This window comes from Roseomonas populi (genome assembly GCF_024594815.1).
Taxonomy (GTDB): domain Bacteria; phylum Pseudomonadota; class Alphaproteobacteria; order Acetobacterales; family Acetobacteraceae; genus Roseomonas; species Roseomonas populi.
In genome coordinates, this window is sequence record NZ_JANJOU010000022.1 from 56741 (window position 1) to 110334 (window position 53594).

The 53594-nt window shown below is 72.5% G+C and carries 58 protein-coding genes (2 of these 58 running past the window's edge); 33 read left to right on the forward strand and 25 right to left on the reverse strand.

The genetic code is table 11. The features are described from left to right. Positions 1–261, reverse strand: the 5' end (the start) of a protein-coding gene (locus NRP21_RS21190) for an acyl-CoA dehydrogenase family protein (RefSeq protein ID WP_257718227.1). Its footprint begins 894 nt before the window's first position; only the first 261 of its 1155 coding nucleotides appear in the window; it begins with the start codon at positions 259–261; the stop codon falls past the left edge of the window. Between the two features lie 82 nt (positions 262–343). Between NRP21_RS21190 and mdoH the strand changes: the two genes are divergently transcribed. The 3 genes from mdoH (at position 344) to NRP21_RS21205 (ending at position 3921) form a co-directional block, all read left to right on the forward strand. Beyond that, positions 344–2044, forward strand: coding sequence for a glucans biosynthesis glucosyltransferase MdoH (gene mdoH / locus NRP21_RS21195; protein ID WP_257718293.1), 1701 nt, complete (start codon positions 344–346; stop codon positions 2042–2044). Continuing rightward, positions 2041–3012, forward strand: a complete 972-nt coding sequence (locus NRP21_RS21200) for a LysR family transcriptional regulator (protein WP_257718228.1) — start codon at positions 2041–2043, stop codon at positions 3010–3012. Before mdoH ends, NRP21_RS21200 begins: the two co-directional genes overlap by 4 nt. 267 nt (positions 3013–3279) lie before the next feature. Continuing rightward, entirely contained in the window at positions 3280–3921 is a 642-nt protein-coding gene (locus NRP21_RS21205; RefSeq protein ID WP_257718229.1) for a PAS domain-containing protein, read from the forward strand. A gap of 351 nt (positions 3922–4272) precedes the next feature. On the opposite strand, the gene NRP21_RS21210 is transcribed toward NRP21_RS21205, so the two are convergent. Next, the gene (locus NRP21_RS21210) at positions 4273–5190 is read right to left on the reverse strand and encodes a pyridoxamine 5'-phosphate oxidase family protein (protein WP_257718230.1); all 918 of its coding nucleotides are present in this window, start codon (positions 5188–5190) and stop codon (positions 4273–4275) included. 61 nt (positions 5191–5251) lie between these two features. Beyond that, on the reverse strand, positions 5252–5866 hold the full coding sequence (locus NRP21_RS21215; RefSeq protein ID WP_257718231.1) for a glutathione S-transferase family protein: 615 nt from the start codon (positions 5864–5866) through the stop codon (positions 5252–5254). A 134-nt stretch (positions 5867–6000) separates the two neighbouring features. Between NRP21_RS21215 and NRP21_RS21220 the strand changes: the two genes are divergently transcribed. Continuing rightward, a complete protein-coding gene (locus NRP21_RS21220) occupies positions 6001–6909 on the forward strand; it encodes a LysR family transcriptional regulator (protein ID WP_257718232.1) in 909 nt (302 codons plus the stop codon). Positions 6910–6958: 49 nt separating this feature from the next. Here the strand turns inward: NRP21_RS21220 and NRP21_RS21225 are convergent, their stop codons facing one another. After that, positions 6959–8296: an amidohydrolase family protein gene (locus tag NRP21_RS21225; protein WP_257718233.1), complete on the reverse strand. Its 1338-nt coding sequence runs from the start codon at positions 8294–8296 to the stop codon at positions 6959–6961. Positions 8297–8527: 231 nt separating this feature from the next. Between NRP21_RS21225 and NRP21_RS21230 the strand changes: the two genes are divergently transcribed. Further along, positions 8528–9046 carry a hypothetical protein gene (locus NRP21_RS21230; RefSeq protein WP_257718234.1) on the forward strand — a complete coding sequence of 173 codons (519 nt, stop codon included), beginning with the start codon at positions 8528–8530 and terminating at the stop codon, positions 9044–9046. Positions 9047–9053: 7 nt separating this feature from the next. Here NRP21_RS21230 and NRP21_RS21235 read toward each other — a convergent pair whose 3' ends face one another. Both NRP21_RS21235 and htpX read right to left on the reverse strand, forming a co-directional pair. After that, complete coding sequence (locus tag NRP21_RS21235; protein WP_257718235.1) at positions 9054–9773, reverse strand: haloacid dehalogenase type II; 720 nt, start codon at positions 9771–9773, stop codon at positions 9054–9056. A gap of 47 nt (positions 9774–9820) precedes the next feature. Further along, positions 9821–10807: a zinc metalloprotease HtpX gene (gene htpX, locus NRP21_RS21240; RefSeq protein WP_257718236.1), complete on the reverse strand. Its 987-nt coding sequence runs from the start codon at positions 10805–10807 to the stop codon at positions 9821–9823. Positions 10808–10850: 43 nt separating this feature from the next. On the opposite strand from htpX, the gene NRP21_RS21245 reads away from it, so the two are divergent. Together NRP21_RS21245 and NRP21_RS21250 are read left to right on the forward strand one after the other, a co-directional pair. Then, positions 10851–11036 (forward strand): DUF1674 domain-containing protein, encoded by a 186-nt coding sequence (locus tag NRP21_RS21245; protein WP_257718237.1) that lies wholly within the window; start codon positions 10851–10853, stop codon positions 11034–11036. 138 nt (positions 11037–11174) lie between these two features. After that, entirely contained in the window at positions 11175–11876 is a 702-nt protein-coding gene (locus NRP21_RS21250; protein WP_257718238.1) for an SGNH/GDSL hydrolase family protein, read from the forward strand. 40 nt (positions 11877–11916) lie between these two features. Here NRP21_RS21250 and NRP21_RS21255 read toward each other — a convergent pair whose 3' ends face one another. Beyond that, entirely contained in the window at positions 11917–12888 is a 972-nt protein-coding gene (locus NRP21_RS21255) for an SMP-30/gluconolactonase/LRE family protein (RefSeq protein WP_257718239.1), read from the reverse strand. A gap of 316 nt (positions 12889–13204) precedes the next feature. Between NRP21_RS21255 and NRP21_RS21260 the strand changes: the two genes are divergently transcribed. The 7 genes from NRP21_RS21260 to NRP21_RS21290 all read left to right on the forward strand — a co-directional run bounded on the left by NRP21_RS21260 (position 13205) and on the right by NRP21_RS21290 (position 20528). Then, positions 13205–14650, forward strand: a complete 1446-nt coding sequence (locus NRP21_RS21260) for a mannose-1-phosphate guanylyltransferase/mannose-6-phosphate isomerase (RefSeq protein WP_257718240.1) — start codon at positions 13205–13207, stop codon at positions 14648–14650. A 93-nt stretch (positions 14651–14743) separates the two neighbouring features. Beyond that, the gene (locus tag NRP21_RS21265) at positions 14744–15385 is read left to right on the forward strand and encodes a TetR/AcrR family transcriptional regulator (protein ID WP_257718241.1); all 642 of its coding nucleotides are present in this window, start codon (positions 14744–14746) and stop codon (positions 15383–15385) included. A gap of 81 nt (positions 15386–15466) precedes the next feature. Beyond that, a complete protein-coding gene (locus NRP21_RS21270) occupies positions 15467–16621 on the forward strand; it encodes a Gfo/Idh/MocA family protein (RefSeq protein ID WP_257718242.1) in 1155 nt (384 codons plus the stop codon). Positions 16622–16623: 2 nt separating this feature from the next. Then, positions 16624–17784 (forward strand): dihydrodipicolinate synthase family protein, encoded by a 1161-nt coding sequence (locus NRP21_RS21275; protein WP_257718243.1) that lies wholly within the window; start codon positions 16624–16626, stop codon positions 17782–17784. Further along, the gene (locus NRP21_RS21280; protein WP_257718244.1) at positions 17784–18617 is read left to right on the forward strand and encodes a sugar phosphate isomerase/epimerase family protein; all 834 of its coding nucleotides are present in this window, start codon (positions 17784–17786) and stop codon (positions 18615–18617) included. Before NRP21_RS21275 ends, NRP21_RS21280 begins: the two co-directional genes overlap by 1 nt. A gap of 32 nt (positions 18618–18649) precedes the next feature. Continuing rightward, a complete protein-coding gene (locus NRP21_RS21285) occupies positions 18650–19618 on the forward strand; it encodes a Bug family tripartite tricarboxylate transporter substrate binding protein (RefSeq protein ID WP_257718245.1) in 969 nt (322 codons plus the stop codon). Between the two features lie 250 nt (positions 19619–19868). Further along, positions 19869–20528: a hypothetical protein gene (locus tag NRP21_RS21290; RefSeq protein ID WP_257718246.1), complete on the forward strand. Its 660-nt coding sequence runs from the start codon at positions 19869–19871 to the stop codon at positions 20526–20528. A gap of 51 nt (positions 20529–20579) precedes the next feature. Here the strand turns inward: NRP21_RS21290 and NRP21_RS21295 are convergent, their stop codons facing one another. Continuing rightward, positions 20580–22694 (reverse strand): YjbH domain-containing protein, encoded by a 2115-nt coding sequence (locus NRP21_RS21295; RefSeq protein ID WP_257718247.1) that lies wholly within the window; start codon positions 22692–22694, stop codon positions 20580–20582. 140 nt (positions 22695–22834) lie between these two features. On the opposite strand from NRP21_RS21295, the gene NRP21_RS21300 reads away from it, so the two are divergent. From NRP21_RS21300 to NRP21_RS21310, 3 genes are all read left to right on the forward strand, one after another. Then, positions 22835–23527 (forward strand): DUF1028 domain-containing protein, encoded by a 693-nt coding sequence (locus tag NRP21_RS21300; RefSeq protein ID WP_257718248.1) that lies wholly within the window; start codon positions 22835–22837, stop codon positions 23525–23527. Then, positions 23524–24579 (forward strand): P1 family peptidase, encoded by a 1056-nt coding sequence (locus NRP21_RS21305; protein ID WP_257718249.1) that lies wholly within the window; start codon positions 23524–23526, stop codon positions 24577–24579. The genes NRP21_RS21300 and NRP21_RS21305 overlap by 4 nt, the downstream gene beginning before the upstream one ends. 62 nt (positions 24580–24641) lie before the next feature. Further along, entirely contained in the window at positions 24642–25520 is an 879-nt protein-coding gene (locus NRP21_RS21310; protein ID WP_257718250.1) for an alpha/beta fold hydrolase, read from the forward strand. A gap of 29 nt (positions 25521–25549) precedes the next feature. On the opposite strand, the gene NRP21_RS21315 is transcribed toward NRP21_RS21310, so the two are convergent. Next, entirely contained in the window at positions 25550–25738 is a 189-nt protein-coding gene (locus NRP21_RS21315) for a hypothetical protein (RefSeq protein ID WP_257718251.1), read from the reverse strand. 12 nt (positions 25739–25750) lie between these two features. Next, a complete protein-coding gene (locus NRP21_RS21320) occupies positions 25751–26413 on the reverse strand; it encodes a dienelactone hydrolase family protein (RefSeq protein WP_257718252.1) in 663 nt (220 codons plus the stop codon). 37 nt (positions 26414–26450) lie between these two features. Here NRP21_RS21320 and NRP21_RS21325 point away from each other — a divergent pair, with 37 nt between their 5' ends. After that, positions 26451–26639 carry a DUF4169 family protein gene (locus NRP21_RS21325; protein WP_257718253.1) on the forward strand — a complete coding sequence of 63 codons (189 nt, stop codon included), beginning with the start codon at positions 26451–26453 and terminating at the stop codon, positions 26637–26639. 49 nt (positions 26640–26688) lie between these two features. Here the strand turns inward: NRP21_RS21325 and NRP21_RS21330 are convergent, their stop codons facing one another. From NRP21_RS21330 to NRP21_RS21360, 7 genes are all read right to left on the reverse strand, one after another. Then, a complete protein-coding gene (locus tag NRP21_RS21330; protein ID WP_257718254.1) occupies positions 26689–27120 on the reverse strand; it encodes a phasin family protein in 432 nt (143 codons plus the stop codon). Positions 27121–27192: 72 nt separating this feature from the next. Further along, positions 27193–28104 carry a hypothetical protein gene (locus tag NRP21_RS21335; protein WP_257718255.1) on the reverse strand — a complete coding sequence of 304 codons (912 nt, stop codon included), beginning with the start codon at positions 28102–28104 and terminating at the stop codon, positions 27193–27195. A 46-nt stretch (positions 28105–28150) separates the two neighbouring features. Beyond that, positions 28151–29380, reverse strand: a complete 1230-nt coding sequence (locus NRP21_RS21340; RefSeq protein WP_257718256.1) for an MFS transporter — start codon at positions 29378–29380, stop codon at positions 28151–28153. A gap of 179 nt (positions 29381–29559) precedes the next feature. Further along, entirely contained in the window at positions 29560–29991 is a 432-nt protein-coding gene (locus tag NRP21_RS21345; RefSeq protein ID WP_257718257.1) for a DUF1772 domain-containing protein, read from the reverse strand. A gap of 33 nt (positions 29992–30024) precedes the next feature. Continuing rightward, entirely contained in the window at positions 30025–30843 is an 819-nt protein-coding gene (gene proC, locus NRP21_RS21350; protein ID WP_257718258.1) for a pyrroline-5-carboxylate reductase, read from the reverse strand. 95 nt (positions 30844–30938) lie between these two features. Then, positions 30939–31442, reverse strand: a complete 504-nt coding sequence (locus NRP21_RS21355) for a type III secretion system chaperone family protein (RefSeq protein WP_257718259.1) — start codon at positions 31440–31442, stop codon at positions 30939–30941. Positions 31443–31575: 133 nt separating this feature from the next. Continuing rightward, complete coding sequence (locus NRP21_RS21360; protein WP_257718260.1) at positions 31576–32025, reverse strand: accessory factor UbiK family protein; 450 nt, start codon at positions 32023–32025, stop codon at positions 31576–31578. A gap of 143 nt (positions 32026–32168) precedes the next feature. Between NRP21_RS21360 and NRP21_RS21365 the strand changes: the two genes are divergently transcribed. The 6 genes from NRP21_RS21365 to NRP21_RS21390 all read left to right on the forward strand — a co-directional run bounded on the left by NRP21_RS21365 (position 32169) and on the right by NRP21_RS21390 (position 38290). Next, positions 32169–32882: a hypothetical protein gene (locus NRP21_RS21365; protein WP_257718261.1), complete on the forward strand. Its 714-nt coding sequence runs from the start codon at positions 32169–32171 to the stop codon at positions 32880–32882. Between the two features lie 198 nt (positions 32883–33080). Then, complete coding sequence (lgt, locus tag NRP21_RS21370; RefSeq protein WP_257718262.1) at positions 33081–33890, forward strand: prolipoprotein diacylglyceryl transferase; 810 nt, start codon at positions 33081–33083, stop codon at positions 33888–33890. 116 nt (positions 33891–34006) lie between these two features. After that, a complete protein-coding gene (locus NRP21_RS21375) occupies positions 34007–34972 on the forward strand; it encodes a class I SAM-dependent methyltransferase (RefSeq protein WP_257718294.1) in 966 nt (321 codons plus the stop codon). Beyond that, positions 34969–35736, forward strand: coding sequence for a peptidoglycan editing factor PgeF (pgeF, locus tag NRP21_RS21380; RefSeq protein ID WP_257718263.1), 768 nt, complete (start codon positions 34969–34971; stop codon positions 35734–35736). Before NRP21_RS21375 ends, pgeF begins: the two co-directional genes overlap by 4 nt. Positions 35737–35875: 139 nt before the next feature. Next, complete coding sequence (locus NRP21_RS21385) at positions 35876–36859, forward strand: hypothetical protein (protein ID WP_257718264.1); 984 nt, start codon at positions 35876–35878, stop codon at positions 36857–36859. Positions 36860–37357: 498 nt separating this feature from the next. Further along, positions 37358–38290 carry a ribose-phosphate pyrophosphokinase gene (locus NRP21_RS21390; RefSeq protein ID WP_257718265.1) on the forward strand — a complete coding sequence of 311 codons (933 nt, stop codon included), beginning with the start codon at positions 37358–37360 and terminating at the stop codon, positions 38288–38290. A 9-nt stretch (positions 38291–38299) separates the two neighbouring features. Here NRP21_RS21390 and NRP21_RS21395 read toward each other — a convergent pair whose 3' ends face one another. Further along, positions 38300–39070 carry a helix-turn-helix domain-containing protein gene (locus NRP21_RS21395; protein ID WP_257718266.1) on the reverse strand — a complete coding sequence of 257 codons (771 nt, stop codon included), beginning with the start codon at positions 39068–39070 and terminating at the stop codon, positions 38300–38302. Positions 39071–39204: 134 nt separating this feature from the next. On the opposite strand from NRP21_RS21395, the gene NRP21_RS21400 reads away from it, so the two are divergent. The 4 genes from NRP21_RS21400 (at position 39205) to NRP21_RS21415 (ending at position 41572) form a co-directional block, all read left to right on the forward strand. Beyond that, a complete protein-coding gene (locus NRP21_RS21400; RefSeq protein ID WP_257718267.1) occupies positions 39205–39600 on the forward strand; it encodes a hypothetical protein in 396 nt (131 codons plus the stop codon). A 64-nt stretch (positions 39601–39664) separates the two neighbouring features. Then, positions 39665–40222, forward strand: a complete 558-nt coding sequence (locus tag NRP21_RS21405) for a flavin reductase family protein (RefSeq protein ID WP_257718268.1) — start codon at positions 39665–39667, stop codon at positions 40220–40222. Between the two features lie 136 nt (positions 40223–40358). Then, positions 40359–40985, forward strand: a complete 627-nt coding sequence (locus NRP21_RS21410; RefSeq protein ID WP_257718269.1) for a glutathione S-transferase family protein — start codon at positions 40359–40361, stop codon at positions 40983–40985. Positions 40986–41002: 17 nt separating this feature from the next. Beyond that, on the forward strand, positions 41003–41572 hold the full coding sequence (locus NRP21_RS21415) for a histidine phosphatase family protein (protein ID WP_257718270.1): 570 nt from the start codon (positions 41003–41005) through the stop codon (positions 41570–41572). 87 nt (positions 41573–41659) lie between these two features. Here the strand turns inward: NRP21_RS21415 and NRP21_RS21420 are convergent, their stop codons facing one another. Next, positions 41660–42409 carry an SDR family oxidoreductase gene (locus NRP21_RS21420; RefSeq protein WP_257718271.1) on the reverse strand — a complete coding sequence of 250 codons (750 nt, stop codon included), beginning with the start codon at positions 42407–42409 and terminating at the stop codon, positions 41660–41662. A gap of 103 nt (positions 42410–42512) precedes the next feature. Here NRP21_RS21420 and NRP21_RS21425 point away from each other — a divergent pair, with 103 nt between their 5' ends. Beyond that, positions 42513–43442, forward strand: a complete 930-nt coding sequence (locus NRP21_RS21425; RefSeq protein WP_257718272.1) for a LysR family transcriptional regulator — start codon at positions 42513–42515, stop codon at positions 43440–43442. On the opposite strand, the gene NRP21_RS21430 is transcribed toward NRP21_RS21425, so the two are convergent. After that, on the reverse strand, positions 43366–44322 hold the full coding sequence (locus NRP21_RS21430) for a LysR family transcriptional regulator (RefSeq protein WP_257718273.1): 957 nt from the start codon (positions 44320–44322) through the stop codon (positions 43366–43368). The two genes, NRP21_RS21425 and NRP21_RS21430, sit on opposite strands and share 77 nt — an antisense overlap. 120 nt (positions 44323–44442) lie before the next feature. On the opposite strand from NRP21_RS21430, the gene NRP21_RS21435 reads away from it, so the two are divergent. Genes NRP21_RS21435 through NRP21_RS21450 form a run of 4 tightly spaced genes read left to right on the forward strand, consistent with a single transcriptional unit; the run spans position 44443 to position 48123 of the window. After that, positions 44443–44865, forward strand: a complete 423-nt coding sequence (locus NRP21_RS21435; protein ID WP_257718274.1) for a cupin domain-containing protein — start codon at positions 44443–44445, stop codon at positions 44863–44865. Further along, positions 44865–45830: a Bug family tripartite tricarboxylate transporter substrate binding protein gene (locus NRP21_RS21440; protein WP_257718275.1), complete on the forward strand. Its 966-nt coding sequence runs from the start codon at positions 44865–44867 to the stop codon at positions 45828–45830. Before NRP21_RS21435 ends, NRP21_RS21440 begins: the two co-directional genes overlap by 1 nt. 5 nt (positions 45831–45835) lie before the next feature. After that, on the forward strand, positions 45836–46972 hold the full coding sequence (locus NRP21_RS21445) for a CaiB/BaiF CoA transferase family protein (protein WP_257718276.1): 1137 nt from the start codon (positions 45836–45838) through the stop codon (positions 46970–46972). Next, the gene (locus NRP21_RS21450; RefSeq protein WP_257718277.1) at positions 46957–48123 is read left to right on the forward strand and encodes an acyl-CoA dehydrogenase family protein; all 1167 of its coding nucleotides are present in this window, start codon (positions 46957–46959) and stop codon (positions 48121–48123) included. Before NRP21_RS21445 ends, NRP21_RS21450 begins: the two co-directional genes overlap by 16 nt. Before the next feature lies 1 nt (position 48124). Here NRP21_RS21450 and NRP21_RS21455 read toward each other — a convergent pair whose 3' ends face one another. The 5 genes from NRP21_RS21455 to mutM all read right to left on the reverse strand — a co-directional run. Beyond that, positions 48125–49111, reverse strand: a complete 987-nt coding sequence (locus NRP21_RS21455; RefSeq protein ID WP_257718278.1) for a Bug family tripartite tricarboxylate transporter substrate binding protein — start codon at positions 49109–49111, stop codon at positions 48125–48127. A gap of 28 nt (positions 49112–49139) precedes the next feature. Further along, positions 49140–50636 (reverse strand): aldehyde dehydrogenase, encoded by a 1497-nt coding sequence (locus tag NRP21_RS21460; protein WP_257718279.1) that lies wholly within the window; start codon positions 50634–50636, stop codon positions 49140–49142. Positions 50637–50652: 16 nt separating this feature from the next. Beyond that, complete coding sequence (gene mdlC, locus NRP21_RS21465) at positions 50653–52263, reverse strand: benzoylformate decarboxylase (RefSeq protein ID WP_257718280.1); 1611 nt, start codon at positions 52261–52263, stop codon at positions 50653–50655. After that, on the reverse strand, positions 52260–52799 hold the full coding sequence (locus NRP21_RS21470) for a MarR family winged helix-turn-helix transcriptional regulator (RefSeq protein WP_257718281.1): 540 nt from the start codon (positions 52797–52799) through the stop codon (positions 52260–52262). Before NRP21_RS21470 ends, mdlC begins: the two co-directional genes overlap by 4 nt. A 451-nt stretch (positions 52800–53250) precedes the next feature. Continuing rightward, positions 53251–53594 carry the 3' end of a bifunctional DNA-formamidopyrimidine glycosylase/DNA-(apurinic or apyrimidinic site) lyase gene (gene mutM / locus NRP21_RS21475; RefSeq protein ID WP_257718282.1) on the reverse strand. The gene runs 550 nt beyond the window's last position, so the window shows 344 of its 894 coding nt (coding positions 551–894); the start codon falls outside the window, past its right edge — the gene reads right to left on this strand; its stop codon occupies positions 53251–53253.

Genomic DNA, 53594 nt, shown 5'->3' on the forward strand with positions numbered 1-53594 from the left:
CAGCCGCAGCGCCTCGAACAGCGAATCGGCACCGGCGGGCTCGCTGCCCCAGCCCTGGCCGCCCAGAGCGCGGGGCAGGGGGGCGGTCAGCAGCCCGGCCTCGGCCAGCGCGGCCACATCCGCCTCCGGCAGGGCGGATTCCACGGCGTCCAGCGCCGCGGCGCGCTCCGCGATGGCAGGCGCCAGGGCACGGAGCCGGGCAAGAATGGCCTCGTCCTCCGCGGGGGAGGCGAGAGCGCTGGCGGGGGTGAGGGCGTCCATCACGTGTGCTAAGTTGCGTGCGGTTTCAGGTTGCGCAAGCTACCCTGGCGTCATCCCAATTGCGTGAGTGACCGTGGTTCCGATGCCCCGGGAGCGTCCTGCGCTCCGCCGCGCGATCTTCCTCCTCCTCTGCCTTCTGGTTGCCCTGCCGCTGGCGGCGCTGCTGTGGCGCGTGCTTTCGGCGGGCGGCTGGACGGGGTGGGAGGTGGCGATCGCCGCCCTCTACTTGGGAACCTTGCCCTGGACGGCGATCTGCGTGGCGAACGCCGCCATCGGCCTCTTCCTGCTGCTGCGAGAGCCGGACGCGCCGGCCTTTCTGGTCCCGCAGGTGGCGGCGCCGCGCGCCGGGCCGCCGCTGCGGACCGCCATCGCGGTCTGCATCCGTGACGAGGCGATGGGGGCCGTTCTGCCGCCCCTGGCGCGGCTGGTGGAAGGGTTGGCGGCGGCGGGGGAGGGAGGGCGCTTCACCCTGTGGTTCCTCTCCGACACGGCGGACCAGGCCCGCGCGACGGCGGAGGAAGAGGCGGTCGCCGCCTTCGCGGCCCGCGCCCCGCTCTCGGTGCGTTACCGCCGCCGGGCGGACAATGCCGGGTTCAAGGCGGGGAACGTGATGGACTTCATGGACCATCACGCAGGGGACCAAGACCTCGCCCTGATGCTGGACGCGGATTCGGAGATGTCGGCGGATGCCGTGCTGCGGCTGGTGCGGGGGATGGAGGCGGATCCCCGGCTGGCACTGATCCAACAACTCATCGTCGGCCGCCCGGCCGCGCGCGCCTTTCCCCGCCTGTTCCAGTTCGGGATGCGGGCGGGAATGCGGGCCTGGGCCACGGGGCAGGGGTGGTGGCAGCTGGATGACGGGCCCTACTGGGGCCACAACGCCGTGCTGCGGATCGCGCCCTTCCGGGAGCACGCGCGCCTGACGGCGCTGCCGGACGGCTCCGCCATCCTCTCCCACGACCAGGTGGAGGCGGTGCGGCTGCACGCTGCCGGCTGGCGCGTGCGCTGCCTGCCTTCCGAGAGGGGCAGCCTGGAGGGGAATCCGCCGGCTCTGCCGGAGTTCCTGGCGCGGGACGTGCGCTGGGGGGCTGGGAACATGCAGTACCGCCACCTGATCTTCCGGCCTGGCCTGACGCCGATGGGGCGGTGGCAGCTGGCGCAGGCCATGCTGCTCTTCCTCTGCGCGCCGCTCTGGCTGGGGATGCTGCTGGCGGCGGTGGGCAATGCCGTGACGGGCGGCGGGGCGGGAACGCCGATGGGGGCGCTGGCGGCGCTGCTGGCGCTGACCTGGGCGGCGAACGCGGCGCCGAAGCTCTGCGGCTTCGCCGAGCTCCTGATCCGCGGGGAGCGCGCCGTGCCCTATGGCGGGCGGGGGGCGGTGCTGCGGGGGGCAGGGGCGGAGATCCTCTTCTCCCTGCTGACGGAGCCGGTGAGCCTCACTAACAAGAGCCTCGCCCTCATCCGCCTGGCGCTGGGCACGCGGAACGGCTGGGCGCCGCAGAACCGGGCGGATCGCGGCGTGGCCTGGGGGGATGCGGCGCGGCTGCTGTGGCCGCACACGCTGATCGGGCTGGGCTGCGCGGCGGCGCTGGCGGCGGTGTCCGGGACAGCGCTGCTGTTCGCCCTGCCTTTCCTGGCGGGGCTGGTGCTGGCGGTGCCGGTCTGCGTCCTCACGGCCTCGCCCGGCTTCTCCGCCCTGCTGGTCCGCCACCGGATCGCCGCCACGCCGGAGGAGCTGGCGACCTTGGCGTCGGCCCCCGTCCGCGCCATGGATCGGGCATGAAGGACCTCTCGCAGCTCGACCTGAACCTGCTGCGCGTCTTCGACGCGGTGGCGCGGGAGCGGCACGTGACGCGCGCTGCGTCGCGGCTGAATCTCTCCCAGCCCGCTGTCTCCAACGCGCTGAACCGGCTGCGCGGGGCGCTGGGGGACGAGTTGTTCCTGCGCGCCCCCCAGGGGGTGGAGCCCACCAGCCTCGCGCTCGCGCTGATGCAGCCCGTGGCGGAGGTTCTGGACCGGCTGCAGGAAACGCTGGCCGCCACCGCCCCCTTCGATCCGGCGACCAGCGACCGGGTCTTCACCCTAGCCTTCTCCGAGTACGCGGAGGCGATCCTGGCACCCCCGCTCTTCGCCCGGCTGGCGAAGGAGGCGCCGGGCATCCTGGTGGCGGTCCGCCACGCGGACCGCACCAATGCCGGCGCGCTGCTGGAGGGGGACGAGGCGCAGCTGGCCATCGCCATGTTGGCTGAGCCCACCGCCCTCTACACCCGGCTGCGGCTTCTGCCAGAGGCCTTCATGATCCTCGTCCGCCCCGGGCACCCGCTCCTGGACGGGCCGCTGAGCCTGGAGCGCTACACCGCCTTCCCGCACCTGCTGCACTCGCCCAACGGCTCGCGGGACGGGGCGATGGACCGGATCCTGCGGGAGCTCGGCCATTCCCGGCGGCTGGGCGCGGTGGTGGCGCATCTCTCTGCCGTGCCGAGCATCCTGCTGGGGACGGACATGGTGATGACCCTGTCCTCCCGCCTGGCGCGGCAGCTTTCCGCCGCGCACGGGCTGGCTCTGCTGCCCCTGCCGGAGGCGGCGGCGGCGGCGACGCAGCACACCCGCCTTTCCATGATCTTCCACCGCCGCTTCGAGGCCGACCAGGGCCATGCCTGGTTGCGCCGCCTGCTTCTGGCCCTGGCGCGGGAGGTGGTGGAGGACTGCCCGGCCGACGGGAAGGACGGGAGCCGCGCGGTGGCTGACTAGGGCCGCCTGAGCCCCCTACGGGCTCTGAGGTGGGCCGGCACCCGGTTCGCCGGCCCGGTTGCAGCCCGGGCTGACGGTGCCGTTCCTCACGGGCTATGCGGAGGAGGCGGTGCGGAGCCACGGCGCGCAGGGAGGGGCATGAGCCGCCATCACATGTCCGCCAGCGTGCAAGCCTATCGCGATTGCGCAACAACGTCCGCCAGCCTACCTATTGAGGTAACGAAGCTGAACGAGAATGGCCTGCGGGAGGCTCGAGGAGACGGGGGCATGCCCTTCGCGATCGGACAGTCGAATCCTAATCTGCTGCCGGACGCTCTCTCGGCCTCCAAAGTTGGCGTGTGGGAATGGGAAGTCGCGGGCGATTGCATGCGGACCGACGCGACCTGCGCCGGGCTGTTCGGGCTTCCGGCTCACCAGGCCGAGCAAGGCCTCCCGCTCCAGGCCGCATCGGATGCCATTCACCCCGACGACCTTCCCACTTTTCAGCGCCAGATCACGGATGTCATCGAGCGTGGGGGCCTGTTCGTGGCCGAGTACCGCACCTGCCCTTCCGCGAGCGAAACGCGTTGGGTTCTGGCGCGCGGTCGCTTCGAGGTCGATGAGGATGGGGTTGTCGTGCGTGGCCGTGGCATCGTCATCGACATCACGGAGAGCAAGAGGGAAGGGCATGTCGAGGAGCGGGTGGTTTTCCTTGCCATGCCCGCCGAAGGAGAGCTGAGCCCGCTGATCCGCGCGACCGATATGGCGATCTCGACCTACCGGGAGCTGGAGCAGATGGGAGCAGAAGGTGGGCGCCTGCGTGCGGTGGCACGTCCGCTCCTGGTAGCGCTCGGTCGCGAACTGGTGAGATCAACGGTTCAGCAGGAGCAAGAGGTGGAAGCCCAGCCTCGCTCGAAGCCGATTCATTGATCGTGAAAGATCGGAACGTTTCGCCGGGAGGCCGTGCCGGGCCTGCTGGCCCGGCCGCCGTGAGCGGAGCGGATCGGGGGTGATCGGCGGCAACGGGGCGTGACACCCGAGGCACGCGGCCGCGCCCGTCAGGTGCTGAGGATCAGACCCGCCGCGCCATCCAGACACCTTCGCCATCGGCCATGGCTGCCCACGGCGGGGCGGATCGAGGCCGGCCGCATGCGCCGACCGGCGCTCGCGCTGGACGCCTAGAGCCGATCCCGTTCCGGTGGAATCACCGGAACGGGTGAATCGGTTCTACAAACAACAGGCTAGAGCGGTTGAAGTGAGCGAAGGCGAACGGAAACTGCTCTAGGTCCAGCTTCCCGTCCGGAGCGTCTGCGGCGACCAGCCATCGGGGAGAGGCGAGAGCGCCAGGGGCAGGCCGGCGGCGCGGAACACCACCTGCTGCGGCTTGAAGCGCCAGATCCGCTGCGCGCCTGGGAAGGCGGTGATCCCGGACGTGTCGGCCAGCACCTCCGCCTTGCCCGTCATCTGCAGCAGGCTCCCGGTTTTGTCCTCCACGAAAACGAGCCCGGCCCGGGCATTCACGAGCAGGTTGCCCAGCGTATTGAAGAAGCGGTTGCCGGCGAAATCGGGAATGGTGAGCGCGCCGTCGTCGCCGATCCGGACGAAGCCGGGCCGTCCGCCGCGGTGCGACACGTCGATCTGGCGTTGCCCATCGGCGAGATCGGCCGAGGTGGCGACGTAGAAGGTGTCGGCATGACCGATGATGCGCCTCGCCCTCTCATCCAGCCCGACCGTGACAAGGGGCGGGTCGGCGGATGCGGAGAGCGGGTCGCGGAGGAAGCGCGCTTCTCTCTGCTGGATGTATTGCGGGCAGTTGCCGAAGCTCTGCCCGACCACCACGGTGAAGCCACCGGACCAGTCGCGGCGGAGGGTGCCGTTCAGGCGATTCCGGCGCCGGGTGGCCAGGTCGATGCCGAGAAGGCCGACGGCGTCGCCGTCCTCCATCCCCGCATCCGCCGGATCGGCCGCGTCGCGCGGCAGTTCGATGCGCAGGTGCCGGGGATCGGGCGCGCTCATGAAGCCCACCCGCCCGGCGCGGAGCGTGGCCCAGGGCTGGCCAGCGGGATCGACCACGCCGATGACCACGAAGGGCAGCCCGGCGAAGAAGAGCCTGTGCTGCTCGGGCATGTGGTCGCGGATGATATGCCGGCCGATTGCCTCCAGATGCTCGCGCGCCCCTGCTGCCTGCTGGAGGGCCATTTCTCCGGGGTGCCAGGGCGAGGGCCTGTCGCCCGGTTCCGCGCCCCTGGAGATGATCGGGTCAGGCCGCATGGAGGCCTGCCGCGGTCCGGGGAAAGGCCAGGAAGCCGGGCAGTGCCTCGATGCTGGCCAGCCAGGCACGGATCCGCGGGTAGGGGGCGAGGTCCACGTTCCCCTCCGGGGCGGCGGCGACGTAGCTGTACAGGGCAATGTCCGCGATGGTCGGCCGATCGGCGGCGATCCAGGCGCGCGCGCCGAGCTCCGCCTCCATGAGCGACAGGATGGCGTGCGCGCGGGGGATCACCTCCTCCGGGCGGTAGGGCGCGCCGAAGACGGTGATGAGGCGGGCGGCGGCAGGGCCGGAGGCAATCTGGCCGGCCGCGACCGACAGCCAGCGCTGCACCCCCGCCGCGCCGGCCGGATCCGTGGGCAGCCAGTCCTCCCGGCCGAGCTTCCTGGCGAGGTAGACGAGAATGGCGTTGGAATCCGGGATGACAGCACCCTCGTCCTCAAGGACCGGAACCTGGCCGAAAGGGTTCAGGGAGAGGAAGGAGGGCGACCTCTGCTCGCCCCCCGCCAGATCGACCTCGACGAGCTCGTGAGGCACGCCGAGGAGGGAGAGGAATAGCTGGGCCCGGTGGGCGTGGCCCGACAGGGCGAAGGAGTGGAGCTTCATGGCAGATCTCCATGGCGATGACTTCCGGCATGGAAATCCTTTCGGCCAGCAAGCAGAACCGGCATTCTCGGAACATCACTGCTGCGTGGAATGGAATAATCGCCGGGCCGGGGCCGGCCCCTGGGGGTGTCGTCGTGGATCGTTGGCAGGCCATGCGGATCTTCGTGCGGACCGCCGATTGCGGGAGCTTCACGGGGGCGGCGCGCCAGCTCGGCATGAGCCCGCCCGCCGTGACGCGGGCTGTGGCGGCGCTGGAGGAGGCGATCGGAACCCGGCTCCTGACGCGGACGACCCGCTCGGTGAGGCTGACCGAGCCAGGGCAGCGCTACCTGGAGGACTGCCGGCGCATCCTGTCGGACATCGAGGAGGCGGAGGCGGCGGCCGCGGGATCCTACGCCACGCCCTCCGGAACCTTGACGGTCACGGCCTCGGTCCAGTTCGGGCGCATCTACGTCCTGCCAGTCATGACGGAATACATGTCCCGCCATTCCGGCGTGACGCTGCGCGCGCTCTTCGTGGACCGGGTGATCAACATGCTTGAGGAGGGCGCGGATGTCGGCATCCGCATCGGGCACCTCCCGGATTCCGGCCTCATCGCCGCGCGCGTCGGCAGCGTGCGCCGCGTGGTCTGCGCGGCGCCGGACTACCTGGCCCGGAACGGCACGCCCGCCTCGCCGCGCGATCTGCGCGACCACGTCGTGATCGGCTCCGCCGGCCTCGAGCAGTCGTCCGAATGGCGCTTCGGCCCCGATCGGAAGATGGCCGTCAGCGTCAGGCCCCGGCTTGTGTGCAACACCATCGACGCGGCACTGGCCGCGGCGATCAGCGGACATGGAATCGCGCGGCTGCTCTCATATCAGGTCGCGCCGGCCCTGGCGGAGGGCAGGCTCGCAATCGTCCTGGAGGAGCATGAGGAACAGCCCGTTCCGATCCATGTCGTCCACTCAGGGGGAGGGCGCCCCTCGGCCAAGGTCCGCACCTTCACCGAACTGGCTATCCAGCGGCTACGGGGCAACCGGCTCCTCCAGCCGAGCGTGCCGTGAACGGGTTCGATCGCGGCACCCGTTCCGTTGGACCACTGGCCCCGGAGGGTCAGGCAATCGGCCCCGCCACTTCTCGCCCGGCCTGATAGACGCGCGCGATGCGGCGCGTGTTGCGGATATTCGCCACCGGGTCCGCCTCCAGCACCACGAGGTCCGCGCGCAGCCCGTCCCGCACGCTGCCGCGGTCGGTGAGGCCGAGGAGCGTGGCCGAGCGGGCGGTGGCGATGTCCAGGGCCTGGGCAGGGGTGAGGCCGGCCTCGACCATCAGCTCCAGTTCCCGGTGCTCGGCGAAGCCCTGGACGCGCAGCGGGGTGCCGCCGGAGTCGGTGCCGAAGGCCACGGGAATGCCGGCGTCGTGCACGCGCTTCAGGTTCAGCTTGTTGAACCGCACGTCGGAGCGGCGCGGGGCGGCGCGGCCGAGCTGCGCCGCGCGCCAGGCCGGGTCCCTCATGCGCGCGATCATCGCGGGGTCCAGCGCGGCGCGGAGGAAGGGGTCCTCGGTGATCGCGGGGTCGTCGGCGTAGATGTACTCGGCCTCGTCGATCTGGATCGTCGGGATGTACCAGGTGCCGCGCTGCCGCATGAGGGAGAGGAGGCCGTCGTCCATCTCCTTGTCGCGGATGCCGTGGGCGAGGATGTCCACGCCGGCCTCCACGGCGAGGCGGGCCTGGGAGAGGTCGTGGATATGGGCCGCGACCTTCAGCCCGCGCGCATGGGCGGCCTCCACGGCGGCGCGGGCCATCTCGGGCGTCATCTGCGGCACGGTATCGCCGAGGCCGTCGATCCAGACCTTCACGAGGTCGATTCCCTTGTCGGCGAGGTCGTTCACGCCCTGGCGCATGGCGGCGGGATCGGCGGGGCGGATCACCTGGTCGTCCGCCAGGTTCATGGGGCCGGCGGGCGGCGCACCCTCCGGCATGCCGAGGCCCGGGCCGGCACCAAGGAGGAGGGCCCCAGGGAGGCGGCCGGCGCGGCTCTCGGCGCGCAGCTCGTGAAAGAGGGGGGCGTTGAGGCCGAGCGATGCGGCGGCGCCGATGCCGAAGGCCTGGTAGCGGCGGAGCTGCGCCTCCACGTTCTCGCGCGTGTAGTACTGGCGGCCGGAGGTGGCGCCGGAGGTGTGGCCGATGTGGGAGTGGGCCGCGACCATGGCGGGGATGACGTAGCGGCCGGAAAGGTCCACGCGCTGTGCCCCATCCGGCGCCGCGCCGTTGCCGAGGATGCGAATGGTGCCTTCGGCCATCAGCAGGCGGGCGGGGGCCGTCATGGCGCGGCCGTCGAAGTAGCGGACATTGTCCAGCAGGATAGGGGATGCTGCCTGGGCGCGGGCGGAGCCCAGGCGAGCGAGGGGAAGCCCGGCGAGGGCAAGGGCGAAGCTGCGACGGCGCATGGACGTTTCCCCGGATTGATTATTACCCGAAATGATGCGCGCCCTCCGCCCGGCCGTCTATCGGCGTTCCGCGCCCGGCCGGGGCCGCGGGGACAGCTCCGCGCCCGCGCCGCTCGCGCCCACGTGATCGTGCTGGAGCAGGGAGAGGCGCGCGCCTGTCGCGTTCTGGCCGAACAACAGCCCCGTGGACCGCACCGAACGCGGCCGCGCTCGGCGTCCGGGAGAACCACGATGCGCGCCAGGTCACTTCTTCTCGCCACCCTGCCCGCCCTGTGTCTGGCCCTGCCGCCGGGCGCCGAAGCGCAGCCGAACCAGGGGCCGCCGGTGCCGAACCAGGCGCCCGCCGCGGAGGCCCCGCCCAACCAGCCCACCGCCGCCAACCCGACCCCGATGACTCCCACCCCGCGGGCGCCGGACATGCAGACCTATGTCGGCATGCTGCAGAAGGCGGCCGACGACCTGCGGCGGGAGATCCCGCGAGCGGAGTCCAGCGCGCGGACGACCCAGGCGGGCGCCACCTCCCCGGCACTGCAGCAGCTCATGCACGCCATGCAGGAGGCCCGGAGCGCCGCGGAGCGCGCGCCTACGGGCTTCACCGACAACTCCGTCTTCAAGGACGGCGTACGGGAGATGCGGGAGCGCTACACGGATATCACCTCCCGCCAGGAAGAGCAGCCGCGCGCGCTGGAGGCTGCGCGCGCCACGTTGGGCGCGCTGGAGCGTATACGGCAGGCGGCCGCCTCGTCCTGAGGCGGGCCTAGAGCCCGAGCCCTTCCGCCAGGGCGCCGAAATCCGGCGCCACGGCGTCCCATTCCTCCGCCGGGGCCAGGTCGGTCGCCTGCCCCGGCCCGTGCTCCAGCGGGCGGGGCACGAAGGCCGTGCGCAGCCCGCAGCGCCGCGCCGCCGCCAGGTCGCCGTTATGGGCGGCGACGAGGCAGACCTCCTCCGGCCGCATCGCCAGCACCTCCGCGGTGCGGAGATAGGCTTCCGGCGCGGGCTTGTAGGCCCGCGCCACCTCCGCGCCGAGGATGCAGTCCCAGGGAATGCCGGCGCGCTTGGCCATGTCGGTCATCAGGATGATGTTGCCGTTGGAGAGCGGCGCGATGATGTGGCGCGCCTTCAGCCGCGCCAGGCCCGCCACCGCGTCCGGCCAGGGATCGAGCCGGTGCCAGGCGAGGTTCAGCTCGTCCAGCTCCGCCGGCGGCACGCGGGCGGGGTCGATGCCGAAATCCGGCAGCACGGCCTCCAGGTTCTCCCGGTGCAGCACGTCCAGCCGGGTGAAGGGGCGGCGGCCGCTGCGCACCGCCTCCATGGCGGGCTGGTAGCGGCGGCGCCAGGCATCGGCGAAGCCTGCCGGGTCGGTGCCCGGCGCATGGCGGGCCAGGAAGGGCGCCGCCTCCCGCGCCACGCCGCTGCGCCAGTCCACCACCGTGCCGAACACGTCGAACACCAGGGCGCGCACACCGTCCAGGGCCATCGGCCTCTCCTCCCGCCTTGCGGGGGCAGCCTGACACGGCCGCGCGCCTAGCCCCAGGGGCTGCGCGGCCTGCGGGATGCGCGGCCGCTCCAGGGGCCGGGCGCCGGGCCGGGCGCGAAGCCTCCTGCGGGGCCGCCAGGGGAGCCGCCAGGGGAGCCGCCCATGAACCCGCCGGGCGTGCCGCCCATCGGCATCCCCCCAGCCATCTCCAGCAGGGCCCGCACCCGGTTCTCCGTGCTGGGATGGGTGGAGAAGAGGCTGTCCATCCCCCGGCCGGAGAGCGGGTTGACGATGAACAGGTGCGCGGTGCCGGGATTCGCCTCCGCCGCGCCATTGGGAATGGCGTGCCGCCCCGCCTCCAGCCGCTGCAGCGCGCGGGCGAGGCCGATCGGGCCCCCAGCGATCATGGCGCCCACCCGGTCCGCCTCGTACTCGCGGGAGCGGCTGACGGCCATCTGCACCACCATCGCGGCCAGCGGCGCGACCACGATCGCCAGCAGCACGCCGATCCCGCCAAGCGGGTTGTTCCGGTCGCGGTGGCCGAACAGCCCGCCGAACTGCGCCAGCACCCCGATGGCGCCGGCCAGGCTGGCGGCCACCGTCATGATCAGCGTGTCGCGGTTGCGGATATGCGCCAGCTCGTGCGCCACCACCCCGGCCACCTCCTCCTCCGGCATCATCGCCAGCAGGCCGGTGGAGACGGCGACCGCCGAGTGCTCCGGGGAGCGGCCGGTGGCGAAGGCGTTGGGCTGGTCCTCATGGATCACGTAGAGGGCGGGCACCGGCACCCCGGCCCGGGCCGCCAGCGCCGCGACCATGGCGTGCAGCCGCGGCTCCTCGGCGGGGCCGATGGGCTGGGCATTGTGCATCCGCAGCACCATGCGGTCCGAGTTCCACCAGGCGAAGAGGTTGGTGCCCACCCCGAACAGGAAGGCGATCACCATCCCCTGCCGCCCGCCCAGCAGGAAGCCCACCCCCGCGAAAAGGGCGACCATGCCCGCCATCAGGATGGCGGTGCGCGCATAACCGGACACGGGACCTGTTCCTCCTTCGCCTCCGCGCCCCTATCTGGGGCACATGGCCGAGATCGACGACACCACCAAGACCCCGCCCGCCCCCCCGGTTGCGCCACCGGTTGTGCCACCGGCCGCATCGCCGGAGCCGGAAGCGCCGCCCATGCCCGCCGAGATCGGCGGCCCGAAGGGCCCGGAGCCGACGCGCTACGGCGACTGGGAGCGCAAGGGGCGCGTGAGCGACTTCTGAGGGCCGGGGCCTTCCGCCTGCGGCCTCGGCGCCGCCCCGCCGGGATCCAATGCCGGATGGTAGGGGCTGGATGGGAAGGGGCCGACTTGCCGCCAGGCCGGGCTGCCCCGCCGCGACGACAGATGGAGGCCCGTTCCCATGATGCTTCGCGTCCTTCCCGTGCTGGCCCTGCAGGCCTTCCTGGCCCTGCCCGCCCTGGCCGCGCCCTGCGGGCCGCTGCCGCCAGGCGCCCCCGCGGTGAGCCCCGCCCCGCGCGGGGACGAGCGCGGGCAGCGCATGACGGAGCGGACCATGATGCGCGCGCCCGCGCAGCCATCCGACACGCTGCTGGTCGGGGATTCCATCTTCGCCCGCTGGGGCGCGGCATCCGGTGATCTCGGCCGGCCGGTCACGAATTTCGGCGTGGGCGGCGACCGGACGGAGAACGTGCTGGACCGGATCGACCGGGCGCCCTTCGGGCCGGACGCCTTCCGCCGGGTAGTGCTGCTGATCGGCACGAACAACCTGGCCCGGGACGACGGCTGCTCCGTGCTCGGCGGCATCACCGCCATCATCGCCCGCCTGCACCAGCGCCTGCCCCGGGCGGAGATCGTCGTCGTCTCCATCCTTCCGCGCGGGCCCGGGCTGCGCGTGCGGCGGCGGGAGATCGAGCTGGTGAACCGGGCGCTGGCGGAGGATCAGGCCGCGCTGGGCATCCGCTTCGTGGACGCCTTCACCCCCTTCGCCCGGGCCTGCGACGGGCAGGAGCAGTGCCCGCTGCTGCCGGACCGCCTGCACCCCGGGCCGGAAGGTTACGCGGTGCTGGGCCAGAGCATCGCGGCGGCGCTCGGCGGGCGGTGACGGCCGGTTCCCGTTCCGGCCGCCTGGCCCTTCCCAGGGGTCAGAGACCCCGGGTGTTCACCACCACGGCGTAGAGGGAGCGGGCGCCCGTGATGAACAGGCGGTTGCGGTGCCGGCCGCCGAAGCAGAGGTTGGCCGCGCGCTCCGGCAGGTCGATATGGCCGATGGGGGCGCCTGCGGAGTTGAAGACCCGCACCCCGTCCTGTTCCGGCGTGCCCATGCCCCAGCCGCACCAGAGGCTGCCGTCCTCGTCCACCCGGAAGCCGTCCGGCGTGCCGCCGGGCTCGGCGGTGATGAAGTCCCGGCGGTTGGAGAGGCGGTTGTCCGCGCCCACGTCGAAGGCAAGAATCTTGCGGGGGCTGGTGCGGCTCTCCACCACGTAGAGGATTGATTCGCCGGGGGAGAAGGCGAGGCCGTTCGGGCCCTCGATGCCCTCAGCCGCCACCTCCAGCGTGCCGCGGGCGGGGTCGGCGCAATAGAGATTCTGGGGCAGCTCCTGCTCGGCGCGCTCGCCCTCGTTGTCGGAGAGGATGCCGAAGGGCGGGTCGGTGAACCAGATCGTGCCGTCGGACTTCACCACCACGTCGTTGGGGGAGTTCAGGCGCTTGCCCTGGTAGCGATCCGCGATCACGGTGATGCGGCCGTCATGCTCCGTGCGGGTCACGCGGCGGGTGGCGTGCTCGCAGGTGACCAGCCGGCCCTCCCGGTCCCGCGCATTGCCGTTGGCGAAGTTGGAGGGAGCGCGGAAGACGGTGGTCGCGCCCGTCGCCTCGTCCCAGCGGAGGATGCGGTCCTCCGGCACGTCGGACCAGAGGAGGCAGCGGTGGTCCCCGAACCAGACCGGCCCTTCCCCCCAGCGCGTTCCCCCGGCCAGCTTCTGCACGGGGGCGTTCATCACGCGGTAGCGGGCGAAGGAGGGGTCCAGGTCCCGCAGCCGGGGGTCGGGGTAGCGGGCCGTGGGGGTCCAGGGGGCCTCGTTGGACCAGGGCGCAGGCGCGGGGGGCGATTCCATGTGGGGAGGCTGCAAGGCGCCGCAACCCGCCGCAAGTCCCCCCGTTGGGAAGCAACATACCCTAACAGGAGGCGACACGATGCGCGGCATTCTCCTCTGGCTGATCGGCATCCCCATCCCGGTCATTATCCTGCTCTGGCTCTTCGGCGTGCTGCACTAGGCCAGGGCCCGGCCGCCCCGCGCGGGGCAGGCGCATCAACGGGACCGCAACGAAAGGGCCGCCCCGGCCGCCGGGGCGGCTTTTCTTTTGGGCTGGGCTCCTTTACTCCCGGCCCCCTTGCCCGTGGATGCCCAACCTACCTTGCCGAGAGAAGCCATGCCTCAGGATCGTGTCGTGCCCGTGGTCCTGTCGGGCGGGGTCGGCACCCGCCTCTGGCCGCTGTCGCGGGAGGGGTTCCCCAAGCAGTTCTGGCCGCTGATCTCCGAGGCGAGCATGCTTCAGGAGACGGTGGCGCGCGGGACCGGGCCGGCCTTCGGGCCGCCGATGGTGATCTGCGCGGAGGCGCATCGCTTCATGGTGGCCGAGCAGCTGCGCGATGCCGGCGTGGCCGTGGGGGCCGAGGGAGCCGGTGGCGGCGCCCGGATCGTGCTGGAGCCGGTGGCGCGCAACTCCGCCCCCGCCATCGCCGCGGCCGCCGTGCTGGCGGCGGAGGAGAACCCACATTCCCTGCTCTGGGTCATGCCCTCCGACCATGTGGTGAAGGACCTGCCGGCGCTGCACGCGGCGCTGGACCTGGCCTGCCAGGCGGCCCGGTCCGGGCGGATCGTCACCTTCGGGATGCGCCCGCAGAGCCCTGAGACGGGCTTCGGCTACATCGAGGCCGGGGCGCCTCTGGCGGAGGCGCCGGGCGTCTCGGCCATCGCCTCCTTCGTGGAGAAGCCGGACCTAGCCCGCGCCCAGTCCTTCCTGGAGGGCGGCAAGCACCTGTGGAATGCCGGCATGTTCGTCGCCGCCGCCTCCACCCTGCTGGCGGAGCTTGAGCGGCTGCAGCCGGAGCTGGTGGCCTCCGTCCGCGCCGCGGTCGAGGGGGCCACGCGGGACCTGGACTTCGTCCGGCTGGGTGCCGCCTTCGCGGAGAGCCCGAACATCTCCATCGACTACGCCGTGATGGAGAAGACGGCCCATGCGGCGGTGGTGCCGGCCGATATCGGCTGGTCCGACGTCGGCTCCTGGGACGCGCTGTGGCAGGCGAGCCCGAAGGATGCCGGGGGCAATGCCACCCACGGGCCGGTGGAGCTGCTGGATGCCAGGGACTGCTACGTGCGGTCCGAGGGGATCCTGACCACCGTGGTCGGCCTGTCGGACGTGGTGGTGGTGGCGACCGAGGACGCGGTGCTGGCCCTGCCGCGCGACCGCGCGCAGGACGTGAAGAAGCTGGTGGACCAGCTGAAGGCCAAGAAGCGGCCGGAGGCCGGCGCGCACCGCCGCATGTACCGCCCCTGGGGCCACTACGAGGGGCTGATCCAGGGCGAGCGCTTCCAGGTGAAGAAGATCCTGGTGCGCCCGGGCCAGAAGCTGTCGCTCCAGAAGCACTTCCATCGCGCGGAGCACTGGGTGGTGGTGAACGGCACCGCCATCGTCGAGCGCGACGCCGAGCGCATCCTGCTGCGGGAGAACGAGTCCGTGTACCTGCCGCTGGGCTGCGTGCACCGGATGGAGAACCCCGGGATGATCCCGCTGACGCTGATTGAGGTGCAGTCCGGCTCCTATCTCGGGGAGGACGACATCGTGCGCTTCGAGGATACCTACGGGCGGGTCTGACCGGGCACGCTCGGGGCGACTGGCCGAGGGGCCGGGTGGGGAAAGCCCCGCCCGGCCTTTTTTGTTTCCGCCGCCGCGGACAGGATGGGGCGCATGGACGCGCCCGCCCGAACCATCCCGCAGAGTCCCCGTGCCGAGGCCACGCGCCAGCGCATCCTGGATGCCGCGCTGACGGAATTCGCCGCCCACGGGCTGGCGGGCGCGCGGGTGGACGAGATCGCGGCGCGGGCCGGCGCCAACAAGCGGATGCTCTACGCCTATTTCGGCAACAAGGAGGATCTGTGGGTTGCGGTGCTGGAGGCCGCCTATGCCCATAAGCGGGAGGAGGAGCGGGCGCTGCAGGTGGACGGGCTGCCGCCGGCGGAGGCCATGGCGCGGCTGGTGCGCTTCAACCTGCGCTACACGGCGCGCCACCCGGAATTCGTGGCGCTGCTGAACCAGGAGAACCTGCACCGTGCGGCCTATCTGGCGCGGAGCGAGCGGGTGCCCGCGCTCTACTCGCCCCTGCTGGAATCGCTGAGCGAGGTGCTGCGGCGCGGGGCGGAGGAGGGGGTGTTCCGGCCGGGGGCGGACCCGATGCAGGCCTACATCACGCTGGTTTCCCTGGGACATTTCTACGTGTCCAACCTGCACACCCTTTCCGCGATTTTCGGGGCGGGGCTGGGGGCGGAGGCGGCGATCGCGGCGCGGGAAGCGCACGCGGTGGAGGTGGTGCTGGGCTGGCTGCGGCCCTGACGCCTTTCACTTGACGTCGGCGGCCCCGAGAGGCTTAGGTAACTACGCGGTTACCTGAGAACTCCCGGGGAGGAAGCGCGTATGGCGCAGCGGCGTATCGGCCTGATCATGCACGGCGTGACGGGGCGGATGGGGATGAACCAGCACCTGATCCGCTCCATCGCGGCCATCCGCCGGGAAGGGGGCGTGGCGCTGCCGAACGGGGACCGGATCATGCCGGACCCGATCATCGTGGGCCGGAACCGGGAGAAGCTGGAGGCGCTGGCGAAGGCGCACGGGGTGGAGCGCGTCAGCACCGACCTGGACGCCTGCCTGGCCGATCCGAATGACACGGTGTTCTTCGACGCGGCGACGACGCAGATGCGGGCGGAGCTGCTGAAGAAGGCGATCGCGGCCGGCAAGCACGTTTATTCCGAGAAGCCGACGGCGGAGAACCTGGAGGACGCGCTGGACCTCGTGCGCGTGGCGAAGGCCGCCGGCATCAAGCACGGCGTGGTGCAGGACAAGCTGTTCCTGCCGGGCCTGCGCAAGATGAAGATGGTGATCGACAGCGGGTTCCTGGGCCGCATCCTCTCGGTTCGCGGGGAGTTCGGCTACTGGGTCTTTGAGGGCGACCTGCAGCCGACGCAGCGGCCGAGCTGGAACTACAAGAAGGCCGAGGGCGGGGGCATCATCCTCGATATGCTTTGCCACTGGCGCTACGTGCTGGACAACACCTTCGGGGAGACGAAGTCGGTCTCCTGCCTCGGCGCCACGCATATCCCCGTGCGCTACGACGAGAACGACAAGCCCTACGACGCGGACACGGACGACGCGGCCTACGCCACCTTCGAGCTGGAGGGCGGCATCGTCGCGCAGATCAACTCCTCCTGGACCACGCGGGTGCGGCGCGACGACCTCGTGACCTTCCACGTGGATGGCACGCACGGCTCCGCGGTGTGCGGGCTGACGGATTGCTGGACGCAGGCGCGGGTGAACACGCCCAAGCCCGTGTGGAACCCGGACGTGCCGCAGACCATCAACTTCTACGAGGGCTGGCAGAAGGTGCCGGACACCCAGCCCTACCCGAACGGCTTCCGCGTGCAGTGGGAGGAGTTCCTGAAATACGTGGCGGGCGAGCGGGCGGACTATCCCTGGGACCTGCTGGCGGGCGCGAAGGGCGTGCAGCTGGCCGAGGCCGGGCTGAAGTCCTGGGCCGAGCGCCGCTGGATCGACCTGCCGAAGCTGGAGGCCTGACCATGCCGACGCTGAACCTGCCCACGCCGGGCGGCGCGATCGAGGCCTACACCACCGGTACGCCCGGCAACTTCGCGGTGGCGAAGCCGCCCTATCCGCGCGTGGCCTATGCCGCCGCGCACGTGGTGGCGGATCCGCTGGCGGAGCAGGATCCGTGGCTGGACGTGAAGGTGGATTGGGACAGGACCATCGCCTTCCGCCGCCACCTCTGGTCCCTGGGGCTGGGCGTCGCGGAGGCGATGGACACGGCGCAGCGCGGCATGGGGCTGGACTGGAACGGGGCGCAGGAGCTGATCCGGCGATCCCTGGACGCGGCGAAGGACTTTCCGGACGCCTTCATCGCCAGCGGCGCGGGCACGGACCATCTGGCGCCATCCCCGGACGTGACGGTGGATGACGTGATCCGCGCTTATGAGGAGCAGTGCGCGGCGGTGGAAGGGATGGGCGGGCGCATCATCCTGATGGCATCCCGCGCGCTGGCCAAGGCGGCGAAGTCGCCGGACGACTACGTGCGTGTCTATGACCGCGTGCTCTCCTCCGTTCGGCAGCCCGTGATCATCCACTGGCTGGGCGAGATGTTCGACCCGGCGCTGGAGGGCTACTGGGGCCACCACGACCACATGGCGGCGATGGAAGTGGCGCTGGACGTCATCGCCAGCCATGCGGACAAGGTGGACGGGGTAAAGATCTCGCTCCTGGACGACCAGAAGGAGGTCTCCATGCGGCGGCGCCTGCCGAAGGGCGTTCGCATGTACACGGGCGACGACTTCAACTACGCGGAGCTGATCGCGGGCGATGCCGAGGGGCATTCGGACGCGCTGCTCGGCATCTTCGATCCCATCGCGCCGGCGGTGGGCGGGGCGCTGGCCGCGCTCTCGCGCAACGACCTCTCCACCTTCCACGAGATCCTGGCGCCGACCGTCCCGCTCTCCCGCCACATCTTCAAGTCGCCCACGCGCTACTACAAGACGGGCGTGGTCTTCATGGCCTGGCTGAACGGGCACCAGGACCACTTCGTGATGGTGGGCGGGCAGCAGTCCACGCGCTCCATCCAGCACTTCGCCGAGTTGTTCCGGCTGGCCGACAAGGCGGGGCTGCTGCGCGACCCGGAGATGGCGGCATCGCGCATGCGGTCGCTCCTCGCGCTGCACGGTGTGGCGTGATGGGCGCTCCTATCGCGTCGAAGCCGGGGCCGCTCTCGCTCAACACCGTGACGGTGAAGGAGAAGTGGGGGTTGGCGGAGTGCATCGAGGGATGCGCGCGCCACGGCATTCCCGGCATCTCGCCCTGGCGCGACGTGCTGCAGGCCATGGGGGTGGAAAAGGCGGCGCGCGCGATCCGTGACGCCGGCCTCTCCGTCTCCGGCCTCTGCCGCGGGGGCATGTTTCCGGCGGCCGATGCCGCGGGGCGCGCCGCCGCCATCGAGGACAACCGCCGCGCCATCGCGGAGGCACACGCCCTTGGCGCGGCCTGCCTGGTGATGGTCTGCGGCGGGCTGCCGCCGGGCTCCAAGGACCTGGACGGCGCGCGCGCGATGGTGCGGGACGGGCTGCACGCCATCATGGAGGAGGCGCGCGCGGCGGGCGTGACGATCGCGCTGGAGCCGTTGCACCCCATGACCTGCGCGGACCGCTCCGTGCTCTCCACGCTCGGGCAGGCGCTGGATCTCTGCGACGAGCTGGGCGCGGGCAGCGGCGTGGCGCTGGACGTGTACCACGTGTGGTGGGATCCGGCGCTGCGGGCGGGGGTGGAGCGGGCAGGGAAGCGCATCGCCGCGTTCCATGTCTGCGACTGGCTGGTGCCGACGGTGGACACCGTGTTCGACCGCGGCCTGCCCGGCGAGGGCGTGATCGACATCCCCGGCATCCGCGCGATGGTCGAGGCGCAGGGCTATCGCGGCCATACGGAGGTGGAGATCCTCTCCCGCCGCTGGTGGGCGGCCGATCCGGACGAAGTGCTGGAAGACATCAAGCGGAGGCACGCCTCCGCCTGCTAACGCCCACGAAAAGAATGAGGGGAAACACAAGAATGAACATCACCCGACGTCATCTTCTCGGTGCCTCCGCGTCCCTTCTCGCCGCGCCCGCGCTCGCGCAGGCGGAGTGGACGCCCAGCCGCCCCATCCGCTTCGTCATTCCCTTCGCCGCCGGCGGCGCGACGGACGTGGTGGCGCGCGTGCTGGCCGACCGCATGGGCGAGCGGCTGCATCAGGCCGTGGTGGTCGAGAACCGCGCCGGCTCTGGCGGCAATATCGGGATGGAGAACGCGGCGCGCTCCGCCCCCGATGGCAGCACCATCGTCATGGGCACCACGGGCACGCTGACGATCAACCAGCACCTCTACGCCAATACCGGCTTCGATGCGGTGAAGGACTTCGCCCCCATCGGCATGGCCTTCGCCACCGACCACGTGCTGATCGTGAACGAGAAGGTGCCCGCCCGCACGGCGCAGGAGTTCATCGCCTATCTGCGGGAGAATCCGGGCAAGGTGAGCTTCGGCTCCGCCGGCGCCGGCTCCTCCACCCACATGGTGGCGGAGCTGTTCCGCCTGGCCGCGAAGGTGGACGTGATGCACGTGCCCTATCGCGGCAGCGCGCCGGCGCTGAACGACACGGTGGCGGGGAACGTGCAGTTCATGCTGGACCAGCTTCCCTCCGCCATCGGCATGATCCAGGGCAACAAGGTGCGGGCCCTTGCCACCACCGGCCCCAACCGTTCCCTGCCTGATGTGCCGACGATGAAGGAGATCGGCCTGCCCGCCGCCGAGGCCACCTCCTGGGGCGCGGTGCTGGCGCCCGCCGGCACGCCGGCCCCCGCCGTCAACCGCCTCAGCGCCGTCCTGCGCGAGGCGCTGGCCGACCCCGCGATCCAGCAGCGGCTGAAGGCGGCGGGTGCCGACGCCGTGTCCTCCACGCCCGACGAGCTGAAGGCGAAGATGGCGCAGGAGGTGGAAACCTGGGGCCGCGTGGTTCGGGAAGCGAAGATCACCGTGAACTGAGGGCAGGGGTGCAGGGCGGCGGCGACGCCGGCTTGCAGTGGGCGAGGCGGCCGGCGCGGCCACCTCGCCCGCAATTTCGCTGCACCTCGATTGGATAAAGACCGCAACGAAATTCATGGCGTGCTCGGTCGGACCCCTCTAGCCTCCTACAAACCTGCCCTGCCATTCCCGGGCAACACGGCCGGAAGCGCGGGCAGGACGCAGCAACGGCCTGGTCTCAATCCAGGCCCCTGAACGGGAGGAACAACCCATGCGCCGGACCGCCGCGCTCGCGCTCGCCACTGCCGTGCTTCTCTTCGCCATGCCCGACGCTAGGGCCCAGCCTGCGGAGATGACCTTCTTCGTCACCTCCGCGAATCCGGGGCAGGGCGCGAATCTCGGCGGGCTTGCCGGCGCGGATGCGCATTGCCGGTCCCTCGCGCTGGCGGCCGGCGCCAGGGACCGCAGCTGGCGGGCCTATCTCAGCGTCTCCGCCACCGGCGGCGCCCAGGCCGTGAATGCGCGGGACCGCATCGGGCGCGGGCCCTGGCGCAACGCGAAGGGCGAGGTGATCGCTCAGGACGTCGCCTCGCTGCACGGCGACAGCAACCGGCTGACGAAGCAGACGGCGCTGACGGAGAAGGGCGAGGTCGTCAACGGCCGCGGCGACGATCCGAACAACCACGACATCCTCACGGGCTCGCAGCCCGACGGCACGGCCTTCGCGGGCGATCAGGACCGCACCTGCGGCAACTGGACGCTCGGCGGGGCGGAAGGTTCGGCGATGGTCGGGCACCACGACCGGATGGGGTTGCAGGACAATGCGCCCGCAAGGTCCTGGAACTCGTCGCACGCATCCCGCGGCTGCAATCTGCCCCAGCTCCGCACCACGGGTGGCGCCGGGCTGCTCTACTGCTTCGCGGCGGACTGACGGGCGGGGTTATCGAAACCGTCCCGGCGTGTCGTCGGGACGGCTTCGGCCCTAGCGCGCGAAGTCCGGCACGCCGCGCCGCACGGCATCAACGCGCCCGGCGCGCGTCACCTCCCAGAGCGGGTTGTCCACGGCTAGGCGCTGGCCGCCGTCGCGCTGCACGGGGCGGATCACGGCGGTGCCGGTGCCGCGCGACTCCGCGCCGAAAATCGAGAGGGGGACGCGGACGTAGATGCCCTTGTCGAAGGAACCCTCGCCAAATTTGGAGAAGGGCACGTTCGTGAAGGTGGCGAAGCCGCCGACCTCGATGCCGCTGTCGAAGCGCCGGCCCATCTCGATCGTGGCGCCCCAGTCGCCGGCCAGGTAGCGGCCGGCGCGGAGGATGCCGTAGAGGTTCCAGACCGGCAGCTCCGCGTAGAGGGAGAGGTGGCCAGTGGCCACGTTGTAGTCGCGGAAGCCGAAGAGGCCCTTCGTGTCGCGCTGCTGCACGAAGTTCAGGTCCAGGCCCATGGCGAAGCCGCGGTCGGCGGGGCGCCAAAGGACCTCCGTGGAGACGCCGCCGAACATGGGCTCCAGCAGGCCGGCTGTGGCGCGGGCAAAGACGTCCGGGGCCAGGTTCCAGACGCGCTCGGCGTAGAGGCCGGGGATCGAGGTCTTCCCGTCGCGCGCGTAGAGGGCGTAGTCGCTGCGGACATGGGGGATCCGACTGTCCGAGGGCAGTCCGCGATCGAGGTTGCCGAAGACGGCTTGCTGTAGGGCGCCCGCGGCGCTGATGCCGTGGCCGAACTCCACCCGCGCCCCGGCGGCGACGGCGCCCTGGTAGCGCAGGGTGCGGGAGGGATCGCCGAGCTGGAGGTTCAGGCGGGGCTCCAGCACCAAGTCCCAGCTCGGGCCGGGCTTGGTGAAGGCGCCGGGCCAGTCCTCCGTGAAGTCCGGGCCGGTGGCGGGCAGGAGGGTAGTGGCGGACCAGGCCTCCTCGACGCTGCCATAGGGTGTGGCGGCGGCTTCCAACGCGTGGCGGGGGATGAGGATGGCCCCCGTCTCGGCGCCCGCCTGCCACCAGGAGAGCCGGATGGACTCCACGCCCGGGGGCAGGATGCCGTTCACGGCCCGCAGCACGCGGGAGGCGACGCCGGGGAAGGTTCGTTGGTTGCCCTCGGAGACGGCGATGCGCGCCTCGATCCCGCGCTCCTCATAGGCGAGGGGGCGGAAGCCGGCCTCGCGCAGGGCGCCGAAGGCAGCGCGGGCGCGGTCGTCCTCGGTGCCGGCAAGGGGCTGGCGGGCGGGCAGCGGCGGCACGGGGCGCAGGCGGGGGGCCTGGGGTGGGTTCGCCGGGTCCATGCGGAGCGATAGGCGGACCAGCGCGTCCGTGCCGTGGACGAAGGCGAGGCTCGCATCGACGTACTCGCCCTGCCACTGCAGGCCGATGTTCACCGGGCTGCGGGCGCGTCCCTCGGGCTCGCCCCGGCGCACGGGAAAGCCGCCACGCTCGTCGCGCAAGGCGTCGCCGGACCACTCGGCCTTGGCGCGCAGCCCGTCCAGCGTGCCCCAGGGCGTCTCCAGGGCGGGGATGCTGTACTCCACCCCGCCGAAGAGGGAGACGTCCTCCCCCCGGAAGAAGTCCAGGCGCGGCGTGCCGCCGCGGCCCACGTCCCGCGGCCGGGTGCGGAAGCGGTCGGAGAGGTCGGCCAGGGGGTTGGCGATCGTGCCCGTGGTGCCCAGCCTCCCCCAGCCCAGGCCGAAGGAGACGTCCAGCGGCCCCCAGCGGCGGGAGGCGACGAGGTACTCCCCGCCGTAGATGCCGGTGCCGATCACGTCCTGCAGGCCGATCGCCACGGCGGGGTTCCAGGGGCCTTCCTCCAGCAGGCGCAGCTTCACGTCGAAGGCACGGTCCGTGGTGCTGCCGCGGCCGGTGGTGGCGTTCAGGCGCTCCGTCAGGCGGAAGGTGGTTTCCAGGAAGGGCAGGGCCTGGAAATTCACGAACCAGAAGCGGCGCTGGTGGCGGTACGTGCCGCCGGCCTCCAGCGTGCCGTCCTCTCGGAAGCGGGCGTTCCGCATCTCGATCAGCCCGGCGCCGCCGAAATCGCTGCCCGTGGCCGGGACTTCCTCGCCGCCCGCGGGAAGGGCGAGGAGGCCGAGCAACAGGGCGAGCCGCGCGCCGCGCATCAGTACGGTGTTGAAAAGAATGATCGCATTTTCGTGATGTGTTTGGGCATGGGGTTTCCGCGAAGGCAAGCCGGAACCTTCCGGGGCCGCGCGGAAACGCCGGGATGGACACCTGCGGGACACGCTCCCAGGATCGGGGCATGACCTTCTCGCTTCTCGGCCGCTGCGCGCGCACGGGCTGGATCGGCGCGGCGGGCGCCACCTCGGACCTCGCCGTGGGGGCGCGCATTCAGCACGTCGCGCCCGGGATTGGGGCGGTGTTGACGCAGCACCGGACCGATCCGCGCCTCGGGCCGCGCGGGCTCGCCCTGCTGCGGGGCGGCTGCGCGGCGGCGGAGACGGTGGCGGCGCTGGTGGCCTCCACGCCCCATGCGGAGTGGCGGCAGGTCGCGGCGCTGGACGCGGCCGGGGGCACGGCGCACCACCACGGCGCGCGGGTGAAGCCGGCGCGCGCCGCGGCGCATGGGCGGGACTGCGTGGCGATCGGCAACATCCTGGCAAGCGAGGCGGTACCGGAGGCGATGGTGCGGGCCTTCGAGGCCGATCCGGGGGCGCCGCTGGGCGACCGCCTGCTGGCCGCGCTGGCCGCGGGCGAGGCGGCGGGGGGCGAGCACGGGCCGGTGCTCTCCGCGGTGCTGGAGGTCTGGGGGGACCAGGACTTCGCCCTGGCGGACCTGCGCGTGGACCGCGCTTCCGGGCCGATCGCGGAGCTGGCCGGGCTGTGGCGGGACTGGGCGCCGAAGATCGACGAGTTCGTGCTGCGGGTGCTGGACCCGGACCGGGCACGGGGCGGGGCCGCCGGCTCCCTCTCTCTGCCGGGGGCGGCCGCTTGAAGCGCCGCGAGATCGCCGCCGGGATCGGCGCCGCCACCCTTCTTGCCGGAACCGCCATGGCCCAGGACGCCAGCCCGCCCCCGATGATCGGCGCCATCACGGAGGTGCCGGGCATCCGCGTCGGCCACTTCACGGAGACGCGGCGGCCGACGGGCTGCACCGTGATCCTGGCGGAGGAAGGGGCGGTGGCCGGGGCGGACGTGCGCGGCGCCGCCCCGGGCACGCGGGAGACGGACCTGCTGGACCCCTCCAACCTCGTGGAGAAGGTGCACGCCGTGCTGCTCTCAGGCGGCTCCGCCTTCGGGCTGGACGCGGCCACGGGGGTGATGCGCTGGCTGGAGGAGAAGGGCATCGGCTTCGCCGCCGGCCCGGCCCGGGTGCCGATCGTGCCGGCGGCCGTGCTGTTCGACCTGGCGGTGGGGGATCACCGGATCCGCCCCGATGCGGCGGCGGGCTTCGCGGCCTGCGAGGCGGCTTCCGCCGACGCGCCGGCAGAGGGCAGCGTGGGGGCCGGCACCGGGGCGACGGTGGGCAAGCTCTACGGCATGGCCCGCGCCATGAAGGGCGGGATCGGCACCGCCTCCGTGAGGGTCGGGGCGATCACCGTCGGCGCGATCGTGGCGGTGAACGCGGTGGGAGACGTGATCGACCCGCGGACCGGGAAGGTGCTGGCCGGCGCGCGGGACGCGGAGGGGCGGCGCCCCTTCGGCACGACGGAAGCGGTGCTGCGGGGTGAGCTGCCGCCGCCGATGCAGGCGGGCATGGCCACCACCATCGGCGTGGTGGCCACCGACGCCGTGCTGACGAAGGCGCAATGCCGCCGCCTCGCTGGTGCGGGGCATGACGGTCTGGCCCGCAGCATCGACCCCATCCACACCATGTCCGATGGCGACACGATCTTCGCCCTGGCAACGGGGAAGAGCGGGCTGCCCGGCAACATGATGGCCCTGGGCGCCATCGTGCCGCATGTGATGGCGGCGGCGGTGCAGCGCGCCGTGCGGGCGGCGAAGGCGGTGGGGGGGAGCCCGCCGGGGATGTCCGAGCTGGACTAGGGGCCCGCCGGAAACCGGGCTGTGGCCGGGGCGCTTTCGGCTGCATGAACGCTGATGGCCTGATGCAACCCGGCTGGCGGGAGGCGACCCGCAGGGTCAACGGCGTCGATCTCCACATCGTGGAAGCGGGCGATCCGGGCCGCCCGGTGCTGATCCTGCTGCACGGCTTCCCGGAATTCTGGTGGGCGTGGCGCAAGCAGATCACCCCTCTGACGGAGGCCGGCTACCACGTCGTCGTGCCGGACATGCGGGGCTACAACACCAGCGGGAAGCCCGAGGGAGTTTCGGCCTACCACATCGACACGCTGGCGGCGGATGTGGTGGCCCTCGGGGATGCCTATGGGGCGGAGCGCTTCGACCTAGTCGGGCATGACTGGGGAGCGGTGATCTCCTGGTGGGTAGCCGCGCAGCACCCGGACCGCCTGCGGCGCGTCGTCGTCATGGACGGGCCGCACCCCGATGTCTGGGCCCGGCAGGCGCTGAAGCACCCGACCCAGGCGCTGCGGAGCACCTACGTGGCATTCTTCCAGCTGCCCTGGGTGCCGGAGGCAACCCTAGGGGGCTTCGACTTCGCGGGGCTGAAGGCGCTGATGCGGGGGAGCGCCCGCGCGGAAACCTTCGAGCCGGGGGCGCTGGAGCGCTACGCCGAGACCTGGAGCCGGCCGGGTGCCCTGACGGCCATGCTCAACTACTACCGCGCGCTTCGCGAGCGCCGGGGCGGTGGCGACCCCGCGCAGATCGCGCCGCCGGTCCTGATCCTTTGGGCGAGCGATGACAGCGCCCTGGAGCGGCACGTGGCAGAGGCGGGGCTGGCCCTGTGCGACGACGGGGAGTTGACGATCATCGACGGCACCAGCCACTGGCTGCACCTGGAGCAGCCGGATCGGATTAACGCCGAGATCATCGGCTTCCTGGCGAAGGGCGCCAACCGGCCGGATTGATCTCGGCGCCTCTGTCCGGAAAACGCCCGTCAGGCGCTGGAGCTGGTGCCCCAGCCGCGCTGCCGGCGGCGGCGCCCGACGACGAAGGCCACCGCCGCCGCGATGGCGAGGAGGACGATCATCACGATCGGCGGCTGGGAGAAGTTGTCCGGCCAGACATACGGAATGATCGCCAGCAGGGCGAGGAAGATGACGATGCCGACGATGGTGCGGAGCATGGTCGCGGTCCCCTAGCCCATGTGCTTCGAGAGGAAGTCGATGGCGCGCCTCTCGGCCAGCTCGGTCGCGGCGGGATCGTAGCTGCCGCGGTCCTCGCAGGCGAAGCCGTGGCCGGCGCCGGGATAGACGAAGACCTCCACCTCCGGCCGCGCCTCCCGCACCAGTTCCACGTCCGAGAGGGGGATGCCCTTGTCCTCGGCCCCGAAATGGAGCTGGACCGGGCAGTTCGGCGTCTCCGTCCGCGTGCCGGCGATGCCGCCGCCGTAGTAGCCGACCGCTGCCCGGAAGGAGCGGGAGCGCGTGGCGCCCCACCAGGCAATGGTGCCGCCCCAGCAGTAGCCGATGATGCCGTGCGCGGCGCCGGCGGGCAGGGCGGCGGCGGCCGCCTCCACGTCCAGCATCACCTTGTCGTCGGGCACCTGCTTGCGCAGCGCCATGCCGCGGTCACGGTCCGCGGCCTCGTAGCCCAGCTCCACGCCGCGCTCCGCACGGTCGAACAGGGCGGGCGTGACCACGGCCCAGCCGAGGCTGCCGAGGTGGTCGGACAGGCGCTTCATGTGGGGGTTCACCCCGAAGATCTCCTGCACCACGACCAGGGCGCGCTTCGCGTCCTGCGGCCCGGCACGCCAGGCGGAGAGGCGGTGGCCATCGGCCGCGGTCAACTCGATCTGCATGCTGGCTTCCAGGGAATCGGGTGCCTATCCTGGGGCCATGGCCGAGATCGTCAACCTGAACCGGGCCCGCAAGACGAGGGATCGCGCGGCGGCGGAAGCGAAGGCGGCCGCCAACCGCGCCGCCCACGGGCGCACCAGGGCGGAGCGGGCGAAGGACGCCGAGGCGAAGGCGAAGCGGGACGCTCTGCTGGACGGGGCGCGGCTGGAGAAGCCGGGCGAGGGGTGAGCCGGCCGGGGGAGAGAGGACGCCTTCTCCCTTCCCCCGGGGCGGCGCCTCAGCCTTCCTTCTTCGCGACCAGCCCGCGCACCTCGTCCATGGCCTCCGAGAAGCGCTTGTTCAGCACCGTCAGCGCTTCGGAGTTGGACTTCTGGATGAGGTCGGCCAGCTCCTTCATGTTGGTCACGGCCTTTTCGTAGCTGGCCTTCACCATCTCGGCCTGCTTGGCGGCCTGGTCCTGCGGCGTGCTGGGGGTGCTGGCGCCGCGCACGGCGTCCGTCATCTCCGCCATGGACTGCTGCAGGATCTCCATGTGGCGGCGCGCCACGGCCTGCGCGCCCTCGAGCGCCACGCGGTTGGCGGCGGAGAGGGCCTCGAGGTTGCGGCGCTGGGCATCGGCCAGGGCCTGAACGTCCAGCATCGGCATTCGCATCTCGGACAGGAGGCGCATGGGATCCATCTCCGACGGGAAGGTGGGGCGATCGGACATCGGCATTCCTCCTGAACGATTCGGCGCCATCCTTGCCCGCCGCGCCGGGGCGCGTCCAGCAAAGGAGCGATGTCAGGCGATCGGCAGGGGGCCGGATCCACCTTTCTTGCGCGGCGGGGTGGGGGTTGCGGGCGCGTCCGGCGCCTCCGGGGACAGGGCGGAGGGCGGGATGGGCTCGGCGGGGGGCAGAGGCTCGCCAGAGGACGTGCCAGAGGACGTGCCAGGAGGCGTGCCGACGGGCGTGCCGCCCTCGCCGGGCTGCTCCGGGCCGGCGGCGTTGGCCAGCATAATACCGGTATCCGCCAGCGGGGGCTCGACGATCGGGGGCTCGACGATCGGCGGCTCCACGATGTCCGGCGGGGTGGAATCGGCGCCTTCCACCGGGCCGGACATGGGAGCCTCGTCCTCTGTCAGGCGCAGGGTGCGGGCCACCTTCTCGGCACGGTCCAGGGCGCGGTCCAGCGCGGCCATGGTGGGGCCGAGATCGACGCTGTCATCTGTCTCCCAGGCTCGGGCGACGGAGAGCCAAACGCCGACCAGCCCCTGCACGCGCAGTGCGCCGGCGAGGCCGGCGGTGGAGACACCCGCCCCCTCCAGCGTCCAGGCCATGGAGGCCATGAGGATGGGGGAGAGAAGAAGGGCGGAGAGCGGGTCCCGCATGAGGTCCCGCTGCATGCGAAGGATGCCCTCGCGGTGCGGCTGCAGTGCGTCCAGCCGGCGCATCAGCAGGTCGAACACGCGGTCCCGCGCGGTCCCGAAGCCGGTCTGGCCGGGCACCGTGCCCTCCAGCACGGCCTGATCCACCGAACGGGCATGGGCGCGCAGCAGGGCAACGGGGGTGGTGTAGCGGCCGCGCAGGTCGGACAGGCTCTCCCCGCTCTCGGCGGCGATGCGGGCGAAGGTGGCGCCGTGCCAGCCGTGCTGGGCCACCACGCGCCAGAAGGCGTCGAGAAGGGCCGGGGAGGGGGCGTCGCGCGTGTCCATCGCCCTGCAAGATGGCGCATATCCGGGATGGATCAACCGCACCGCATCATCCGCGCGGGGCGCGGCCCGAAACGGCGGCGGCGATGGCGGCAGCCTGGAGGATGGCTGCCGCGACGAAGAGGGCCGGCCCGCCCACGGCATCGCGCAGCAGGCCGAAGGCGGCGGGGGCGAAGGCGTAGCCGGCCTGGCTGGCGGCGGTGATGAGGGCCACGGCCCGCGCCGTATCCGCGGGGACGAATTCCGCCTGGGCGATGAGGGGCGGGAGGGAGGTGGCATTACCGATCCCGAGGCCGACGAGGGCGAGGCCGGCCAGCATCGGCACGGGTGCCCCGCCCGCCAGCAGCAGCACGGCCGCGCCCGCGATCTGCACGGCGAGGCTGGCGGAGGCTGCCAAGCGCCGATCCACCCCGGGCCCATCGGCACCGGGGCGGAGCAGGCGGGCCATGGCCATCCGGCCGAGCACGGCGCAGGCCGTGGCCATGCCCATGGCCAGCCCCGCCCCCTGCGCCCCGAGCGCGGGGACGAGGAGAGAGAAGAGGTGCGCGATCAGCCCGATCTGCGCGAAGAGAGAGAGGGTCATGAGGCCGGCGAGGGTGGCGAAGCGCCGGTCCCGCCAGGGTTGGCCGAGCGGCGGCGCCGGGTGGGCGGTGGCGGCCGGGGCGGGGCCGGGCGCGCCATCCGGCAACTGGCCCAGCGCGGCGGGGCTGCGCCCGATCACCCGCCCCGCGAGGAGCCAGAGGGTGGCTGCCATGGCCGCGCCCAGCAGCGCCGCCGCGCCGGGCAGGCCGAGGGTGCCGATCAGCGCCACCCAGAGCGGCGAGAGCAGCACGCCGCCGACGCTGGCGCCGTTATAGGCGGTGGAGAGGGCGGCCGGGCGCCCCCGCACGAGCCAGGGCGCCACCATGGCGTTGATGGCCGCCGCCCCCGTGGCCGCCCATCCCGCGCCGCTGACGAGCGTGGCCGCGAAGAGCTGCCACGGCTCCGCCGCCAGCGCCCAGCCGAGCAGGCCGAGGCCGGAGGCGATCCCGCCCGCGCGGGTGATGCCCGCCAGCCCGAACCGCGCGTGCAGCGCCGGCAGGCGCGCGACGATCAGGGCGCCGGCCAGGAAATGGGTCGTGACGGCGGCCGAGACGGTGGAGAGGGGCCAGCCCCGAGCCTCGTGAATGGCCTGCAAGAGGATCGGCGGGCCGTAGAAGCCCAGGCCCCAGGCGAAAACGGCGACGGCAAAGGCCGCCCAGACCACCCGCCAGCCGAAGAATGCCGTGCTGCCGCCCATTGCGTCGCCCCCCTGTTCCTGCCCGGCATGGAGGCTGCCCGCACCGGCATGCCCGGTGCTGCGGTCCCGCCCGGAGCATGGGGACTGATGAGGGGGAGGTCGCGCCACTCGCCTGCCGCTCGTTGCGGCGCATCGCTAGGCCGGGCGAGGCTCCGGGCCGCCTGCGCGAGGCGGCGCGGTCAGGGGATGGATGCCCAGAGGAAGACGAGGACCGCCGCGATGCCGAGGGCGGTCCGGATCGCGTGGAGCGAGCCCCAGCGCCGGATCATGGACCTGGTCTCGGCACCGGCCGCGGCGGGCCCGATCGCCATAAGCCGGCGATTGGTGGGAAGGATCACGAGAAGGGTGACCGGCCAGTTGGCGAGCATCAGCAGGCCTCCGGCCGCCCAGCCGGCGCGGCCTGTCTGCCACCACGCCGCGAGCCCGAGGAGGAAGCCGATGACGGCGAGCGGGGCCTGCAGGGCCGCGCCGCGCTTGTAGGCGGGCTTCCACTCGGCCAGCAGTGCCCGGTGGTCCAGCCCCAGCCGCGCGGGCTGCTCGACCAGGTTGATGTAGAGCGCCGCGCCCGCGAAGACCGCGGCCGTGAGGAGCGCGAGCTGGCCGAGGATCATGTCCCGCTCCCTCCTAGCCCTAGGTGAGGCGCCTCAGCCCGCGAGCTCGCGGGAGCGGCGGGTGGCGGCCTCGATCGCACGGGGGATGAGCTGCGGCCAGGCGTGCTCGGCCATCAGGACGTTCAGCGCCTGCTCCGTGGTGCCCTTGGGGGAGGTGACGTTCTGGCGCAGCACCGCCGCGTCCTCCTCGCTGCGGGCGAGAAGGGCGCCGGAGCCGGCGACGGTGGCGCGGGCCATGCGGCGGGCGAGGTCGGGCGGGATGCCCTGCTCCACCCCGGCCTTCTCCAGCATCTCCGCCAGCAGGAAGACATAGGCGGGGCCGCCGCCGGAGATGGCGGTGACAGGGTCGATCAGGCTTTCGGCCTCCACCCAGGACACCTCGCCGGTGGCGGAGAGGAGGCGGTCGGCGAGGGTCTTCTGGGCCTCGGTGCAGCGGCGGCCGGCGCAGGCGACGGTGAATCCCTGCCCGATGGCGGCGGGGGTGTTGGGCATGGCGCGCACCACCGCCGCGCCCTCCAGCAGCGCATCCAGGCCGGAGAGGGTCTTTCCGGCCATGATGGAGACGAAGAGGGCCCCGCCCCGGGCGAAGGGGCGGTAGCCCGGCAGGGCTTCCTCGGCCTGTTGGGGCTTGGTGGCGAGCACCACGGCCTCCGGCACGAAGCCGGAGGGGATGGTGACGGCATCGGGCACGACCCGGATCTCCGGGCGGCCGGCGAAGGGCTTGGTGGAGGGGTGGTGGGGTTCCACCACCACGGCGGAGGAGAGGCCGCGGGCGAGCCAGCCGGAGAGCAGGGCGCCCCCCATCTTGCCGCAGCCGACCAGGAGGACGGGCGGAAGGATCGCAGTGGACATCGGCGTGGCCCCTTTGGAGAGAGCCCGGGCGGGCGCGTGGGCCGGCCCGGGCGTCCCCTATGGAAAACCCGCCTTTCGGCGGGTCCGCAAGGGGTTCAGGCCTCTCCGGCGCAGTCCAGCATGGCCGCTGCCAGTGCCTCGGCGGGCGGCTTGCCGCCCCAGAGGACGAACTGGAAGGCGGGGAAGAAGCGCTCGCACTCGGTGATGGCGATGTCCACCATGTCCTCGAGGCTCTCCACGCTCGCGCGGCCGGCGCCGCGGAGGAGGACGGCGTGGCGGAACACGGGGATTCCCTCCTCGCCCTCGATCCCGAAATGCCCGATCCAGAGCTTCTCGTTCGCCAGGGCCAGCAATTCGTGCAGCTTGCCCCGCGCCTGGGCCGGCACCTTCATGTCGAAGGCGCAGGTGAAGTGCATCGCGCTGATCTCGTTCGACCAAGAGAAGTGCAGGCCGTAGTCGCACCACTTGCCCGGGGCTTCCGCGGCCATCTCGCCGTCGGACCGGCGATCGAAGGCCCATTCATTGGCCGACACGATCTGCTCGACGACGTCGAGCGGATTAGCGGCCCTGTCCCGGTTTACAGTGAGGGTGGCTGACATGGCGTCACCTCCTATCCCGAGACGGGCGACCCCCCTCCTCTGGTATCGAATCGGCCGGGTCAGCCCCAACTGGTTGATACTGCGATGGCGAACGCAGCGGCAAGGCCGAGGGTTCAGCGAATCCGGGCCCGCATCACACAATAATCGGGCCTGTGCCTTCCACGGGCGGCACGCCGGGCTCCGGCGGGGCGTCCTTCGCCATGTCGTCCATCCGGGCCTCCAGCGCGGCGACGCGGAGCGCGAGCGCCTCCGACTCCTCCCGCGCGCGGCGGGCCACCTCCAGCGCCGCGTCCAGCTCCTCGCGCTTGACGAGGTTCAGGCGGGCGATGAAGGCCTCCGCCTGGGCCTGCACCATGGCCTCCATCTCGGCCCTGGCGCCGTTGAGCACGGAGAAGGCGCCGCCGGCCATGCCGGCCAGGTCGTCGAAGAACTTGCCGCGGCCGGTGCCGCCGAAGGGCCCCCCGGTGGAGCCGCCGCCGAAGCCCTTGCCGAAGCCGCCAGCGCCGAAGGGGCCGGAGCCGCCGCCCGGGTTGCCGCCGCCCGGATTGCCGCTGCCCGAGCCGCCCTGTCCGCCTTCCTGCATCCCTGCCTCCTCGCGATTCATGCAGGACAACATGGCCCCGGGGGACGCGCCGGCGTAGCCCCCGGCGCGCATTTCCCGCCGCTTGCCGCGCCCATGCCCGCCCCCTACCTAGCCCGATGGATTGGGCGCGAGCGGGGACGACGATGAGACGACGGGTGCTGGTCCTCCTGGCGTTGCTCGGCATGGCGGCCGGCGGGGGCGCGCTCGCCCAGTCGGCCGATCAGCCCGGGAGCAGCGCCTTCGGGTCCACCGCCGTGACCAGGGCGCCAGCGGGCGCCGGCTCGGGGGGTGGTCTCGGGAGGGCGCAGGGCGGCCTCACCTCCGGCACTCCCGGCGCCGCCGCCCTGCCCTCGCCTTCGCCCTCGCCCTTCGCCGCACCAGCGCAGCCGGCACAGCCAGCGCAGCCGGCAAAGCCGGTGCCGCTGATCGGCGCGGGGAACTTCTGCGCGCAGCCGGCGGGGCTCTGCGGCCCGGCCTGCAGCGTCAGCTGCCCGGAGGGGCGCATAGCCTACTGCACCAACGGCCAGGGCGGCCCGGCGAGCACCACGGCCCGCATCGGCACTCCCAGCCCCCCCAGCAGGACCGTTCCCCCGGGCGTTCCCAACCCCGGCGGGGTTTCCGGCTCCAGCGGGACCGCGGGCACGGGCAGCGGGGCCATCCCGTCCGGTGCGGCGGCGGTGTCGGGCGCCGGTGCCTCGGGAACGCCCGGCCTCCCCGGTGCCGCCGGTTCGGCCGGCACGCCTGGGGGAACCCTTGCTGGCGCCGCCGGGACCTACGGAATCCCCGGCATGGCCGCCTCTGGCGGCGCGCTGCTGCCCGCCAGCTGCACGGGGCGGCCGACCTGCAGTTGCAAGTGACGCTGGGGGAGGGGCGGCGGGGACGCCGCCGCTGACCGGCCAGCCCACCATTTCAGCCCACCATTTCAGCCCTGGCCGATCGGGCCTATACCGCGCCCGCCCGGCGGCTCCGGGCAGCCGGCAAGGGGGCGTCCGCGTCCCGGCCGGCGTTCAACCGACCCGGCCCGGCCCCGCCGCGCCCGGCAGCACGGGCCATCGATGATCCCCGCCATCCTCTTTCCCGCCTTCGATCCCGTGGCCCTGGCCGTCGGGCCCTTCGTCGTGCGCTGGTACGCGCTGGCCTACATCGCCGGCATCGTGATCGGCTGGCAGGTCGCGCGCCGGCTGATCCCGAAGGCGCCGGCGGCGGGCACGCCGGAGGCGATGGACGACTTCGTCACCTGGGCGACGCTCGGCGTCATCCTCGGCGGCCGGCTGGGCTACGTGCTGTTCTACCGGCCGGACATCATCCTCAGCGCGCCCTGGGAGATCCTGTACCTCTGGCACGGCGGCATGTCGTTCCACGGCGGGGCGGCGGGGGTGATCATCGCGCTCGCCCTGTTCTGCCACCGGCGCGGGGTGCCCTTCCTGCTCTTCTCTGACCGGGTGACAAGCGTGGTGCCGGTCGGGCTCGGGCTCGGGCGCCTCGCCAACTTCATCAACGGCGAGCTCTGGGGGCGGGTGACGGACGTGCCCTGGGGGATGATCTTCCCCCATGCCGGGCCGGAGCCGCGCCACCCCTCCCAGCTCTACCAGGCGGCGCTGGAGGGACTGGTGCTCTTCGTGATCCTGCAGTGGATCGTGCGCACGCCCCGGCTGCGGGCGCGGCCGGGCTTCACCGCCGGGGCCTTCCTGGCGGGCTACGGCGTGGCGCGCATCATCGGCGAGCTGTTCCGCCAGCCGGACGTGCAGCTGGGCTTCCTGGTGGGTGGCGCGACGATGGGGCAGCTGCTCTCCGTCCCCATGGTGATCGCGGGGATCTGGCTGATGGCGCGCAGCCGGCCGGTGGTGGAGGCCCCCGCCGCGTGAGCGGCCCGGAAAATTCACGCGTGAGCGGCCCGGAAAATTCACGCGTGAGCGGCCCGGAAAAGCCACGCGGGAGCGACCTGCCCGCCCCCGCCGCCACGGAACGGCTGGATGCCTTCATGGCGCGGGCCAACGCGGCCTACTACGCCGGGCGCGACCCCTTCGGCGCAGCGGGGGACTTCACCACCGCGCCGGAGATCACCCAGGCCTTCGGGGAGTGCCTTGGCCTCTGGGCGGCGGTGACCTGGGTTGCCATGGGCAGGCCGGACCCGGTGATCCTGGCCGAGGCCGGGCCGGGGCGCGGGACGCTGATGGCCGACGCGCTGCGGGCAATCGGGCAGATGATGCCGGATTTCACCCGGGCCCTGCGGCTGCACCTGGTGGAGACCTCGCCCCTGCTGCGGGCGGCGCAGCGGGCGCGGCTTCCGGACGCGGTGTGGCACGACGACATCGCCGCCCTGCCGCCGGGGCCGGTGATCCTGCTGGCGAACGAGTTCCTGGATGCCCTGCCCATCCGCCAGTTCGTCCGGCGCGGCGGCGCGTGGATGGAGCGCTTCGTGGCGGGCGACGCCTTCGTGGAGCGGCCGGCTCCGGACGCGCCTCTGCCGGACGCAGGTGAGGAGGGCGAGGTGCGGGAGGTGAACGAGCCCGCCCTGGCGATCGCGGCCGCGCTGGGCGCGCGGCTAGCGGCGCAGGGGGGCGCGGCGCTCTTCATCGACTACGGGCCCGGCGAGAGCGGGCCGGGGGACAGCCTACAGGCCATCCGGGGCCGGGAGGCGGCGGATCCCCTGGCCGATCCCGGGACCGCAGACCTGACGGCGCACGTGGATTTCACGGCCCTCGCCCGCGCTGCCCGGGCGGCGGGGGCGGCGGCGCACGGGCCGCTGCCGCAGGGTGTGTTCCTGTCGCGGCTGGGGCTGCACAGCCGGGCCGCGGTGCTGGCGGCGGCTGATTCCGGGCGCGGCGCCCGCCACATCGAGGCCGCCACCCGCCTGACGGCGCCGGAGGCGATGGGGAGGCTGTTCAAGGCCCTCGTCCTCTGCCACCCCAGCCTTCCCACACCGCCGGGCTTCGAGGCCGCATGAGCGCAGAATTCCTCACCGCCGCCCCCCTTGCCGGGATGCCGCACGGCTTCTTTACCCGGCGCGGCGGGGTGTCCTCCGGGCGCTTCGCCAGCCTGAACTGCTCACTCTCCTCCGCCGATGATCCGGCGCTGGTGCAGGAGAATCGGGCGCTGGCGATGCAGGCCATCGGGGCGGCGCCGGGCAGCCTCTCCGGCTTGTTCCAGGTGCACGGCGTGGCGGTGGCGGTCGCGCGGGAGCCGATCTCGCACGAGGCGCGCCCGAAGGCGGACGGGGTGGTGACGGACCGGCCGGGCGTGACGCTGGGGATCGTGACGGCCGATTGCGGGCCGGTGCTGTTCGCCGATCCGCGCGCGGGCGTGGTGGGGGCCTGCCATGCCGGCTGGCGCGGGGCGCTGGCGGGAGTGTTGGAGGCGACGGTGGAGGCGATGGAAGGGCTGGGCGCACGGCGGGCGGACATGGTGGCGGTGCTCGGCCCCTGCATCCGCCAGCCAAGCTACGAGGTGGGCGCGGACCTGCGGGCGGAGCTGCTGGCGAACGACCCGGAGGGCGGCCGCTTCCTGGCCCCCGGCGCGCGGGAGGGGCACTGGCAGTTCGACATGGCCGGGCTGATCCTGGCCCGGCTGGCGGGGGCGGGCGTGGCGGCGGAGGCTCTGCCGAACGACACGCGGGCGGAGGAAGGGCTTTTCTTCTCCCACCGGCGCCGCACGCTGGAGGGCGGCGGGCCGATCGGGCACCAACTCTCGGCCATCGCGCTGCCGGGATAGGACGACGCGCGCCCGGGGGCAGCGCCCTGCGCACCCGGGGGCAGCGCTCCGCGTCCCTGGGGTAGCGCCGCCCGGCCCGGCCGTGGATAAGGGCGCCGGCTCCGGCCCCTCCATCCCTGTGGCGCGAATGTTCCTGACCATGCCTGCCCCTGCGCGATCGTTGCGGACGCGCCTGATCCCCTCGCTCCTCCTGCCGCTGGCGCTGCTGGCGGCCTGCGGGCCGCTGCCGCAGCCCTTCCGGGGCAATCCCGGGACCGTGGCCCGCCGCCTGGCCGCGCCGCCCGCCTACCGCATCGCCGTGCCGCCGCCGAACGCGGCGCTGCTGACGGACGTGGCCTCCACCGACTTCGCCATGGCGATGACGGAGGCGCTGGAAGGCGCCGAGGTGCCCGTGGTGGCCGGCCCGCCCGCGCCGCTGGACTGGCGGCTGGACGTAACCGCCGAGCAGGACGGGCGCGGCGTGACCCCCGCCTATTCCGTGGTGGATGCGGACGGGAAGGTGCTGGGCCAGGCCCGGGGCGCCCCCGTGCCCGTGCGGGAGTGGAGCGAGGCGCGCACCGAGACCCTGCACCGCGTGGCCGCGCGCGACGCCGAGCTGGTGACGGGGCTGCTGACCCGCGGCGAGGCGGCGCGGCGGGCGGCGGAGACCGTGCCCTTCAACGGCGCCGGCGGGCCGCCCCGCGTGCGGTTCACCGGCGTGCAGGGCGCCCCGGGCGATGGGAACGAAGCCCTGGCCCTGCGAATGCGGGACTTCCTCTCGACCAAGGGCCTCGTGGTGCAGGACGGGGCGGATGGCGCGGCCTTCTCCGTCGCCGGGAAGGTGACCCTGGCCCCCGTGCCCGGCGGCAAGCAGCGCGTGGAGATCCAGTGGCTGGTCCGCCGGCGCGACGGGCACGACCTGGGCCAGGCGCTGCAACTGAACGAGGTGCCGGCGGGCACGCTGAACGGGCTCTGGGGCGACGTGGCCTATGTGGTGGCGCAGGAGGCCTCCGCGGCCGTGCGCGACATCATCGCCAATGCCGGAGGGCTGGGCGAGGAAGCAGCGCGGCGGCCGGCCCCCGATGCGCCAACACCGCCGGCGGCGCCCGGCGCCCCGGCGGCCGCAAGCCCGGCCGGACGTTAGCGGCGGCTGGTCCTGGAGGGCCAGCGCGTGCGGCCCCAGGAGGGAGAAGGAATTCTTCCTCCTGGGCCTCCCTCATCTTCTTCTGGAAGGCTGCCGCGGAATACTCGGCTGGAGGTGCGCCTGAGGTCGATAACCGCAGGCGACTGGCAGGGCGACCGGGCGGAAGCGGTGTCGAAGATATTCCGGCGCTGCCCTTTCATCGTCTTATCCGCGGCACCCTGGACGCTAAGGTCTGGGGACCCCCGCCGAGGCCCCCAGCGGAGGGGGCCAGGGGAGGCGGCGTCTCCCCCGGGCCAGCGAGAGCAACGCATCAGAACAACGATCGCGTGAGAGGCCGCCATCGCGGCGCGCTGTGGCATGCGCCGTGCGTGGGGCGGCCCTGCCCAGCGCCTGGGTGGCTCCGGCATGGACTTGGCGACCTGTGGTTGCTATCCCGCCGCCGCCTCAAGCCGCCTGTCCCGTGACTCGTCCAGCGGCGCGCCCGGAGATTTCCAGCGGATGAAGATCCTCGCCTGCAACAGCAACCGCCCGCTCGCCGAGGCGGTGGCCGCGGCCCTGAACCTGCCGCTCACCCAGGCCTCTGTCCGGCGTTTCGCGGACCTCGAGATCTTTGTGGAGATCCAGGAGAACATCCGCGGCGAGGACGTGTTCGTCATCCAGTCCACGAGCTACCCGGCGAACGACAACCTGATGGAGCTGCTGATCACGCTGGACGCGCTGCGCCGCGCCTCCGCGCGCCGCGTGACGGCCGTGATCCCCTATTTCGGCTACGCCCGGCAGGACCGGAAGTCCGGCCCCCGCACGCCGATCTCCGCGAAGCTGGTGGCGAACCTCATCACCCAGGCGGGCGCGGACCGCGTGCTGACGCTGGACCTGCACGCCGGGCAGATCCAGGGCTTCTTCGACATCCCCGTGGACAACCTCTTCGCCGCGCCGCTCTTCGCGCGCGACATCCAGGAGCGGTACAAGGGCCGCGACCTGATGGTGGTGTCCCCTGACGTGGGCGGCGTGGTGCGCGCGCGCGCCATCGCCACTCGGCTGCACACGGATCTCGCGATCATCGACAAGCGGCGCCCGCGCGCCGGTGTCTCCGAGGTGATGAACGTGATCGGCGACGTCTCCGGCCGCGACTGCATCCTGGTGGACGACATCGTGGATTCCGGCGGCACGCTGTGCAACGCGGCGGAGGCGCTGCTGAAGAACGGGGCGCACTCCGTCTCCGTCTATGTCACGCACGGCGTGCTCTCCGGCGGGGCCGTGGCGCGCATCGGGGCGGCGCCGATCCAGCAGCTGATCTGCACGGACAGCATCCAGGCGACCGAGGCGGTTCGCGTCTCCTCCAACATCAAGCAGCTGACGATCGCGCCGCTGCTGGCCGAGGCGATGCGGCGCATCTCCGAGGAATCCTCGGTCTCCACCCTGTTCAACTGATCGATTGAATCAACCTGGGGGCAGGCGGCGCAGCGCCTCGCGCGTCGCCTCGTCCATCGGGAAGAAGGTCTCCACCGTCAGCTCGGACAGCGCGACCTCGTGCGCCGTGCCGAAGACCATGGTGGTGGTCAGGAAGGACAGCACGGCGTCGCCCGCCCTGATCTGGAAGGGCAGGGCGAGCGCCTCCGGCTCCTCGCTCCTGCCGGGCGGCGCAGGGTAGTCCCGAAGTTCCCGCAGCAGCGTCGCCAGAGCGGCATCGCCCGACACGGTGGCCTGCCGCGCCAGCCGGGCGAGCAGGTGCGCCTTCAGCGCGCCGAGATCGACGATGCGCGGTGCCAGCCCGCGCGGGTGCAGCACCAGCCGCAGCACGTTCACGGGCGGCGCCAGCAGCGCGGGGTCGGCGCCGGCGATCAGCGCGCCGACCGAGGCATTGGCCGAGACGAGGTTCCAGTGCCGGTCCACCGCCAGCGCGGGGTTGGGCGCGTGGGCGGCCAGCACCGCCTCCATCGCCGCGCGGGCCGGGCGCATGGCGGGATCGTCCAACGCGCGCTCGGGGTAGGCGGGGGCGAAGCCGGCGGCGGCGAGCCAGAGGTTCCGCTCGCGCAGCGGCACCTCCAACTGCTCGGCCAGGCGCAGCACCATCGCGCGGCTGGGCGTGGCGCGGCCCGTCTCCAGGCAGCTCAGGTGGCGGGTGGAGATCTCCGCGTCCAGCGCCAGGTCCATCTGGCTCATCCGCCGGCGCTGGCGCCAGGCGCGGAGGTGGTCGCCGATCGGGGCCATCCGGGTGCTCATTCCCGCAGCGTAGCGGCGTTGGGCGCGGCGTCTCCATGACCTCCGAGGTCATCGACCGGCGGCGGCGCCAAGGAACAGGCTGGGCCGACCGGCGATCCTGCCGGGCAGACGGAGCCGAACCGATGAACGCCTTCCCTCCCTCTCTCCGCAACGCGCTGGTGCTGGACGCCGTGGCCAGCGGCGCGACCGGCGCGCTGGGGCTGCTGGCCGCCGGGCCGCTTTCCGGCCTCACCCACCTGCCCCCCGGGCTGCTGCGCGGCGCGGGGGCGGTGCTGCTGCCCTACGCCGCCTTCGTCCTCTGGCTCGGCCTGCGCACCGCGCTGGCCCGGGGCCTCGTGCTCGCCGTGGTGGCGATCAACGCGCTCTGGGCGGTTGAGAGCGGGCTGGTCCTGGCCCTGGGCTGGGTGCAGCCGAACGCGCTCGGCGCCGCCTTCGTGCTGGCGCAGGCGGTGGTGGTGGCCGCCTTCGGCGGGCTGCAATGGGCCGCCCTGCGCAACGCGGCGCCCCGGCACGCCTGATCCCGCGGCATCGCCGCCGCCCCTGGCCCGTTCACGCCGCGCATCCCATCGCAGGAGGCGCGGCGTGAAGCCCATCCGCAAGCAGGACTTCCCGGTGGACGAGATCCGCCGCTTCATCGAGCCGGGGCCGGTCGTGCTCGTCTCCTCCGCCTGGAAGGGGGAGCGGAACATCATGACCATGGGCTGGCACACCGTGATGGGGTTCAGCCCCTCCCTCATCGGCTGCTACATCTGGGAGGCGAACCACAGCCGGGAGATGATCCGGCGCTCCCGGGAATGCGTGATCAACGTGCCCACCGTCGATCTGGCGGAGATGGTGGTGGGGATCGGCAACGTCACGGGCGCGGAGGTGGACAAGTTCGCACACTTCGGGCTGACGGCGGAGCCGGCCGAGAAGGTGGGCGCGCCGCTGATCGCGGAGTGCTTCGCCTGCCTTGAATGCCGGGTGGCGGATACGGCGATGGTGCGGAAGTACAGCCTCTTCGTGCTGGAGGTGGTGAAGGCGCACGCGCCGAGGGCGCCGAAATACCCGCGGACCATCCATTACCGCGGCGAGGGCCAGTTCATGGTGGCGGGGGATGGGTTGAACCTGCGGCGGCGCTTCCGGCCGGAGATGCTGTAGCGAAACCGCGCCGCGCCCCCTTCAACCCGCCCGCGTTTCCGGCCAACCTCCCGCGCGCGTCTGGCCGCGCGATTCACGCCCCGGCGGTTCCGCCGGGCCGATCGCGCGCCTCTCGAGAACGGCCGAGGAACCCGCTATGAAGCTCTACTACGCCCCCGGTGCCTGCTCCGTCGGGATCCACATCCTGCTGGAGGAGATCGGCAAGCCCTACGAGCTCTCCCTCGTGGACACGAAGAACGGCGCGCAGTTCTCGCCGGAATACGTGGCGGTGAACCCGAAGTCGAAGGTGCCGGCGCTGGACCTGGGCGACGAGGGGCCGGTGCTGACGGAGTGGACGGCCATCGCCACCTACCTGGCCACCGCCAACCCCGAGGCCGGGCTGGCGCCGAAGGACCCGCTGGGCCTGGCGCGCGCCGTGGAGGCGGTGGACTACATCACCGGCACCGTCCACCCGCACGCCTTCACCCGCCAGTTCCGCCCACACATGTTCTCCGGCCGCGAGGAGGACCACCCGAAGGCGGTGGAGACGGCGCAGGCCAATGCCACAAAATATTTCGACGTGGTCGAGAAGCGCTGGGGCGGGGATCCCTGGGTCATGCCGCAGGGCTTCTCCATCGCCGATGCCGCGCTGTTCTTCGTGGAGTACTGGCAGGCCAAGCGCGTCGGCCAGCCCCTGCCGCCGAAGGTGGACGCCCACTTCAAGGCGATGCTGGAGCGCCCGGCGGTGAAGCGCGCCCTGGAACAGGAAGGGCTGGCGGCCTGACCGGCGGCGCGGCACCCATGGGCGAGCCCAACCCCGTCCCCTTCTGGTTCCTGCGCCACGGCGAGACGGACTGGAACGCCCGCATGCTCTCCCAGGGGCAGGTGGACATCCCGCTGAATGCCGTGGGCCTGGCCCAGGCCGGGCGCGCGGCCGAGGCGCTGGTGGGGCAGGGCATCCGCTCCATCCACGCCAGCACGCTGAGCCGCGCGCGGGTGACGGCCGAGATCGTGGCGGCGCGGCTGGACCTGCCCGTCACGCTCGATGCCGAACTGCAGGAATGTGCCTTCGGCGTACAGGAAGGCCAGGAGATGTCGGGCTGGTTCCAGGACTGGATCGACGGGGTTTCCACGCCCGAGGGCGCCGAGCCTTTCGCCCATCTCCGGGAGCGCGCGGTGCGCGCCATCAACCGCGCCACGGCCAATCCCGGCCCGGTGCTGGTGGTGGCGCACGGCGCCCTGTGGCGCGCCATGCGGCAGGCGCTGGGGCTGGAAGCCAATATCCGCACGCCGAACGCCCTGCCGCTCTACGTTGAACCGCCCGCGAACGGGCAGGGGTGGCGGTTCACGGCGGCGGAGCTGGGCGGGTAGATCCCGCGCGGGCGGCCCCCGGGCCCTGCCCCCACGGCGGGGCTCCTCGGCCCCGGCCACGGGAGGCTTGCCTGCGCTGCCCGCGCGTCAGCGCGGGTTGATCAGGTCGAACACGGCGCCGAAGCGGCCGGTGGCTTCCGCCATGCGCTGCGGCTTCACCCGCTCGACCAGGATCTCGGCGGCGTCCGGGTCGGCCGCCAGCAGGGCCATGCTCTCGCGGATGAAGTCCTCGAGCGGCAGCGCGCGGGGGTTGTCGCGCTGGCCGGGCGTCAGATCGGTGGCCACCAGCGGCGGCGCCAGTTCGACGACCTGCACGGAGGTGTTCCGGAGCTGGTGGCGCAGGGACAGGCTGTAGGAGTGGATGGCGGCCTTCGTGGCCGAGTAGGTTGGCGTATCCGCGCGCGGCACGAAGGCGAGGCCGGAGGAGACGTTCACCACGGCGGCCTTCGGCTGCCCCAGGAAGTGCGGCAGCAGGGCCGAGGTCAGGCGGATCGGGCCCAGCAGGTTGGTCGTGATCGTGGCCTCCGCGGTCGCCAGGGCCTCCGGGCCGGTGAGCACCTCCTCGACGCGCATGATGCCCGCGTTGTTGACGAGGACGTTGAGCCCGGGGTGCTCCGCCACCACGCGCGCGGCGAAGTCCTGGATCGCGGCCGCGTCGTCGATATCGAGAAGGGCGAGGTGCATGCCGGGGTTGGCCTCGGCCACGGCTTCCAGCGGCGCCCGGCGCCGCCCGGCGATGATCACGGTGTTGCCCGCGGCGTGGAAGGCCTCGGCAAGGCCGCGGCCGATGCCCGTGCCGCCGCCCGTGATGAGGATGGTGTTGCCGGTGATGTTCATGGCTGGCTCCTGCTTGGCCGAGATGGCCGGGGGTCTTGTGCCCGGGAGCGAATTGTTCAGTAAGCTGGATTTCTCTTCTTGCTCCGTGAAGGCAGACTCAACAATGAGGTCGCGCAACCTGGCGGAGCTGGAGGCCTTCGCGGCGATCGCCAGGGCGCGGAGCTTCCGCAAGGCCGCCGAGGAGCGCGGCGTCTCCGTCTCGGCGCTCAGCCTGACCATGCGGACCCTGGAGGAGCGCATGGGGGTGCGGCTGCTCCACCGCACCACCCGCAGCGTGTCGCCCACCGAGGCGGGGCAGCTGCTGCTGCAACGGCTCCAGCCCGCCCTGGACGACATCGCGGCCGCGATGGACATGGTCAACGACTTCCGCGAACACCCCACGGGCACTGTCCGCATCAACGCGCCGATCCCCGCCCTGGAAGTCTGCCTGGCGCCGCTCGCCGGCGGTTTCCTCGCGGAGAACCCGGCCGTCTCGCTCGAACTGATCAGCGATGCGGCGCGCGTGGATATCGTGGAGCACGGGTTCGACGCGGGTGTGCGCTTCGGCGAGGACCTGGCGCGGGACATGATCGCGGTGCCGCTGGGTGGCCCGCTCCGCTACCTCGTGCTCGGCACGCCAGACCTCCTGCGGCGGCTCGGGGCGCCGGAGCAGCCGGAGGATCTGCTGCGCCATCGCTGCGTGCGCCACCGGTTCCCCGGCGGCGGCATCTTCCCGTGGGAGTTCGAGAAGGACGGGCGAAAGGTGACCATCACGCCCGAGGGACCGCTGACGGTGAACGATCCGCGCGTGGCCCTGCGCGCCGGGCTGGACGGCGCGGGCCTGATCCGCCTTCCCGAGGAGTACGCCCGGCCCGCCATCGCGGCGGGACAGCTCGTGCCGGTGCTGGAGGCGTGGTGCCCGCTGCTGCCGAGCTGGTTCCTGTACTATCCCAGCCGGCGCCAGATGTCCTCGGCGTTCAGGACCTTCCTCGACTACGTCGCGCGGTGCAGGCCGACAGCGGGCCTGCCAGAGCAGCCGCACCGTCCGGCGTAGAGGGGCCCCCGCGAAGCGCTTCCACCAGGGCCTCGGCGGCGGGGGAGAGGGTGCGGCCGGCGCGGTGCACCACCATGACCTCCCGCATCAGATCCGGCTGAAGGGGGCGCCGGGCCAGTTCCGGTGCCATCCGCAGCTCCACGGCGGTGGAGGGCAGGAGGGCGATGCCCAGCCCGGCCTGCGCCATGCCGATGAGGGAGCTGGTATGAACGGCCTGCTGGAAGGGGGAGAGGCGAAGGCCCGCCGCCGCGAAGGCATCGTCCAGCACGCGCCAGACGGAGGTGTTGGATTCCAGCAGCAGCAGCGGTTCCCGCGCCAGGACCTCCAGCGGGATGCGCCGGCGCGAGGTCAGGGGGTGGTCCGCGGGCAGGATCGCCAGCACCCGGTCCCGGAACAGGGGCTCCCGCGCTAGATCAGGGCCGGGGGGCGGGCCGCTGGCAATGCCGATATCCACCATGCCGGCCCGCACCATGTCGTGGACGCGCCCCGTCACTGCCTCCTGCAGCTGCACCCGCAGTTCCGGGTGGCGTTCCCGCATGCGCAGCATGGCGCGGGGCAGCGGGCCGGAGGCGACGGAGGGGAGGGCCGCCAGCCGCACCGTGCCGCGGCGACGGGCGGCGAGGTCGCGCACGTTCTCCAGCGTGTGGTCGAGGTCGCGCAGCTGCACCTCCAGCACGCGGGCCAGCTCCGCCCCTGCCTCGGTCGGTTCCACGCCTTGCGGGGTGCGGTCCAGCAGGCGCAGGCCGAGCGCGGTTTCCAGCCCGCGGATCTGCACGGTCAGTGCGGGCTGGGTGACGTGCAGCAGCCCGGCGGCGCGGGTGAAGGAGCGGTGGCGCGCGATGGCGAGGAAGGCGCGCAGGCCCTTCAGCGTGACGTCCATAAAAGGACCTTATCGGGCGAGAACGACTTTTCAATTGCCTTATCGGGCGGGCGATCCCAGCTTCCGCGGCACTGAACGACAGAGCCCGCGGCAGCGGGCCGTTGGAGAGGACCAGTCCAGATGCCCGAGGCCCCGATTCCGGTGGCGGGGGCGCGCCGCTTCTTCCTGCGCGCCGAGGATGTCACCCCCTACAGCCCCGCCAACCACACCGGCACCAGCAACCGCCGGGTCATCGCGCCCGAGACGGTGGGATCGACGCAGATGGAGGTGCTGATCGGCACGATCGAGCGCGGCAACGGGGCGCTTCCGCACGCGCACCCGACGCTGGAGCAGACCTGCTACTTCATGGAGGGGCGCGCGCGGGTGGAGGTGGGCGGCGAGACGCGCGACGTCGGCCCCGGCGACTTCTGCTTCTTCCCCATCGGGGTGGAGCACGTGGTGACCGTGACCAGCGAGGAGCCGCTGAAGCTCATGGTGATCTATGCACCGCCCTATGGCGAGGATCCGGCGAAGGTGACCCGCCGCGCCGGAGGGCATGGCTGATGCACCGCCGCCTCCTTCTCGGCGCCGCGCTGGCGCTGCCGGCCATCCGCCCCGCTCTCGCGCAGGCCTGGCGCCCCACGCGGCCCATCACCATGGTCGTGCCCTTCACCGCCGGCAGCGGCACGGATGCGGGCGCGCGCATCCTGGCGCAGGTGATGAGCGAGGCGCTGGGCGGCGCTGCGATCGTGGTGGACAACCGCGCGGGGGCGAACGGCTCCATCGCCGCCGGTTACGTGGCCCGGGCGGAGCCGGACGGGCACACGATCTTCGTCACCACCAACACCACCCACTCCGCCAACCCCGCGCTGCTGAAGCACCTGGACTACGACCCGGTGGCGGATTTCGCCCCGGTCGCGCGGGTGGGGAACCTGCCCTTCATGCTGGTGGTGGGAGAGAGCTCGCCCGCGCGCGACGCGAAATCCTTCCTGGACATGGCGCGCAGGCGGCGCGGCGAGATGAGCTATGCCAGCGGCAACAGCACGGGCATCGTGGCCGGCGCCACCATGGCGCGGATGGCGGGCACGGAGATGCTGCACGTGCCCTACCGCTCCACCCCGCCCGCCATCACGGACGTGATCGCGGGGCGCGTGGACTGCATGTTCGTGGACATCGCGGCCGGTTTGGGCAATCTGCGCGCGGGCAAGCTGCGGAACCTCGGCATGTCCACGAAGGAGCGGTCCCGCCTGATGCCGGATGCGCCGACGCTTTCCGAGGCGGCGCTGCCGGGCTTCGACATCACCTCCTGGAACGGCGTCTTCGCGCCGGCCCGCACGCCCGCGCCGGTGATCGAGGCGCTGAACGCCGCCATCCGCGGGCCAATCGGGCGGCCGGAGGTGAAGCAGCGCTTTGCCGAGATCGGCTTCGACGCTTTCTCCGGCACGCCGCAGGAGCTGGGCGACTTCGTGCGCCAGCAGATCGTCGTCTGGCGCGAGATGGTCGAGGCGGCGGGCATTCCGAAGGAGTAACGGGGTTGCCTCTGCCGCTGGCGGGAATCCGCGTGCTGGACTGCTCCTCCGTGGTGATGGGGCCCTATGCCGCCCGGCTTCTGGCGGACCAGGGGGCGGAGGTTCTGAAGGTGGAACCGCCCGAGGGCGACGTGCTGCGGCGCGCCGGCCAGGGCGGGGCCATGTTCGCGCATCTCAACCGTGGCAAGCGCGCAGTGGCGCTGGACCTGAAGGCGGAGGAGGGGAAGGCGGCCCTGCGGCGGCTCGCGGCGGAGGCGGACGTGCTGCTGCACAACATGCGCGCCGATGCCGCGGCGCGGCTGGGCCTGACGCGCGAGGCGCTGCGGGACGTGAACCCCCGCCTGATCGTGGCGAGCGCGGTGGGGTACGGCGCGGGCGGGCCCTATTCGGCGCGCCCGGCCTATGACGATCTGATCCAGGCGGCGAGCGGGCTGGCCGATGTGATGGGCCGCGTCTCCCCCGATGGGGAGCCGCGCTACGTGCCGCTGACGCTGAGCGATCGGGTGGTGGGCATCCAGCTCGCCCAGGCCGTGACCGCCGCTCTGTTCGCGCGGGAGCGGGGCGGGGAGGGCGCGGAGATCGAGGTCCCGATGTTCGAGACCTTCGCCGACATGGTGCTGGGCGACCATCTCGGCGGCCTCAGCTTCGATCCGCCGCAGGGCGGGCCGCACTACCCGCGGCTGATGACGCCGCAGCGCCGCCCCTACCGCACGCGGGACGGCCACATTGCCGTGCTTCTCTACAACGACGCCCACTGGCGCCGCTTCTTCCGCGCCGTGGGGCGCGAGGCGGAGATGGAGGCGGACCCGCGGCTGAGGGACCATGCCGGGCGGACGGCCAACTTTCACCACGCCTACGGGTTGGTGGGAGAACTCCTGGCGGAGCGCGGCACGGCCGAGTGGCTGGACCTGCTCTGCGGGCTGGATATTCCCGCCGCACCGGTGAACAGCGTGGAAGATCTGTTGGAAGACCCGCACCTGCGCGGCGTGGGCTACTGGCGGGAAGCGGCAATGCCGGACGGCGGCACGCTGCGTTCCACCGCGCCGGTGGGGCGCTGGACCGGGCAGGAGGAGGCGCCGGTGCGGCCGCCGCCCGCGCTGCCCGGTGCTACCGATGAGGAGATCGCATGGACTTCGCGCTGACCGAGGAGCAGGAGGCGGTCCGCGAGGCCGTCTCCCGCATCTGCGCCCGCTTCGGGGATGACTACTGGCTAGAGCGCGACCACACGGGCGAGTTCCCCGTGGAACTGCACCAGGCGCTGGCCTCGGATGGCTGGCTGGGCATCTGCATGCCGGAGGAGTTCGGCGGCGCCGGGCTCGGCATCACCGAGGCCGCGATCATGATGCAGGCCATCTCGCAATCCGGCGCGGGGATGAGCGGGGCCTCCGCCGTGCACATGAACATCTTCGGGCTGCAGCCCGTGGTGGTGTTCGGCACGGACGACCAGCGCCGCCGGATGCTGCCGCCGCTGATTGCGGGGAAGGAGCGCGCCTGCTTCGCGGTGACGGAGCCGAACACGGGGCTGGACACCACGCGGCTGCGGACACGCGCGGAGCGCCAGGGCAGCAAGTACATTGTGAACGGGCAGAAGGTGTGGATCTCCACCGCCGGCGTGGCGGAGAAGATCCTGATCCTGGCGCGCACCACGCCGCTGGAGGATGTGCGAAAGCCCACCCAGGGGCTCTCGCTGTTCTACACCGACCTCGACCGTTCCCGGATCGAGGTGCGCCCGATCGACAAGATGGGCCGCAAGGCCGTGGACTCGAACCAGGTGTTCTTCGACAACCTGGAGGTTCCGGAAGAGGACCGCATCGGCGAGGAGGGGCGTGGCTTCGAGTACATCCTGCACGGGCTGAACCCCGAGCGCATCCTGATCGCCGCGGAGGCGCTGGGGCTGGGCTTCGTGGCCGTCGAGCGCGCCGCGCAGTACGCGAAGGAGCGCGTGGTGTTCGGGCGGCCCATCGGCCAGAACCAGGCGATCCAGCACCCGCTGGCGGAGTGCTGGATGCGGCTGGACTCCGCGCGGCTGAGCGTGATGCAGGCCGCCTGGCGCTACGACAAGGGAATGTCCTGCGGGGCCGAGGCGAACATGGCGAAGTTCCTGGCCGCCGAGGCCGGGTTTGCCGCCTGCCAGCAGGCGGTGATGACCCATGGCGGCTTCGGCTACGCGAAGGAGTACCATGTGGAGCGCTACATGCGGGAGGTGATGATCCCCCGCATCGCGCCGGTCAGCCCGCAGCTCATCCTCTGCTTCATTGCGGAGAAGGTGCTGGGGCTGCCGAAGTCGTACTGACCTAGTCCGCCCGGATGTTGGCGCGCTTGATCACGGGCTCCAGCGTGCGCTTCTCCTCCTCGATCAGGGCCGCGAAGGCGCGCGGGCCCTGGCCACCGAGAAGGGTTCCCTGATCGGCGAGCTTGCCGCCGATGGCCGGGTCCTGCAGCGCGGCGGAGACCCCCTCCGCAATCGCGGTGATGACCGCCTCCGGCGTGCCGGCGGGGGCGGCCATGCCGAAGGCAGTGCCGAACCGGAAGTTCACGCCGGCCTCGGTGGCCGTGGGGATGTCAGGCAGCTGCGGCAGGCGCTTCTCCGTCGCGACCGCCAGGGCGCGCACGCCGTTGCCGCGAATCTGCGCCAGGATGTTCGGCACGTTGTCGATCACCATGTCGATGTTGCCGGAGACGAGGTCCGTCACGGCAGGCGCGGCCCCACGATAGGGGACGTGCTGGATGTCCGTGCCGGTCGCGCCCTTGAACAGCTCCAGCGCGAGGTGGAGGCTGCTGCCGGAGCCGGCAGAGCCGGCGGTGAGCTGCCCCGGCCGCGCCTTCGCCGCCGCCACCAGCTCCGCCAGGCTGCGCCAGGGGCGGTTGTTCGCTACGCAGATCACCTTCGGCGTGGTGGCCAGCAGGGTGATCGGCGCGAAGGCGGCGTTCGTGTCATAGGGCATGGACGGGTAGATGAACTGGTTGACCGCCAGCGGCCCCATGGAGGAGGCGAGCAGGGTGTAGCCGTCCGGCGCCGCCTTGGCGACGAGATCGGCGCCGATATTGCCGCCCGCGCCCGCGCGGTTGTCCACCACGAAGGGCTGGCCCAGCCGGGTGGCGAGAGATTGCGAGACGGAGCGCGCGAGCACGTCCACCAGCCCGCCGGGCGGGAAGGGGACGACGATGCGGACGGGCTTGCTGGGATAGGTGCCGGGATTGGCGCCCTGCGCGCGGAGCGAGGGCGCCGCGAGCAGGGCCGGCACGGCGGCGAGCGCCGCGCGGCGGGTGATGGTGGCCATTTCTTTTCGTTCCCTCCTGGTGCGGCGATCAGTGCGCGCCGGGCGTCGCGGGCGGCGGCGCCTTGGCGGCGGGCGGGAAGGGGTACTGGCCGGGCTGCGTCTCCACGGTGATCCAGCGCAGCTCGGTGAATTCCGCGATGCCGGCGCGGCCGCCGAAGCGGCCGTAGCCGCTGGCCTTGGTGCCGCCGAAGGGCATCTGCGCCTCGTCATGCACGGTGGGGCCGTTCACGTGGCAGATGCCGCTCTCGATGCGCTGCGCGATGGCGATGCCGCGCGCCACGTCCTTCGTGAAGACGGCGGCGGAGAGCCCGTACTCGCTGTCATTCGCCACGCGCACCGCCTCCTCGGCATCCTTCACCCGGATCATGGCGACGACGGGGCCGAAGGACTCCTCCGCGTAGAGGGCCATCTCCGGCGTCACGCGGTCCACGATGGCCGCCGGCATGATCGTGCCCTGGCGCGCCCCTCCGCCGTGCAGGGTGGCGCCCTTGCCCGTCGCGTCCGCGATCAGGTGCTCCACCTTCACCGCCGAGGCCTCGTCCACCACGGAGCCGAGGAAGACATTGCCGGTGCGCGGGTCGCCCACGGGCAGGGTGCCGACGAAGTCGGCCAGGCGGCGCACGAACTCGTCCGCGATGCTCTCCACCACCACCAGCCGCTCGGTGGACATGCAGATCTGGCCCTGGTTCATGAAGGCGCCGAAGGCGGCGGCCTTCACGGCCTCGTCCAGGTCGGCATCCTCCAGCACGATCATCGGCGCCTTGCCGCCAAGCTCCAGCAGCACGGGCTTCAGGTGCTTCGCCGCGTGCACCGCCACGATGCGGCCGACCTTGGTGGAGCCGGTGAAGTTGATCCGGCGCACGGCCTTGTGGGCGATCATCGCCTCCACCACGGCGGGTGCGTCGGCAGCGGAATGGGTGACGACGTTCACCACCCCCGGCGGCACCCCGCCCTCGCGCAGGGCCTGGGCAATCAGGCTGTGCGTGCCCGGGCAGGTCTCGCTGGCCTTCAGCACCACGGTGTTGCCGCAGGCGAGCGGCAGGGCCAGGGCGCGCACGCCGAGGATGACGGGCGCGTTCCAGGGCGCCATGCCCAGCACCACGCCCACCGGCGCGCGAATGGCCATGGCGAGGCAGCCCGGCTTGTCGGAGGGGATGACCTCGCCCGTGGTCTGCGTGGTGGCGGCCGCGGCTTCCCGCAGCATGCCGGCGGCGAGGTGCACGTTGAAGCCCGCCCAGCCGGCGGTGGCGCCGATCTCCTCGGCCATCAGGCGGATGAACTCCGGCGCCTTGGCGGCCAGGGCATCGGCGGCCTTCAGCAGGATGGCGCGGCGGGCATTGGGGCCGAGCTTGGACCAGGCGGGGAAGGCGGCGGCGGCGGCATCGCAGGCGGCCTGCGCGTCCGCCACGGTCGCCGCGGCGGCGCGGGTGGCCACCTCGCCCGTCACGGGGTTGCGGCGCTCGAAAACCGCCTCGCCGGTTGCGGGGCGGTCGGTCTCACCGATGATCAGCGGCACGTCCAGCATGGCGTTCTCTCTCCCTTCAGTGCTTGTCGTAGAGGTTGGCGATGGCGCCATCGACGGCGACCTCCACCAGCATCGGGCCATCGGCCGAAAGGGCCTCGGCCAGGGCGGCCTCCAACTCCTCCGGCGTGTTCGCCGTGCGTCCCGGGCAGCCCATGCCGCGGGCGGTGGAGACGAAGTCGAGGCCCGGCAGGTCGATGCCCGGCGCATCCCGCACCTGCAGCACGCGGGAGAAGGAGCGCATGGCGCCGTAACCCGCGTTGTTCATGACGATCACGGCCATCGGCAGCCTCTCCTGCACCGCCGTCCACAGCGCCTGGGGCGAGTACATGAAGGATCCGTCGCCGATGAGGCAGGCAACCCGCCGGCGGCTGCCGAGCGCGACGCCGACCGCGCCGGGCAGGCTGTAGCCCAGCCCGCCGCTGGCCATGGTGAAGAAGCCGCCCCATTCGCGGATCGGCAGGTGCTGGTTCATCGCCGGGCGGTGGGAAGGGGCTTCCTCCACCAGGATCGTTCCGGGCGGCATGGCCTGGCCCAGCCGGTGCAGGACATAGGCAGCGGTGAGCGGGCTGGAGGCGGCGGGCGGCGCCGGGCGCTGGCGCGGGGCGGGCCAGGGCCGCCCCTCCTCCGGCAAGAGGGCCGCCAGGGCAGGCAGGCCCAGGCGCAACCCGCCCAGCACCGACATGCCCGCGGGGGCGGAGGCCGCGGTCTCCAGGTCCGTCGTCATGTGGATGATGGGAATGCCGGATCGGAACAGCGCGCACTCGCCCGCCACGTGGAAGGTGAAGACGGGCGCGCCGATCACCAGCACGAGGTCGTGGCCGATCAGCGTGTCCGAGACCTGCTGCGGGGAGGCGTGCAGGTGCCCGGCATGCAGCGCGTGGTCCTCGGGGAAGGAGAGGCGGGAGGAGAAGGGGCTGGTCCAGACCGGGGCGCCCATGCGCTCCGCCAGCGCCACCAGAGCGGGGCCCGCGCCTTCCGCGTCCACCTCCGGCCCCACCACGAGCACGGGGCGGCGGGCGGCGGCGATCAGGCGCGCCGCCTCGGCCAGGGCGGCAGGATCGGGCGCCGTGTCGGGGAACCAGGCGCGCGGCTGCACGGGGGCGCAGGTGGCGGACCAGTCGTCCGAGGGGATGGAGACGAAGGTGGGGCCGTAGGGGCGCGTGGTGGCGATGCGGTGCGCCTGCGCGATGGCGGCCGGCACATCCTCCGCCCGCGCGGGCTCGATGGAGAACTTCACATAGGGCTTGGGGAACTGCGGGGCTTCCGTAGCGCCGAGGAAGGGGAAGTTCGGCAGCAGGGCGCGCGCCTGCTGCCCCGCCGTTATCACCATGGGCGCGGCGTTCTTGTGCGCGGTGAACAGGTTGCCCAGCGCGTGCCCCACGCCCGCCGCGGAGTGCAGGTTCACGAAGGCGCAGCGCCCGGTGGCGCGGGCGTAGCCATCGGCCATGCCGACCACGCTGGCTTCCTGCAGGCCCAGCACGTAGCGGATGTCGGCCGGCCAGCGATCGAGGAAGGGCAGCTCCGTAGAGCCGGGATTGCCGAAGACCGTATCCACGCCGAGTTGCCGCAGCAGGGCGAAGGTCGCCTCCCGCACCGTGGTCCGGGTAGTGGTGTTGGCGTCCATCATTCGTCGTCTTCCGGTTCCAGCCCCTGGTTGAGGCGGCGTAGCGCGTCGAGGAAGGCGGCGCGGATCTCCGGCCCCACCAGCGCGTCCAGCTGCGCGTCATGCGCGGCGGCGTGGGTGCCGAGGATGGAGAGCGCCTCCTCTCCCGCAGGTGTCAGGGTGAGGGCGTAGCTGCGCCTGTCGGTCGTGGAGCGGCCGCGGCGGATCAGCCCCTCCCGCTCCATCTCCGCCAAGCGTGGGGTGAGAGTGGACTTGTCCCGCCCCACCGCGTTGCCGAGGGCGGTCTGGGACAGGCCGGGATTCTCGTGGATCACGGCTAGCGTGGCAAAGAAGCCGGGCTTGAGGCCGGCCTCGCCGGTGCGGCGCGCAAAGGCGGCGAAGGACGCCTCCTGGGCGAGGCGAAGGTGGAATCCCAGCGCCTCCCCCAGCGGCCCTAGGCGCAGCGCGGGCGCGCCGCCGTGCAGCACGCGCAGCCGAGGAACACCCTCAGCCGCCGGGCGGCGGGCACGACTGGGCGGGGACCGTGATGGCTGGGCCACGGATCGCTCCTCCTGCGCCGGCGCGTCCTGGATCGCGCGCCGTTCGAATTCACGGATCGTAGGGGATCAAACTATCTTGGTGCAAGCAGGATCGCACTGGGCTGCCCCAGGGGGCTCTGCCCCCTGGACCCTCGCCAGGAGGCTGAGCCTCCTGGACCTGCATCGGGCTGCCGCGGGACTGACTTGACGCGTGCGCGCCTGACGACCGGGCCTAATCCTGCCCTTGCAGTCGCCTCGGCTCCACGAGCCGAGGCGCACCGTCAGCGAAGATCAGACCAACTCATAAAAGAAGATGATGGTGAGGGGTCCGGGGAGAGGAAGAATTCCTTCTTCCTCTCCCCCCCCCCCCCCCCCCCCCCCCCCCCCCCCCCCCCCCCCCCCCCCCCCCCCCCCCCCCCCCCCCCCCCCCCCCCCCCCCCCCCCCCCCCCCCGACAGGCCGACACCCCAGAGCTACCGCTGCGTGCGCGGGCAGAAGAAGGTGCTGCGCCCGGCCTGGATGATGCGCTGCACGCCCGGGCAGGTGGGCAGGCCGGGGCAGCGCGGGCAGGGCTGGCCCAGGCGGTCATAGACCTCGAAGCGATCCTGGAAGCGGCCCAGTTCGCCGTCGCTGCGGACGTAATCGCGCAGGGAGGAGCCGCCGGCCTCGATGGCGTCGGTCAGCACGGCCTTGATGGCGGGCACCAGCCGTTCGGCGCGGGCGCCGGGCACCGTGCCGGCGAGGCGGCGGGGGGAGATGCCGGAGCGGAACAGGGCTTCCGCCACGTAGATGTTGCCCAGGCCCGCCACCACGCCCT

Bases quoted from the DNA above. Each gene is read 5' to 3' on its own strand.
- NRP21_RS21340 (WP_257718256.1), bottom strand. From the start codon at position 29,380: ATGGGCGGCAGCACGGCATTCTTCGGCTGGCGGGTGGTCTGGGCGGCC.
- pgeF (WP_257718263.1), top strand. From the start codon at position 34,969: ATGAGCGCAGAATTCCTCACCGCCGCCCCCCTTGCCGGGATGCCGCAC.
- NRP21_RS21320 (WP_257718252.1), bottom strand. From the start codon at position 26,413: ATGCAGATCGAGTTGACCGCGGCCGATGGCCACCGCCTCTCCGCCTGG.
- NRP21_RS21345 (WP_257718257.1), bottom strand. From the start codon at position 29,991: ATGATCCTCGGCCAGCTCGCGCTCCTCACGGCCGCGGTCTTCGCGGGC.
- NRP21_RS21375 (WP_257718294.1), top strand. From the start codon at position 34,007: ATGGCGCGGGCCAACGCGGCCTACTACGCCGGGCGCGACCCCTTCGGC.
- NRP21_RS21245 (WP_257718237.1), top strand. From the start codon at position 10,851: ATGGCCGAGATCGACGACACCACCAAGACCCCGCCCGCCCCCCCGGTT.
- NRP21_RS21425 (WP_257718272.1), top strand. From the start codon at position 42,513: ATGAGGTCGCGCAACCTGGCGGAGCTGGAGGCCTTCGCGGCGATCGCC.
- NRP21_RS21395 (WP_257718266.1), bottom strand. From the start codon at position 39,070: ATGGCCCCGATCGGCGACCACCTCCGCGCCTGGCGCCAGCGCCGGCGG.
- NRP21_RS21285 (WP_257718245.1), top strand. From the start codon at position 18,650: ATGAACATCACCCGACGTCATCTTCTCGGTGCCTCCGCGTCCCTTCTC.
- NRP21_RS21295 (WP_257718247.1), bottom strand. From the start codon at position 22,694: ATGCGCGGCGCGCGGCTCGCCCTGTTGCTCGGCCTCCTCGCCCTTCCC.
- NRP21_RS21450 (WP_257718277.1), top strand. From the start codon at position 46,957: ATGGACTTCGCGCTGACCGAGGAGCAGGAGGCGGTCCGCGAGGCCGTC.
- NRP21_RS21330 (WP_257718254.1), bottom strand. From the start codon at position 27,120: ATGTCCGATCGCCCCACCTTCCCGTCGGAGATGGATCCCATGCGCCTC.
- NRP21_RS21315 (WP_257718251.1), bottom strand. From the start codon at position 25,738: ATGCTCCGCACCATCGTCGGCATCGTCATCTTCCTCGCCCTGCTGGCG.
- NRP21_RS21360 (WP_257718260.1), bottom strand. From the start codon at position 32,025: ATGCAGGAAGGCGGACAGGGCGGCTCGGGCAGCGGCAATCCGGGCGGC.
- NRP21_RS21230 (WP_257718234.1), top strand. From the start codon at position 8,528: ATGCGCGCCAGGTCACTTCTTCTCGCCACCCTGCCCGCCCTGTGTCTG.
- mdlC (WP_257718280.1), bottom strand. From the start codon at position 52,263: ATGATGGACGCCAACACCACTACCCGGACCACGGTGCGGGAGGCGACC.
- NRP21_RS21440 (WP_257718275.1), top strand. From the start codon at position 44,865: ATGCACCGCCGCCTCCTTCTCGGCGCCGCGCTGGCGCTGCCGGCCATC.
- NRP21_RS21250 (WP_257718238.1), top strand. From the start codon at position 11,175: ATGATGCTTCGCGTCCTTCCCGTGCTGGCCCTGCAGGCCTTCCTGGCC.
- NRP21_RS21275 (WP_257718243.1), top strand. From the start codon at position 16,624: ATGCCGACGCTGAACCTGCCCACGCCGGGCGGCGCGATCGAGGCCTAC.
- NRP21_RS21280 (WP_257718244.1), top strand. From the start codon at position 17,784: ATGGGCGCTCCTATCGCGTCGAAGCCGGGGCCGCTCTCGCTCAACACC.
- proC (WP_257718258.1), bottom strand. From the start codon at position 30,843: ATGTCCACTGCGATCCTTCCGCCCGTCCTCCTGGTCGGCTGCGGCAAG.
- NRP21_RS21260 (WP_257718240.1), top strand. From the start codon at position 13,205: ATGCCTCAGGATCGTGTCGTGCCCGTGGTCCTGTCGGGCGGGGTCGGC.
- NRP21_RS21435 (WP_257718274.1), top strand. From the start codon at position 44,443: ATGCCCGAGGCCCCGATTCCGGTGGCGGGGGCGCGCCGCTTCTTCCTG.
- NRP21_RS21225 (WP_257718233.1), bottom strand. From the start codon at position 8,296: ATGCGCCGTCGCAGCTTCGCCCTTGCCCTCGCCGGGCTTCCCCTCGCT.
- NRP21_RS21215 (WP_257718231.1), bottom strand. From the start codon at position 5,866: ATGAAGCTCCACTCCTTCGCCCTGTCGGGCCACGCCCACCGGGCCCAG.
- NRP21_RS21325 (WP_257718253.1), top strand. From the start codon at position 26,451: ATGGCCGAGATCGTCAACCTGAACCGGGCCCGCAAGACGAGGGATCGC.
- NRP21_RS21310 (WP_257718250.1), top strand. From the start codon at position 24,642: ATGCAACCCGGCTGGCGGGAGGCGACCCGCAGGGTCAACGGCGTCGAT.
- NRP21_RS21290 (WP_257718246.1), top strand. From the start codon at position 19,869: ATGCGCCGGACCGCCGCGCTCGCGCTCGCCACTGCCGTGCTTCTCTTC.
- NRP21_RS21210 (WP_257718230.1), bottom strand. From the start codon at position 5,190: ATGGCCCTCCAGCAGGCAGCAGGGGCGCGCGAGCATCTGGAGGCAATC.
- NRP21_RS21355 (WP_257718259.1), bottom strand. From the start codon at position 31,442: ATGTCAGCCACCCTCACTGTAAACCGGGACAGGGCCGCTAATCCGCTC.
- NRP21_RS21460 (WP_257718279.1), bottom strand. From the start codon at position 50,636: ATGCTGGACGTGCCGCTGATCATCGGTGAGACCGACCGCCCCGCAACC.
- NRP21_RS21235 (WP_257718235.1), bottom strand. From the start codon at position 9,773: ATGGCCCTGGACGGTGTGCGCGCCCTGGTGTTCGACGTGTTCGGCACG.
- NRP21_RS21200 (WP_257718228.1), top strand. From the start codon at position 2,041: ATGAAGGACCTCTCGCAGCTCGACCTGAACCTGCTGCGCGTCTTCGAC.
- NRP21_RS21455 (WP_257718278.1), bottom strand. From the start codon at position 49,111: ATGGCCACCATCACCCGCCGCGCGGCGCTCGCCGCCGTGCCGGCCCTG.
- NRP21_RS21270 (WP_257718242.1), top strand. From the start codon at position 15,467: ATGGCGCAGCGGCGTATCGGCCTGATCATGCACGGCGTGACGGGGCGG.
- NRP21_RS21390 (WP_257718265.1), top strand. From the start codon at position 37,358: ATGAAGATCCTCGCCTGCAACAGCAACCGCCCGCTCGCCGAGGCGGTG.
- NRP21_RS21300 (WP_257718248.1), top strand. From the start codon at position 22,835: ATGACCTTCTCGCTTCTCGGCCGCTGCGCGCGCACGGGCTGGATCGGC.
- NRP21_RS21335 (WP_257718255.1), bottom strand. From the start codon at position 28,104: ATGGACACGCGCGACGCCCCCTCCCCGGCCCTTCTCGACGCCTTCTGG.
- NRP21_RS21400 (WP_257718267.1), top strand. From the start codon at position 39,205: ATGAACGCCTTCCCTCCCTCTCTCCGCAACGCGCTGGTGCTGGACGCC.
- NRP21_RS21255 (WP_257718239.1), bottom strand. From the start codon at position 12,888: ATGGAATCGCCCCCCGCGCCTGCGCCCTGGTCCAACGAGGCCCCCTGG.
- NRP21_RS21365 (WP_257718261.1), top strand. From the start codon at position 32,169: ATGAGACGACGGGTGCTGGTCCTCCTGGCGTTGCTCGGCATGGCGGCC.
- NRP21_RS21265 (WP_257718241.1), top strand. From the start codon at position 14,744: ATGGACGCGCCCGCCCGAACCATCCCGCAGAGTCCCCGTGCCGAGGCC.
- NRP21_RS21205 (WP_257718229.1), top strand. From the start codon at position 3,280: ATGCCCTTCGCGATCGGACAGTCGAATCCTAATCTGCTGCCGGACGCT.
- NRP21_RS21420 (WP_257718271.1), bottom strand. From the start codon at position 42,409: ATGAACATCACCGGCAACACCATCCTCATCACGGGCGGCGGCACGGGC.
- NRP21_RS21430 (WP_257718273.1), bottom strand. From the start codon at position 44,322: ATGGACGTCACGCTGAAGGGCCTGCGCGCCTTCCTCGCCATCGCGCGC.
- NRP21_RS21415 (WP_257718270.1), top strand. From the start codon at position 41,003: ATGGGCGAGCCCAACCCCGTCCCCTTCTGGTTCCTGCGCCACGGCGAG.
- NRP21_RS21410 (WP_257718269.1), top strand. From the start codon at position 40,359: ATGAAGCTCTACTACGCCCCCGGTGCCTGCTCCGTCGGGATCCACATC.
- lgt (WP_257718262.1), top strand. From the start codon at position 33,081: ATGATCCCCGCCATCCTCTTTCCCGCCTTCGATCCCGTGGCCCTGGCC.
- mdoH (WP_257718293.1), top strand. From the start codon at position 344: ATGCCCCGGGAGCGTCCTGCGCTCCGCCGCGCGATCTTCCTCCTCCTC.
- NRP21_RS21385 (WP_257718264.1), top strand. From the start codon at position 35,876: ATGCCTGCCCCTGCGCGATCGTTGCGGACGCGCCTGATCCCCTCGCTC.